The organism is Asanoa sp. WMMD1127, assembly GCF_029626225.1.
Taxonomy (GTDB): Bacteria; Actinomycetota; Actinomycetes; order Mycobacteriales; family Micromonosporaceae; genus Asanoa.
The window spans coordinates 3358933-3416603 of record NZ_JARUBP010000001.1; the positions used below are offsets into that span (position 1 = coordinate 3358933).

The following is a 57671-nucleotide window of genomic DNA, read 5'->3' on the forward strand; positions in this document are numbered from 1 at the left end:
CGTGCAGTCCGCCTGGCACTTCTCGTGGGAACGGGTCAGCGGCACGCTCGAGGCGATGTTCCTGACGCCGGCCAGCCGGATGGCGCTCGTCGTCGCCAACGGCTCCAGCGCGCTGGTGCAGAACGCCTGGCTGTTCGGGTGCTTCGGCGTCGCGGCGGCGGTCGCCACCGGCACGCTGCACCTGGCGCATCCCGGGATGCTGGCGATCGCCGCCCTCGCGCTGCTGGTGCCCGCGGTCGCCTGGGGCGCGTTCCTCAACAGCCTCCTGATGTTCAGCCGCGACTCGGCCTTCCTCTACACGCTGCTCGACGATCCACTGTGGTTCGTCGCCGGGGTGCGGCTGCCGCTGTTCGCGCTTCCGGTCTGGGTCAAGGCGATCGGCCTCGCGTTCCCGCTGACCACGAGCCTGACGGTGCTGCGCGGGGCGCTCCTGGACGGCCGGGACGTCGGTCAGCTGGCCGCCGACCTGGTCTTCCTGGCCGCCCTGTCGGCAGGGCTGCTCGCCCTGACCGCGGTGCTGCTGCGGGTGGGAGAGCGCCACGCGCAGCGCACCGGCTCGCTGCAGTTGTTCTGAGCCCTACTCCAGCGGGGTGAGGTCGGCCGGGGCGCGCAGGGACTTGCGGCGGATGCGGCGGACCGTGCCGACCGTCGACTGGAGCTTCTCCTTCGTCGACAGGTTCTCCCGCCACATGCGGGCCATCGGCAGGTGCCGCGTGCGTGGGGTCATCAGGCCCGCCGCGCGCAGGGTGACCACCCGGCCCCAGACCGCGCCCCGGGCGCGCAGGAGGTTGGGTTGCGAGGCCGGCAGCAGTTCGGGGCCGACCTGCTCCAGCACCAGGGCGCCGGCGGCGATCGCGGCCTCGATCAGTTTGAGGCCGCGTTCCGTGCGGGCCAGCACCAGGGAGCGGCCCGGGTCGCCGGCGGTCGGCCGGTACCACGGGTCGCCGACCGCGACGTCGGCGAACTCCCCGGTGTGGTCGGCGCACAGGTAGCAGCGCCACTGGCGGTGCTTCTGCAGGATGTCGCCCCACGACTGCTCGTAGGTCAGCGTGCGCTCGGCCGGGTCGCCGGTGACCGCCGTGCGGGCGTTGCCGGGCCAGCCCTGGCCCCGGTAGGCGACGTGGGTGATGGCCGACGGGTCGTCTACGCCCATCACCTTGAGCATCTCGAGGGTGCCCTGGGTCGACGGCGTGCCCGCGCAGAACACGGCGATCGTCAGGCCCACCTTGCGGTCGAGCTCGGGCCGCTCGCGCCGGGCCATCGAGACCGCGGCCACGTCGCACGGCTTGCCGATGAACACGCACGGCGTCTCCGCGTGCTCGATCAGGTCCAGCCGCTCACAGGGGCTCGCCGGCGCGTAGCGGGAGCCGGCGTTGGCCAGCAGCTCCGCCCGGCTGCGGGAGAGCCGGGCCTCGTTGAGGTACGGCACGTCCGCGCGGGCGCCGATGTGCAGCGCGCCGGTCATCCCCTCCTGCTCGATCAGGAACGCCGAGAGCGCCGTGGCCGCGCCACCGCTGGACCCGGCGTAGCGGATCTCCGGGTCGGCCGCGTAGCCCTCGTAGACGCGCAGCACCGGGCCCCAGGCCGCGCGCAGGTCGGCGTACTCGCCGGGCCCGGGCGCTCCGGAGTCGTGCTCCAGCTTGACACCGGGGCAGCAGCTCAGCGCGGCCGCGGCGCCGGGGCCGCGGGTGGGCAGCAGGGGGAGCGGGCGGCGCCCGTACTCCAGGACGTCGCCCATCCGCACCTCGTCCGGCGCGAGATAGGCGCACACGCCGCAGCCGGTGCACATCTTCTGCTCGGCGACATCGTGCACGTCACGTGGCGAGCGGCTCACGCGGCAGCGCCCCGGGCCAGGGCCACGATCTCGTCCATCTGCTCTCCCGCCCGCCGGACCGCGACCGGCACCCGTTCGGCCAGCTCCGCCGCCGCGGCCGAGCGGTTGGACCACGACTTCCACAGCGTGTCGAGCAGCTCGTCGTCGCCGAGCGTGCGGGCGTCGGCCACGTGCCGTTCCTGCCCGACGGTGGCGAACACCCCACGGGCCTTGAGGCTGTACGCGAGGATCGCCGCCGGCACCGCCGACGAGAGCGCCGCGATCGTGGCGTGCATCCGCATCCCGCAGAACCACGCCGTGCGGCTGATCACCCACTTGGTCTGGTGCGGGTCGAGCCCGCGCGGCGTGATCGCGATCCGGTCGCCATATTTGGCGGCCAGGTCGGCCCGCAGCGCCTCGCTGGTCGCGGTGTCGTCGTCGGTGCCCCCGGCGGCGAGCACGTGCGGCACGATGACGACCCGGGTGTCGGGCTCGTCGAGCACCCGCTCGCAGATCTGCCGGGCGACCCGGCCGCCGTCGCCGGCCAGCCGGAACTGGGCGATGCCCTCGGCCCGCGACATCAGCCCGCTGACGTTGATGCCCATGACCGGGCCGTCGGCGGCGGCGAACCAGCCCGCCAGCTGATCGAAGGCGGCGCCCTCCGGCGCGCGCGGCTCGAGGCCGAACGCCACGTCGACGCCCTCGCGGTGCCGGCGCGGGTCGAAGTCGGCGCCGAGCAGCTCCCGCAGCGCCGCGTAGCTGTCGGGGTCGCGGGCCCACGCCATCGCCGCGCCGCGGGCCAGTCCCTTGGCCTCGGCCCGGATCCGCGGGATCTTGAACGGCCCGTAGGTCTGCGGCAGCAGCACGAGGTTGCGCTTGCGCAGTAGGGCCAGCTTCTTGGGCCATGCCACCGTGCGGAACCGGTGCTCGCCGTAGATGTCGCTGAAGCTGTCGCCGCCGCTCACGTCGAGCACGACGTCGGCGCTGTCGATAGCCGACACACCGTGGTTGCCGAGGCCGCCGAGTGCCGCGCTGAACCGCATGTTCACATAGGACTCAGGACGGTGGTAGCGGCGGGAGTGGCGGGCGCCGGCGAGCGTGATCGGCACCGGCTGGCCGTGGACGTAGGCGGTGCCCTGCCGTTCGCCCCAACCGTCGTCGAAGACGGTCATGCTGGCGTCGGGCACGCGGGCCAGGAACGCCCCGACGGTGGCCGCCCGCAACGCGCCGACGCCTAGGTTCAATGTGGACCCTGGAACACCGAACAGACACGCCGCCACGCTCACAGCGACATCACCGCCTTCTCACAGGTGTACGCCTCGGCGTACCGCGACCGGCATTCCATACCGCGCAACCGGGCCAGGCCGAGAAAGACCTCGTCGTCCCACCAGTCGCGATCCTTCTGTGACGGGAAGTTGGCGTGCAGCAGCTCCACCTTGCGGCGGGCGCGCTCGTCGGGCAGCGGCACGTAGACGTTACGCCGCCCAAGATCGCCGTCCCATTTCGGGATCTCGTAGTGCAGCACCACGGCGTCGCGGAACGCGGTCGGCGCCAGCTCGGCGAGCAGCCGGTGGTCCTGGTGCGCGTCGTCCCTGGCCGGCGCGACGACCAGGTCGGCCCCGCCGGCGGCGGCCGCCTGGACCGCCTCCTTGGCCCGTTCCCAGTGCGCCGGCGCCCGTCCGTCGGGCAGGTCGTGCAGCGCGAACGTGATGCGGGCGCCGGGCAGGAACGCGGCCGCCGCGGCGCGCGCCTCGGCCTGCCGGTCCGGCGTGCCGCTGAGGAGCACGTAGCGGACCTCGAGGTCGGGCACGGCGTCGGCCAGCGTGAGCAGGAGCCCGCCGGCGCCGATCTCGATGTCGTCGGGGTGGGCCCCGAACAGGGCGACCCGTCGTACGCCGGGCAGTGCGAAGGGGAGCATCGGCGTCAGGAGATCAGCGCCGGGGCGAGCGAGCCGCCGGTGCGGTTGGTGTCCCAGAGCATCCACGGGCAGCGGGCCGAGTAGTAGAGCTGCTCCAGCTCGGCCCGGTCCTTGAAGGTGTCGGCCGCGCGCCAGAAGCCCTTGTAGCGCTGGGCGATCACCCGCCCGCTCGGCATCAGCCGCTCCAGGGCGTCCGGCACGAGCTCCTCGCCCTCGCGCATGTGCTCGAAGATCTCCGGGCGGAGGACGAAGTAGCCGCCGTTCTCCCACTGGGTCAGCTCGCGCATCGGCGTGATGCCGGTCACCTTGTCGCCGCCGGAGATGTCGAGCACATGGTGCGTCGACTGCACCGGCACCGCCAGCAGGCTGGCCACCGCGTCGCTGCCGTCGAACCGCCGGACCATCTCGTCGAGCGGCGCGTTGGTCAGCGTGTCGGCGTAGTTGGCCAGGAACATCGGCTCGTTCTCGACGTGCGACCGCACCCGCATCAGCCGTTCGCCGATCGTCGAGTTGAGCCCGGTGTCGATGAAGGTGATGTTCCAGTCGGTGATGTCCGACGAGAACAGGTGCAGGTCGCGGCCGCTCATGGTGAGCGTGAAGTCGTTGGAGAGCGTCTCGTCGTAGTGCAGGAAGTAGTCCTTCACCGCGGCGGCGCCGTAACCGAGGCAGAGCACGAAATCCGTGTGGCCGAAGTGCGCGTAGTAACGCATCACGTGCCACAGCAACGGACGGTCACCGATCATCGCCATGGGCTTCGGCGCGGACTGGGCATCCTCCCGCATCCGCATGCCGAGGCCGCCGCAGAAGAGGACGACCTTCATCACACCACCTCGAGGTCCGGGATCGGGAAGACCAGCCGGCCGCCCCACTCTCGCACGTACGCGAGTTGGGCCGAGATCTCGGTCCGGAGGTTCCACGGCAGCACGAGCACGTAGTCGGGGCGGTCCTGGGCGATCCGCTCGGGCGCGTGGATCGGGATGTGCGTACCCGGCAGGAACATGCCCTGTTTGTGGGGACTCCGGTCGACCGTGTATTCGAGCAGATCGGCCCGGATGCCGCAGTGGTTCAGCAGCGTGTTGCCCTTGCCCGGCGCGCCGTAGCCGACGACCCGCTTGCCCTCGTTCCGCGCGGTCAACAGGAAGTCGACCAGATCCCGCTTGATGTCGAAGACCGCGTCGGCGAAGCCCTTGTGGCCCTCGACGGTGTGCAGGCCGGCCTCGGCCTCGGCGTCGAGCACCGACTTGACGTTGCTGGACGGTTCGCCGGCGGCCGCGCCGTGGCGGGCGTGCACCCGCAGCGACCCGCCGTGCGTCGACAGCTCTTCGACGTCGACCACGACGAGCCCGGCGGTGGCCAGGGCCCGCTGGGCGGTCAGCAGCGAAAGATACTGGTAGTGCTCGTGGTAGATCGTGTCGTACTGGCGCCGCTCGATCAGCCGCAGCAGGTGCGGGAACTCCAGCGTCACCAGGCCGTCCGGCTTGACCAGCGCGGCCAGGCCGGCGGTGAAGCCGACCAGGTCGGGCACGTGGGCGTAGACGTTGTTGCCGGCGACCAGGTCGGCCCGGCCATATTCGGCGGCGAGCGCGGCCCCGGTCTCGGCGCCCAGGAACTCGTTCGCGGTCCGGATTCCCTTTTCCCTTGCCACTTCCGCGATGTTCGCCGCCGGCTCCACGCCGAGCACCGGGACGCCGCGGGCGACGAAGTGCTGCAGCAGGTAGCCGTCGTTGCTGGCGACCTCGGTGACGAGGCTGTCGGGGCCCAGCTTCAGCTGCTCGGCCATCGTGTCCGCGTAGCGCTTGGCGTGCGCGACCCACGAGTCCGAGTACGAGGAGAAGTAGGCGTAATCGGAGAAGATGTCTTCGCCGGGCACGTATGCGGGCAACTGCACCAACAGGCAACTCGGGCAGAGCCGGACGTGCAAGGGATAAAAGGTCTCCGCGCTGTCCAGCCGCTCGGCCGGCAGGTAGCTCTCGCACAGCGGGGACATGCCCAGGTCGACGAAGGTTTCGGTCAACTCCGCCGCACAAAGGCGACATGTGGCAGTTGTCATGCGCAGGTACCCCGATTTCGAGCCAACACCGGTCAGCGCGGACGGTCGGCCCCGGCCCGCGCCCGGCGAAACGCTAGCCAGGTGGCGCATGGCCATGGAGCGTGGAGTAAGAAGTCCGACACTAGTCCGGACCGTCCCGCCGACCCGTCCGTAGACTCGCGATTCTCACCCCGGACAACGCTGCGGAGCATCACCATGCGCACACTCGTGACCGGTCATGACGGCTACATCGGCAGCGTGCTGGTGCCGCTGTTGCGGGCCGCGGGACACGACGTCACCGGCCTCGACATCAGCCTCTACGCCGACGGCGTGCTCGGGCCCCCGCCGCCCGCGGTGCCCGCCCTGCGGCTGGACCTGCGGGACGTGGAAGCCGAGCACCTGCGGGGCTTCGACGCGGTGCTCCACCTGGCGGCCCTCTGCAACGACCCGATCGGCAACCTGAACCCCGAGCTGACCTACGACATCAACCACCGGGCGACGCTGCGGCTGGCCAGGGCGGCCAAGGAGGCGGGCGTCGGCCGGTTCCTGTTCTCGTCGTCGTGCTCGCTCTACGGCGCCGGCCTCGACGACCGCCCGCTCGACGAGGAGGCCGGCTTCGCGCCGGTCACGCCGTACGCCGAGTCGAAGATCCTGTCGGAGCAGGGCCTGGCGGAGCTCGCCGACGACGACTTCTCCCCGGTCTACCTGCGCAACGCCACGGCGTACGGGTTCTCCCCGCGGCTGCGCGGCGACCTGGTGGTCAACGACCTGACCGCGCACGCGCTGCTCACCGGCGAGGTGCGGCTGCTCTCCGACGGCACCGCCTGGCGCCCGCTCGTGCACGTCGAGGACATCTCGGCCGCGTTCCTCGCGCTGATCGAGGCCCCGCGCGACGTGGTGCACAACCGCGCCTACAACATCGGGCAGACGAGCGAGAACTACCTCATCCGGGACGTCGCCGAGATCGTCCGCGACGTGGTGACCGGCTCCACCGTCACGTTCGCCGGCGGCGCCTCCGCCGACGCCCGCAACTACCGGGTCTCCTGCGACCGGATCGCCGCCGAGGTGCCCGGCTTCCGTCCAGCATGGACGGTGCGCAAGGGCGTCGAGCAACTGGTCGAGGAATACGGCCGGCACGGGCTGACCATCGAGCAGTTCACCGGCGAGGGGCACCAGCGGCTCAAGAAGATCCGGGCCCTGCTCGCCGCCGGCCGCATCGACGAGCAGCTCCGGTGGACCTCGTGACCCGCTGCTTCGCCTGCGGCGAGGGTGACCTCGTCCCGTTCGCCGACCTGGGCACGATTCCGGTGTTCTGCGGCGTGCACTGGGCCAGCCGGGACGAGGCGCTCGCCTCGCCCCTGGGCCGGATGGCGTTGGCCTACTGCCCGTCGTGCGCGTACGTGCGGAACGTGGCCTTCGAGCCCGAGCTCCTGCACTACGACACGACGATGGACACCAACCTGCATCACTCGCCCGCGTTCCAGTCGTTCTCGGCCGAACTGGTCAAACACCTGACCGAGCGCTACCCGCTGCGCGGCGCGACCGTGCTCGACATCGGTTGCGGGCAGGGCGAGTTCCTGCGTGAGCTGTGTCACGTGGCCGGTTCGCGCGGGATCGGCTACGACGCCATGTACGCCGGCCCGGTCGGCCCGGACCCGTCCGGCGCGGAGTTCCACAGCGGACATGCTCCGTTGGACGGGACCACACCCCCGTTCGACTTCGTCACCTCCCGGCACTGGTTCGAGCACATCGACGACCCGTTCGCGTTCCTGGTGGCGCTGCGCGGGCTGGCCGGCGACCGGCCGGTGCGGGGCTACATCGAGGTGCCGGACGCCTGCTACGACATGGCGACCGCGGGCTGGGAGGTCATCTACCCGCACGTCTCCTACTTCGACGCGTACTCGCTGCGCCGGATCGTCGAGCGGGCCGGCTGGCGGGTCGAGGACACCGGCCCGCTGTTCCAGGGGATGTTCCGGTTCGTGGAGTTCTCGGCCAACGTGTCCGGCCCGCCGGCCTCGACCGCGCCGCTGCCGGGCGCCGAGGCCGTGTCGCAGCAGCTGGAGTCCATCCGCGGCTTCGCCGCCCGGCACTTCGCCGAGCGCGACAAGTGGCGCACGCTCATCGCCGACCGGCTCGCGGCCGGCGACCGCCCGGTGCTCTGGGGCGCGGGCTCCCGCGGCGTGCAGTTCCTGCACCTCGCCGACCCCGACGGCAAGCTGGCGGCCGTGGTCGACGTCAACGCGCGCAAGTGGGGTAGGTTCCTGCCCGTGACGGGACACGAGGTCACCGCGCCGGAGACGCTTCGCGGGCTGGGCACCCGCACGGTCATCATCACCAACCCGGCCTACCGCAACGAGATCGGTGCGACGCTGCGCGACCTCGGCGTCGACGCCGAGCTGCTGGTGGCGTGATGCCCCGGGTCACCATCGGCGTGCCGGTCTACAACGCGGCCCGCTACCTGCCGGTGGCGCTCGACGCGCTGCGGGCGCAGGACTATCCCGACTTCGAGATCGTCATCAGCGACAACGCCTCGACCGACGAGACCTGGGAGATCTGCCAGCGTTATGCCGTGGCCGACGCGCGGATCCGGCTGTGGCGCAACGAGCAGAACCTGGGCGGGCACGCCAACTTCGGCAAGGTCGTCGAGCTCGCGTCGGGCGAGCTGTTCAAATGGGCGGCGTACGACGACATCTGCCAGCCGCGGTTCATCAGCGCGTGCGTCGAGGCGCTCGACGCCGCCGGTCCCCGCGCGGTGCTGGCCTATCCGAAGACGGTGCTGATCGACGAGGACGGCGCGGTCGTCGGCCCCTACGCGGACAAGCTCGACCTGCGCGACCAGCGGGCCTGGAAACGGCTGTCGGGGCTGGCCAACAACATCAGCCTCTGCCATGCGCACTTCGGCGTTTTCCGCATCGAGGCGCTGCGCCGCACGGGCCTGATCCGGCCGTTCCTGTCGTCAGACTACACGCTGATGGCGGAGGTCGCCGCGATCGGCGAGATCCACGAGGTGCCGGAGCGGCTGTTCCTGCGCCGCGTGCACGGCGCCTCGACCCGGCAGTCCGGCGGGTCGGCGGCCGCGGCGACCACCTGGTTCGCGCCGGACGGTTCGCGCACGGCGGCCCGCTCCCCGCGCGCCACCATGCTGCGCCAGACGGTCCGGGCGCTCGGCGGGCATCCGGCCGGGTTCGCCAACTCGAGCGCGTTCCTCGGCACCTGGTTCGCCCGGCGGGCGAGGGTGCGCCTCGGCGCCTGGCGTCGCCGGCTGACCGGCAAGCCGATGCCGGCGCTGACCGAGAGCGGCGCCTAGGTGGTCTCGGCGCCACCCGCCACCGCGCCGCCGGCCGCCAAGAAGCCCGGGGTCGGCAGCGCGATCGGCTGGTCGTACGTGCTCACCGGTGGCCGGGTCGGCTCCACCGTCCTGGTCACCTTCCTGCTCGCCAAGCTGCTCGGGCCGAGCGAGTTCGGTGTCGTGGCGATGGCCACCGTGTTCATCACGGTCGCCCAGACGATCCTGCAGCAGGGCCTGGTCTCGGCGATCGTCCAGCGCGACAAGCTGACCGCCGAGCACCTCGACGCGGCGTTCGGCGTGATGGTCATCTCCGGCTTCGTGGTCGGCGGCGCGACCGCGGCGCTCAGCCCGGTCTGGGCGCTGGTCAACCGCGAGCCGCAGCTCACCACGGTCTGCCTGGCGCTGTCGCCGCTGGTACTGATGCAGGCGCTGGCCATCGTGCCCGAGGCGGTGCTGCGGCGGGACCTGCAGTTCCGCTCGGTCGCCCTGCGCACCCTGACCGCCTCGGTCGTCAGTGGCGTCGTCGGCGTGGTGCTGGCGCTGCTCGGCGCGGGGGTGTGGGCGCTGGTCGCCCAGTCGCTGGTGAACGCGTTCGTCGGCCTGGTCGTGCTCTGGACGGTCTGCCCGTGGCGGCCGTCGCGCGCCATCCGGCTCGGCGCGATCCGCGACCTGTGGAAGTTCTCGATGCACTCCGCCAACGCGGGCCTCGGCTCGATGCTGAGCTCCAAGGCGGACCTCATCTTCACCGGCCTGTTCTTCGGCCCGGTGGCGACCGGCATCTACCGGCTGGCCGCCCGCCTGCCCGACATGCTGGTCGACGTGACGGTGCGGTCGCTGCAACAGGTGGCGCTGCCGTCCCTGTCCCGGCTGCAACACGACCGCGCCGCGTTCGCCCGGCACCTCACCACGCTGCAGCACCTCGGCGCGGTCACCGGCCTGCCACTGCTCGGCGTGCTGGTCGCCGCGGCCGGGCCGCTGGTCGAGTTCCTCGGCCCGCAGTGGGCCGGCACCGCGGTGCCGCTGGCGCTGCTCTGCCTCTACGGTGCCCTCAACGCGTACGGCGTGCTGCTCGGACCGGCCCTGCAGGCGATCGGCCAACCGGCGAAGCTGGCGGCGATCCTGTGGACGCGGGGCATCCTCGGCGTCGTGGTGTTCGCCGGCGTCGGCACGCTGCTGCACGGCTCGTCGGCGGCCCGCCAGGCGACCGCCATCGCGCTGGCCGCGATCGCCATGCAGGTCGTGATGAACGCGGCGTCGATCTGGGTGACGGTGTCCCGCGCGGTCGGCGGGTCGGTGCCGCGCTTCCTGGCGCCGACCGTCCCGGCGGTGCTGGCCGGCGGGGCCGCCGCCGCGGTGCCGTTGCTGGGGCTGTCGGTCGGGCCGCCGCTGCTGAGCCTGGCGGTCAACGTCGCCCTGGCCGGCGCCGTCGCGGGCATGCTGCTGTGGCTGCTGGACCGCCGATTGCGCGCGCTGGTCCGCAAGAAGCTCGGCGGCCGCCTGTCCTGGATCCCCCTGAGCCATCCGGGCCGGCACGCCGCCTAGCGTCTGTAGAACGCGAGCTGCGCGGTCTTGTCGTCGGTGGTCACCTGGTCGCCGAACTCGAACCCGAGGCGCTGCCAGCGGATCAGCGCGCGCTCGTTGCGGACGTCGGGCTCGACCACGATCCGCTGGACGCCGGGGTGGGCGAAGGCGAACCGCAGCAGCGCCGCCGCGACGGCGCCGGTGAAGCCGGGCCGGGGCGGGTCGGCCGGCGCCAGGAACAGGTGGATGCCGAAGTCGCCTTCGCGGACCGGGTAGTGGGCGCCGATCGGGTCCTCGGCCGGCTCGTACGTCTGGAAGATCCCGATCGGCTCGCCGTTGAGGCGCATCAGGTAGGCGTGGTGGGTGGGCAGGCCGTCGAGGAACGCGTAGACCTCGTGGACCTCGGCGGGGGAGTAGGTCGTCATGCCCCAGAACCGCGCCCTGGGCTCGGTCACCCAGCCGTGGATCAGGTCGAGGTCGGCCGTGGGGTCCACGCGGTCGAGGCGGAAGGCGCCGAAGCCGGGCAGCTCCTCCGCGTAGGCCGGGCCGCTCATCGGCGGCTCGCCAACGGCAGCGGGCAGTTGAGCATCCGATGTGGACGCCAGCCGGGGAAGGGCACGAGGTCGCCGACGTGGGCGAAGCCGAGGGCCTGCAGCGCCCGCCAGACCCGGGTGTTGGTCTCGGCCACCGCGAGGCTGACGCGCTCCTCGGTGCGGCTCTCGAGCAGCCCGAGGATCAGCGGCACGGCCAGGCGGTGGCGGCGGTGCTCGGGGAGCACGAACGCCTCGCAGACGGCGAACGTGCGGCCCGGCCACTCCTGGGCCACCTCGGGGTCGTCGATGTCCCGCCACCACAGGGTGTCCGGTGGCAGCGGGCAGCCGAGGACCGCGCCGGCCAGCTTGCCGTCGACGTGCGCGACGGTCGCCGCGAAGCCGGGCGCCTCGGCCGTCCAGCGCAGCCGGTCCTCCACGGTCGGGTCGCTGTGGTCGGCGAGATGCAGATCGGCGGCGTGCACGTCGCGGTAGACGCGGGCCAGCTCGGCGATGTCGACGGTGTCGGTGACGGCGACCGTTACCGTGGTCAAGCTCGACTCCTTGGTTTGGTTAGGCTCACCTAACCACAGGCGTCAGCGGGCCACAAGACGCCTTCCGGAAGTCGCTTGTGGAGTGTCAGTTGCTTACCGTCTGTCGCTCAGGTGGAAACGGACGGTCAACGATCGGGAAACGGCCGGGCAACCGGCGGCTCAGACGATATTGACTCCCGTTGACGCATGGAGGAACGATGCTCGCTGATCATGCCCGCCGGCGTGCCGCCGGCGCGATAGCAGTGCTGCTCACCGCCACGCTGGCCGTGGCCGGCTGCGGCAGCAAGACCGGCGAGTCCGCCTCGGCCGTCGGGGCCAACGTGGACACCTCGGGCGACGCCGTCAAGGTCGGCCTGCTCAACTCGCTGTCGGGCACCATGGCCATTAGTGAGGTCACCGTCCGCGACGCCATCCTGCTGGCCGTCGAGGAGATCAACGCCAGCGGTGGCGTGCTCGGCAAGAAGATCGAGCCCATCAGCGAGGACGGGGCATCGGACTGGCCCACCTTCGCGGAGAAGGCGGAAAAGCTGATCAAAGAGAACGGCGTGGCGGCCGTCTTCGGCTGCTGGACCTCGGCCAGCCGCAAGGCGGTCAAGCCGGTCTTCGAGGAGAACAAGTCCCTGCTGTTCTATCCCGTGCAGTACGAAGGACTCGAGCAGTCGCCGTACATCTTCTACACCGGCGCCACGACCAACCAGCAGATCGTGCCGGGGCTCGACTATCTCAAGGCGCAGGGCAAATCGTCGGTCTACCTGGTCGGCAGCGACTACGTCTTCCCGCGGACGGCCAACAAGATCATCAAGGCGTACGCGGCCGCGAACGGGATGACGGTGCTCGGCGAAGACTACGCCCCCCTGGGCTCGACCGAGTTCGGCACCATCGTCAACAAGGTCAAGGCGGCCAAGGCCGCCGCCGTCTTCAACACCCTCAACGGCGACAGCAACGTGGCGTTCTTCAAGGAGTACAAGTCGGCCGGCCTGACCGCGGCCGCGATGCCGGTGGTCTCCGTGTCGATCGCGGAGGAAGAGGTCAAGAGCATCGGCACGCAGTACCTGGCCGACCAGCTCACCGCGTGGAACTACTACCAGACCACCGCCGGCGCGGCCAACGAGAAGTTCGTCGCGGCCTACAAGGCGAAGTACGGCGCCGACAAGCCGACCAGCGACCCGATGGAGGCCGCGTACGTCTCGGTCTACCTGTGGAAGGCGATGGTCGAGAAGGCCGCCTCGTTCGACGTCGCGAAGGTCAAGGCGGCCGCGGACGGCGTGACGTTCGAGGCGCCCGAGGGCAAGGTCACCGTCGACGGCGCCACCCAGCACATCTACAAGACCGCGCGGATCGGCAAGGTGGGCGCCGACGGCCTGATCACGGAGGTGTGGAACTCCGGCGCACCGCTCAAGCCGGATCCCTACCTCAAGGACTACGCCTGGGCGGCGGGGCTGTCCTGATGACGGTCCTGGTCGGCCAACTCTTCACCGGGGTCAGCATCGGCGCCGTGCTGCTGCTGATCGCGCTCGGCCTGTCGCTGACCTTCGGCCAGATGGGCGTCATCAACATGGCGCACGGCGAGTTCATCATGGCCGGCGCCTACACCGTCTACGTGCTGCAGGGCGGGCTCGCCGGCGCCGGGCTCTCCCTGCTGGTGGCCTTGCCTGTCGCGTTCCTGCTGGCCGGCGCGATGGGCGCGACGCTGGAATACCTGCTGATCCGCCGGCTCTATGCCCGCCCGCTGGACACCCTGCTGGTGACCTGGGGCGTGTCGCTCATCCTGCAGCAACTCGCCCGGGACGTCTTCGGAGCACCGAACGTGCAGACACGCGCGCCGGACTGGCTGACCGGCAACGTGCGGGTGTTCGGCGACCTGTCGATCGCGACCAACCGGCTGTTCATCCTCGGCCTCGCGGTGCTCGCGGTGGTCGGCCTGACGCTGGCGCTGCGGTTGACGTCGTTCGGCCGGCGGATCCGGGCGGTGGTGCAGAACCGCGACCTGGCGGCCGTGTCGGGCATCCCGACCGCGCGCGTCGACCGGTTGACCTTCTTCATCGGCTCGGGGCTGGCGGGTGTCGCCGGGGTCGCGCTCACCCTGCTCGGCCCGATCGGGCCGACGATGGGCACCAACGTCATCATCGACGCCTTCCTGGTGGTCGTCGTCGGCGGCATCGGACAGCTCAAGGGCAGCGTGATCGTCGCCTTCGTGCTCGGCACCCTGCAGTCCATCGTGGAATACACGACGACGCTCAGTGTGGCCAAGGTGGCGGTCTTCGTGGCGATCGTCGGATTCCTCCAGTGGCGCCCGCAGGGCCTGTTCACGTTGCGCACCCGGAGCCTGGCATGACGGCGACGGTCGACCGGGCGGTGGAGACGCCTCCGCCGAGCGCACCGCGCCGCCGGTGGGCCGCGTCGCCCGCCCGGGCCGTGGTCGGGTTCGCGTCCGGCGCCGTGCTGCTGTTCGCGCTCGCGCCGGCGGTGCTGTCCGACTTCCGGTTGAGCCTGCTGGCCAAGTACCTGTGCCTGGCGATGGTCGCCGTGGGCATCGGGCTCGCCTGGGGCCGCGGCGGCCTGCTCACGTTGGGGCAGGGCGTCTTCTTCGGCCTCGGCGGCTACGCCATGGCCATGCACATGAAGCTGGCCGACGCGGGGCCCGGTCAGCTGCCGGACTTCATGCAGCTCTACGGCCAGCTCGACGCCCTGCCGTGGTGGTGGCGGCCGTTCGCCAGCCCGTGGTTCGCCCTGCCCGCCACCGTGCTGCTGCCGATGCTCGTCGCCTTCCTGCTCGGCTCGCTTGTGTTCCGCCGGCGGGTCCGGGGCGCCTACTTCGCGATCCTCAGCCAGGCCCTCGCGGCCGCCATGGTGATCCTCCTGATTGGCCAGCAGGGCACGACCGGCGGCACCAACGGCCTGACCGACTTCGAGGGCTTCTTCGGGTACGACCTGGACGACCCGGTCAACCAGCGGATGGTCTACTTCCTCGTGGCCGGCGGGCTGTTGCTGCTGGTCGCGGTGGCCCGCCAACTGATGGCCAGCCGCTACGGCGAGCTGCTGGTGGCGGTCCGGGACGGCGAGGAGCGCGTGCGGTTCCTCGGCCACAACCCGGCGACAGTCAAGCTCGTGGCGTACGTCGTGGCCGCGGGCATGGCGGGCCTCGCCGGCGCGCTGTTCGTGCCGGCGGTCGGCATCATCAACCCGGCCCTGATCGGCGTCGTGCCGTCGATCGAGTTCGTCATCGGCGTCGCCGTCGGCGGTCGCGCGATGCTGCTCGGGCCGGTCCTCGGCGCGGTTGCCGTCGCGTGGGCCCGGACGAGCCTGTCCGAGGAGTTCCCGGCCGCGTGGACCTACCTGCAGGGACTGTTGTTCGTGCTCGTCGTCGCGTTCCTGCCCGGCGGCCTGGTGGCCCTGCCCGCGGCGGCCCGGCGGTTGCGCCGCACGCCACGCGAGGAGGTCGCCACGTGACCGGGCTGGAGATCCGCGACCTGCGGGTGACGTTCGACGGGTTCGCCGCCGTCGACGGGGTCGACCTGAGCGTGGCGCCCGGCGACATCCGGTTCCTGATCGGGCCCAACGGCGCCGGGAAGACCACACTGGTCGACGCCGTGACGGGGCTGGCCAAGGCGGCCGGGTCGGTCAGCTTCGACGGTCACGAACTGCTCGGCCGGCCCGTGCATCGGATCGCCCGGCTGGGCGTGGGGCGCACCTTCCAGACGTCGTCGGTCTTCGAAGGGCTGACCGTGTTGCAGAATCTCGACATCGCGGCGGGCGCCGGCCGCGGTTGGTGGACGATGGCGCGGCGGCGGCGCGACGTGCCTGAGGCGGTCGCGCGGGCCCTGGAGACGATCGGGCTGACGTCCCGGCGGGACGCGCTTGCCGGCACCCTGGCCCACGGTCACAAGCAGTGGCTGGAGATCGGGATGCTGCTCGTGCAGGACGTCTCGCTGCTGCTGCTCGACGAGCCGGTCGCCGGGATGAGCCACGAGGAGCGCGATGCAACCGGTGCCCTGCTGGCCTCGATCAGCGCGGACCGGACGGTCGTGGTGATCGAGCACGACATGGACTTCATGCGCACCTTCGCCCGGACGGTCACCGTGCTGCACGCGGGTCGGGTGCTGAGCGAGGGGACAGTGGCGCAGGTGCAGGCCGATCCCCGCGTGCAGGAGGTCTATCTGGGTCGAGCCGTCGTCGAGGAGGCCGCGTGATGCTCGAGGTCGACGGCATCGTGTCGGGCTACGGCCGCACGGCTGTCCTGCATGGAGTGTCGGTGACAGTGCCGGACGGCCGGATCACCGCGTTGCTCGGGCACAACGGCGCCGGCAAGAGCACCCTGCTGCGCACGATCATCGGCCTGATCCGGCCGCGCCATGGCACCGTGGTGTTCGCGGGCGCCGACGTGACCCGGCTGGCGCCGCACGAGCGGGTCGGGCGCGGCATGGCGTACGTGCCGCAGGGCCAGCAGTGCTTCCCGCACCTGACGACGGCGGAGAATCTGCGCCTGGTGGCCGACACGCGGCGTGGAGGAGTCGGGGCGATGGCCGACGCGGTCGACCTGTTCCCGGCGCTGCGCGGTTTGCTGGGCCGGCGGGCGGGGCTGCTTTCCGGGGGTCAGCGCCAGCAACTCGCCATCGCCAGGGCGTTGATCACCCAGCCCCGGCTGCTGCTGCTCGACGAGCCGACCGAGGGGATCCAGCCGTCGGTGGTCGCCGAGATCGAGCGCGCGATCCTGGCCATCGGACTGCCCGTCTTGCTCGTCGAGCAGCATGTGGGCTTCGCGGTGCGGGCCGCCGACCGCTACTACGTGCTGGAGTCGGGCCGGGTGACGTCGTCGGGCGACGGGGGCGCGGCGGCGGAGTCCTCGGTGCGGGCGGCGCTGGCGGTCTAGGGTCGGCGGCGGCGGGCGGCGTACGCGCGGGCCTTGGCCCGGTTGCCGCAAACGCCCATCGTGCACCACTTCCGGCCGCCCTTCGCCGACGAATCCCAGAAGACCCAGGAGCAGTCGCCGGCCGGGCACTGCCGCATGCGGGCGAACTCGCCGGTCGCGACGCCGTGTGCGTAGCCCGCCACGACCGGACCGAAAAGCGCGCCGGAGGTCAGGCCGTCCGGAGACGCGGTCAGCGGGAAGCGGGCGAGGGCACGGGTGAGCGTTCTCCTCGCCGCGGCCGGCGCCGGGACGCCGTTGTTGGCCAGGGTCATGGCCCGCAGGCCGGTGCGCAGCTCGCGGGCGAGGGCGAGGTCGTCGTCCGTGACGGTGGTGTCCTCGCCCGCGATGCCGGCCGCGGTCAGCCAGGTCGCGAGCGCCGCCGGGCCGTCGTCCCACTCGTCGGTGCCGAGCTCCACGTCCATCGAGTTGACGAAGGCGAGCACGGGGGCCAGTTGGGCCGGCATCTCGTACACCTGGGCGTCCCTCCGCTCTTGACTTTTCGAAGTTTACTCCTGGATGGTGTTAACCGGTTAGCGGCCTCAGGGGGTTAGTGTGCGACGGAACGAGTGGTTGCTGGTCAGCTTCACGGTCGCCACCAACCTCGCCGACGCGGTGACCAAGGTGGCGCTGCCGCTGCTGGCGGTGCGGATCACCGACCAGCCGGCGGCGGTCGCGGCGGTGGCGGCGCTGCTGACGCTGCCGTGGCTGCTGACCGCGCTGCACGTGGGCGTGCTGGTCGACCGCCTCGACCGGCGCCGGCTGATGGTCGCCGCGGAACTGGCCCGGATCGCGGCGATCGCGGTGCTGCTCGGCGCCGTCCTGGGCGGGCTGGTGTCGCTGCCGCTGCTCTACACGGTCGCGCTGGCGCTCGGCGTGGCCGAGGTGGTCGCCCTGACCGCCGGCGCGTCGATCGTGCCGGCGGCGGTGCGGCGGGAGCGCTGGCCGCTGGTCACGGCCCGGATCACCGCCGCCGAATACCTGTGCAACGGCTTCCTCGGCGCGCCCGTCGGCGGCTTCCTGGTCGCGGCCGGCTTCGCGCTGGCCCTGGGGGTGACGGGCGTGGTCTACGTCGCCGGCGCGGTGCTGTTGCTGCTGCTGGCCGGCGCCTTCCGCCCCGCGCCGCGCGAACGGCGCCCGGTCGGCCGGGAGATCCGCGACGGCCTGGGCTTCCTGCTGCGCAACCGCCTGCTCCGCACGATGGCCCTGCTGATCGCCGCGATGGCGGGCGCGTGGAGCGCCTGGTTGGCACTGATCCCGGCGTACGCGGTGGCCGGTCCGCTGGGCCTCGACGAGCGCCGATTCGGCCTGCTCCTGACCGCCCTCGGCGCCGGCGGCGTGATCGGCGCGCTGCTGGTCGGCCGCGTCAACCGCCTCCTCGGCCGCCGCTGGTCGATGTTCGCCGACATCATCGGCTCGTGCGCCCTGGTCGCGGTGCCGGCGCTGGTGGCCCGACCGATCCCGGTCGCGGTGGCGGCGTTCGTCGCGGGCGTCGGCGGCACGATGTGGACGGTCAACTCGCGGGTCATCATCCAGTCGGCGGTGCCGGACGGCATGCTGGGCCGCTTCAACGCCGCGAGCCGCCTGGTCGGCTGGGGCACGACCCCGATCGCCGCCGCCCTGGCCGGCGTCCTGGCCCAGACGTTGGGCTACCGGGTCGCCTTCGGCGCCTTCGCCATCCTCTGCGCCCTCCTGGTCATCCCGTTCCTCAAGGTCGTCACCGACGACGCCCTCACCGCGGCCCTGGCGCCGGCGGAGCCGACCGCCCGGGAAGCGGTTCCCGCGCCCTGATGAGCGGCCCCGATCAGCGGTTCGCGTCCGCCGGCGCAACGCCGCCAGCGAAAAGCGGCTACTTGTCGAGCACCGGCTGGCGGGTGTCGGCCCAGAGGTTGGTCTCGGCCCAGGTGATGCCCGGGTGGTCAGGGCGGGCGACCACGCCGTAGCGGAAGTCGCGGCCGAAGACGTTGCGGCGGAACGTGACCGACTCCGCCTTGAGGTCGTCGCGGATGCCGACCGAGTAGTTGCCGCCGTTGCAGTAGTTGTCCTCGACGACCAGATCGCCGACCAGCGGCGCCGTGGTGGAGCCGACCATCAGGCAGGCGTTGAACGGGTCCTGCGCGGCCTTGTTGTAGGGCTCGAGCCGGTTGTGCTTGACCACGATCGTCCGGCCGCCGGTGGTCTGCAGCGCGTCGTTGTGCGAGTCGGCGGTGCGCGCCAGGTCGTGGATCCACGAGTCGACGATCGTGACGTTGTCGCCCAGCCGCGGGCCGTCGATGACGTTGTGCACGTTGACCCGGCGCAGCGTGTAGTTGTCGCAGCAGACCGCCGTCGAGTTGACGCCCGAGCCGTCGATCTCGACGTCCTCGAGGACGAGGTTCTCGGTGTCGTCGAACGTGCGTACCGCCCAGGTCTTGCGGTCGCAGGTGATCCGCGACTGGCGGATCGTGACGTTGCGGGCCTTCACGTCGACGCAGCCGTCGATGTCGAGCCCGGTCACCACCTGGCCGTCGACGTCGAGGTCGAGGTCCTCGGCCGGGGTCAGCGCCAAACCCTTGGGCACGCCCGTGTTGCTCGCGTCCGGCCACGACGTCGGCACCTCGCCGTCGGCCTGGACGACCGCGCCGGGCGAGGCCGCCGGCGGTCGCGACGCGGTGGTGGGCGCCGGGGGCTCGTCACCACCCGGCAGCAGCCACGGCGCGACCAGCGCGCCGACCAGCAGCAGGGCCAGCACGCCCAGGGCGATCGCGATCGGGCGGCGCCACCGCACCTTGAACGGCGGCCGGGGTGGTGGGTCTCCGGGGCCACGCACGCGGGCAACGCCGACGGCGCTGTTGGTCACGGATCCCCCCAGGTTTCGCGCGGGCACGACACCACCGAGGGCGTCGCCGGGCTGCGAACGCACCGACGTTACAAGGCGGCGGCGAAAGGTCACAACCTCGCGGTCAGCGGGCTTCCTGCCGCGGCATGACGACCTCGCGGACGATGAGCTGCAGCGCCGCCACCGCCGGGATCGCCACCAGGGCGCCGAGGACACCGAACAGGCCGACGCCGACCAGGGCCGCCACGATCGCGGCCACGTCGCTCACCTTGACCGACCGGCGCATCACCTTCGGATAGATCAGGTAGTTCTCCACCTGCTGGTAGACGATGAAGAACACCGCGGCCGCGATGCCCACCGTGAGCGAGTCGGCGAACGCGACGATGGTGACGATGACCGCCCCGATGGTGGCGCCGATCTGCGGGATCAGGTCACACACCGCGACCACGACGGCGAGCGCGAACGGATAGGCCAGGCCCACGATCATCGCGAACACGAACGCGCTGATGCCGGCCAGCACCGCGATCGCCAGCGCGCCGACGATGTAGGCGCCGACCTTGGCGAGGATCTCGTCGGAGAGCAGCTGGACGCGGTCGCGCCGGGACGCCGGCACCAGCCCGTACGCCGCCTCCTTCATCTTGTCGAACGACGCCATGAAGTAGATGGTCAGCACCAGCACGGTGAGCACCTGGAAGAGCGTGCCGAAGATGAGCCGGGCGCCGCCGAACACACCGCCCAGCGCCCGGCTGAAGGTCTCCGGACTGGCCAGCGACTTGGCCCGCTCGACGAGGTCGAACTGGCCGACGAGGTCGTTGATGGTCGGGTTGCGTTGCAGCGCCTCGACGTAGCCCGGCGCCGCCGCGATGAAGTCGCCGATCTGGGTGACCAGGGGCGGCACGAGCGCGCCGATGGCGCCGGCCAGCACCAGCACGAGCGCCAGCGCGACGATCGCTACCGCCCCGCCGCGCGGCACGCCCAGCTTGCGCAGCCGGACCACGGCCGGGTTGAGGCCGATCGCGAGGAACAGGGCGATGAAGATGAGCACGAGGATGCCGAAGGCGTTGCGGACAGCCAGATACGTGGCGTACGCGAGGACGAGGCCGAGCCCGCCGAGGAAGCCCAGCAGGAACGGACTGCGCCGGAACGGCCGGCCGGGCCGCCCGTAGGGCAGCTCGTCGGCGGCAATGTCGGTGTCGGCCGGCGGCACCGCGCGGGACGGCGCCGGGCGGGGCGCCGGCACGGGCCCGTCGTCGGTCGCGTCGGTCTTCGGGGCCGGATCGTCGGCGCTCACCTGGCTCCTCATCTCTCCACCGGTCAGGCCCGGCACGTTACAAGACCGGTGCGACGGCCGCGAGACCGCCGCACCGGCCGGTGCGGGACTGACTTCAGCGCACGACGCCGATGCCCGAGGTACGCCAAATGGACGTCAGCTTGCGGGCTCGTGTCCGGTTAGTCGGTGGCGAGGGTACGGCTCTTGCGGTCGGCGCCGTCGACGGTCGCCGTGAGCCCGGCCCCGTCGGCCTTCCCGTTGCCGTTGCCGTTGGCCGCGGCCGGGTCGGCGGTCGCGCGGGGCTCCATGGTCGCGTTGGCCGCGGTCGGCGTCGTGGCCGGCTCGCCGTCGGGCGCCGGCGTGGTGACCGGCTCCGCGACGGGCGCCGGCGTCTCGGTGTCGGACGTGGGCTCGACCTGAGCCCGGGTGATGGCCGCGGCCCGGACGTCCGGGGCGACGGCGGCGGCGCGGACGTCGGCCAGCGACTGGTGCGCCCGGGCCAGTTCGGCCTGCACCTCGGCCAGCTGCTTGCGCGCCGACTCGGTCTCCTGCCGCGTGGTGGCCAGCCGCTCGCCCTCGTCGTCGATCTGGCGGCGCACGGCCGCCGCGTGCTCCTCGGCCTGGCGGCGCAGCTCGACCGCGTAGCGCTCGGCCTCGACCCGCTGCGCGGTCACCTGCTGCTCGATGCCCGTGCGCCACTGGGTCAGCTCGCGTTCGGCGGTCGCGCTGCGGGACGCGTAGTCCTGTTCGGCGCTGCTCTGCCGTTCTTTGATCTGCTGTTCGAGCGCGGCCCGGTGCTGACCGAGCTCCTGCTCGATCGCCGACCGCCGCTCGGCCGCGGACCGGTCGAGCTCCGCCCGCTGCTCGGCGCCCTGGCGCTCCAGCGCGGCCCGCTGCTCGTCGCCCGCGCGCTGCAGGTCGGCGCGCTGCGCGGCGGTCTCCCGCTCCACGGCGGCACGCTGCGCGGCGGTCTCCCGCTCCACGGCGGCGCGCTGGGCGGCCACGAACTGCTCGGTCTCGGCGCGCACGGCGCTGATCTCGCGCTCGGCCGTCGCCCGGAAGCCGGCGACCTCCTGCTCGACCGCGGCGCGGAGCTGGTCGGCCTCGTCGCGGGCGGTGACCAGGATCTGCCCCGCCTCGCCCTGCAGGCGCTGAATCTCGGCCCGGGTCGCGGCCAGCTGCCGCTCGACCTCGGCCCGGCGAGCGGCGTCGACCTTTTCCTCTTCACCGCGCCGCGCGGCCAGCGCGAGCTCGAAGTCGCGGATGGCGGCCGCCGCGTGCCCACGGGCCTCGTCGACGAGGTTGTCGGCCTGGTCGCGCTGGACCTGCACGGAACGGTGGGCGTCGGCCCGGATCTCGTCGGCCTGCTCCTCGGCCAGCGCGAGGATCTGCTCGACCCGCGGCCCGAGGTGGCGGAACCGCACGACGTCGATGGTCGCCGCCTCGCGGCGCACCGCGGCCAGCTCGACCTGGAGCTGCTCCACCTGCGCGGAGAGGGTGTGGATCTGCCCGAAGCGGTCTTCGCGTTCGGCGAGCAGCGCGGCGATCTCCTGCTCGGCCTGACTCACGTAGCGGTCGACCTGGCGCCGGTCGTAACCGCGGAGCGCGGACTCGAAATGGGGGGTGGAAGCGTCGCCGCCCAGAGCGAACAGTTCCGCGCCGTTGGACATGGTCACATCCTCACACGAACGTCCCGTAGCGCTCCGATAAACGCCGCATGGCGGGACGTGCGACTGTTGCGGCCGAATTGAGGGAAGTGGGCCAATATTAGCGGGAGTCCGGAGACGCCACGAGGCCGCACCGCCTTCCGGCGGTGCGGCCTCGGTTCAGCCCCGGTGCGGCGGCCTCAGGCGTTGGCCGCCGACTTGTCCTCGGCGTCCTTGTCCTTCTTGGTCTCCTGCTTGGGCGCCGCCACGGTCGGGACGATGCCGGCGAGACCGGAGAGCATCTGGCCGAGCTGCGCGGTGACCGCGTCCTTCTGCCGGGTGAGGTCTTCGACCTCGCGGCGGGCGGTCTGCGTGGTGATCTCGGCCTCGGTGCGCGCCTCGGACAGGTGCCGGTGCGCCTCGGACTGCGCTTCCTTGAGGGCCTTGTCGGCCGCGTTGCGGGCCCGGTCGACGGTCTCGGCGGCGGTGCGCTCCGACTCGACCCGGCGCGCCTCGGCGCGCTGCTCGATCTCCTTGGCGCGGTCTTCGGCGGCGCGGGCGCGCTCCTCGGCCTCGGCGACCAGCTTCTGGGTCTGCGCGACCTGGGCGGCGTGCCGCTCGGACTCCTCGCGCTCGGACTTCTCCCGACGCTCGGCCAGCTCCAGCGCGAGGGCCTGCAGGTCCTTGTCGCGCTTGTCGCGGGCGTCGCTGAGCATCTTGGTCGCCTCGGCGCGCTTCTCCTCGGCCTCGCGGCCGGCCTTGGCGCGCAGCTGGGTGATCTCGCGCTCGGCGGTCGCCCGCAGCGTCGCGACCTCGCGCTCCACCGTCGACTTGAGCTCGGCGACCTCGTGGGCGGTGACCGTGCGCAGCTGCTTGGTCTCGCGGTCGGCGTCGGCGCGCAGCGTGTCGGCCTCGCGGCGGGCCTGCACCCGCACCTCGGCGGCCTCGCGCTCGGCGGCCGTGCGGACGCTGCCGGCCTCGCGCTCGGCGGTGGCCTTCATGGCCGCGGCCTCGGCGCGCGCCTTGTCGGTGATCTCGCGGGCCTCGAGCCGCGCGGCGGAGAGGATGCCCTCCGACTCGCGCTTGGCCTCGCCCCGGTGGTCGTTGGCCTGCTCCTCGGCGAGGCGCAGGATCTGCTCGACCCGCGTGCCGAGCCCCGAGAGCGTCGGCCGGTTGTTTTCCTCGAGCTGCTTGTTGGTGTCGTTGAGCTTCTGCTCGAGCGCGCCGAGGCGCTGCTCGGCCTGGCGCAGGCGACGCTGCGCGTCGTTGGTCTTCTGCTCCGCGTCGGCGCGCTCCTTCTCGGCGGCGGCGAGGCGGTTCTGGAGACGCGCGAGGGTGTCGTCGACCTGCCGGCGGTCGTAGCCGCGCAGAGCGACGGTGAACTCTTCTGTCGAGTTAGCGTTCTCGAAGAAGCCAAGGGAGGACTGCTGCTGGGGCATTGGCACATCCTGGCAGACCCACCAGGGGGCAGCGCAAGGGCGGTGTTGCCGTTGTCGCCCGCCAAAGCATGGTCATCTTACCAGCGTTGGCCGTCGACATAGGAAATTCCGCCGATCGTGGACAAACGGCGAGTCGGCTATTCGCCGCGGAACCGGTTGATCCCTTCCTCGTGCCGTGCGCGCAGCTCAGGGTCGCGAACGCCCAAACCCTCGGCCGGGGCGAGGCAGCGCACGCCGACCTTTCCCTGATGCCGGTTGCGATGGACGTCGAGGGTCGCCTGACCCGTCAGCTCGAGCGGATAGACCCGGGAGAGCGTCGGATGGATTCGACCCGAAGAGATGAGTCGATTCGCTTCCCATGCCTCGCGATAGTTGGCGAAGTGGCTGCCGATGATCCGCTTCAGGTTCATCCACAGATAGCGGTTGTCGAACTCGTGCTGGAAACCACTCGTCGACGCGCACGTGACGATCGTCCCGCCGCGTCGGGCGACATAGATGCTCGCGCCGAACGTCTCCCGGCCCGGGTGCTCGAAGACGATGTCGGGGTCGCGCCCGCCGGTCAGCGACCGGATCAGCTCGCCGAACCGCCGCCACTCGCCGGCGTCCTGCGTGTGCTCGTCCCGCCAGAACGTGAAGCCCTCGGCGGCCCGGTCGATGACGAGCTCGGCGCCCATCCGCCGGCACAGCTCGGCCTTCTCCGGCGACGACACCACGCAGACCGGCGTGGCGCCGCCGTTGAGGGCGAGCTGGGTCGCGTACCCGCCGAGTCCGCCGGAGGCGCCCCAGATGAGCACGACGTCGCCCTGCTTCATCGCCGCGCCGTGGTGCGAGACGAGCTGCCGGTAGGCGGTCGAGTTGACCAGTCCCGGGCAGGCCGCCTCCTCCCAGCTGAGGTGCCGCGGCTTGGGCATCAGCTGGTTGGCCTTGACCACCGCCAGCTCGGCCAGGCCGCCGAAGTTGGTCTCGAATCCCCAGATCCGCTGCTGCGGGTCGAGCATCGTGTCGTCGTGCCCGTCGGCGTCCTCCAGCTCGACCGACAGGCAGTGCGCGACCACCTCGTCGCCGGGCCGCCACTTGGAGACGGCCGCCCCGACCCGGAGCACCACGCCGGCCGCGTCGGAACCCACCACCTGGTGCGGCAGGTCGTGCCGCTTGGTCAGCTCCGAGAGCTTGCCGTAGCGGCGCAGGAACGCGAACGTCGGCACCGGCTCGAAGATGCTCGTCCAGACCGTGTTGTAGTTGATCGCGCTGGCCATCACCGCCACCAGCGCCTCGCCCGGCGCCAGCTCCGGCGTGGGCACCTCTTCGACGTGCAGCGACTTGCGCGGGTCCTTGTCGCCGGTCGCCAACCCCTCGAACATGCCGACCTCGTCGGCCCGCACGACCACACCGCGGTACGTCGGCGGCACCGGCACCCGGCCCAGTGCGGACAGGTCAGGCGAAGCGGCGCCTTCGGCCGCCATGATCGTTTCGACGATGTCCCGCACGAGAACCTCCCCCGCCCGACAAACCGGCTGATCCGGACGTTACGCACGCCCAGCCCGGCCTGGACGGGGTTCGTGAAACCGACCCCCCTTGCTCTGCAGCCATATACGCAACACCCTCGCGGCGAGGTGTTGCGTATATGGCTGCAGAGCAAAGGGTGGCGGAGCCACTAAGGTCGGCGCATGCCGAAGCCGTTTCGCTTCACCGCTTCCATGCCCGGCCTGGGCGGTCGCACCCCGGCGCAGTGGCGCGAGCAGATCCGCCGGGTCGAGGAGCTGGGGTTCAGCTCCGTGGCCATCTCCGACCACTTCACCGACGGCTGGGCGATGGACCCGATCGTGGCGATGACGGTCGCGGCCGAGGCAACCAGCCGCCTCAAGGTGCTCGCACTGGTGTTCTGCAACGACTTCCGCCACCCGGTGCTGTTGCACAAGTCCATGGCCAACCTCGCCGTGTTCTCCGGCGGCCGCGTGGAGGTGGGCCTGGGCGCCGGCTGGAAGCAGTCCGAGCACGAGGCCGCCGGGCTGACCTTCGACCCGCCGGCCGTGCGCGTCGAACGGCTGGCCGAGTCGATCGACGTGATCAGCGGGCTGTTCGGACCCGAACCCTTGTCGTACGCGGGGAAGCACTACCGCATCACCGAGCTCCACGGGCTGCCGAAGCCGGCGCACCGCCCGCCGATCCTGGTCGGTGGCGGCGGCCGCAAGGTGCTGGAGCTGGCCGGCCGGAGCGCCGACATCGTGGGGATCAACCCGCGGCTGACCGCCGGCGGCGGGCTCGCGGCCGCGATGGCCGACATGACCGCCGAGCGGATCGCCGCCAAGGTGGCGTGGGCCCGGGCCGCGGCGCCCGACCCCGAGCGGCTCGAGTTCCAGATGACCATGCTCGACGTGCGGGTGACGGTCGGCGGCGAGACCCACGGCTCCACGTCGAGCCAGGCCGCGGCGGCCACCCCCGAGGAGCTGGCCGCCTCGCCCGCGGTGCTGCACGGCCCGGTCGACGCGTGTGTCGACAAGCTGGTCGAGGTGCGCGAGCGGTTCGGGATCAGCTATTTCCACCTCGGCGGCAACCTGGCCGCGGCGGCGCCGATCGTCGCGAAACTGGGCTAAGCGGGCTCGACCAGCTCGACCAGGACCCCGCCGGCGTCCTTCGGGTGGACGAAGTTGATCCGGGAGCCGGCGGTGCCGCGCCGGGGCGCGTCGTAGAGCAGCCGCATGCCGCGGGCCCGCAGCGCCGCGGCCGCCGCCTCGACGTCACGCACCGTGTAGGCCACCTGCTGCACGCCCGGCCCGGACCGGTCGAGGAACTTGGCGATGGCCGAGGCCGGCGACAGCGGCGCGAGCAACTGCACGCAACCGCCCTCGGTGGTCGGGCCGACCGACATCATCGCCTCGCGTACGCCCTGGTCGGTGTTTTCTTCAATGTGGACGCACGTCATCCCGAACACCCGGGAGTAGAACGCGATGGCCTCGTCGAGGTCGGCCACCGCCACCCCGACGTGGTCGATGCGGAGCAGGCCCACATCTCCTGTGACTGAGTCGTCAGCGTGCTTCGCGGCGGCGTCCTGGCCCATGGCGATATTCTGGCCGAACGATCGCTAAGGTGGCGGGTCGACACCCTAGTTTGAGAGGTACCAGACATGACGAGCGTGATCGTTGGCGGCGCGCGCACGCCGATGGGCCGGCTGCTGGGCAACCTCAAGGACTTCCCGGCGACCAAGCTCGGCGGGTTCGCGATCAAGGGCGCGCTGGAGCGGGCCGGCGTGACGCCCAACCAGGTCGACTACGTGATCATGGGTCAGGTGCTGCAGGCCGGCGCGGGGCAGATCCCCGCCCGCCAGGCCGCGGTCGAGGCCGGCATCCCGATGTCGGTGCCGGCCCTGACGATCAACAAGGTCTGCCTCTCCGGGCTCGACGCGATCGCCCTGGCCGACCAGCTGATCCGGGCCGGCGAGGCCGAGATCGTGGTCGCCGGCGGCATGGAGTCGATGACCAACGCCCCGCACCTCATGCTCGGCCAGCGCGGCGGCTACAAATACGGCGACGTGACGGTCAAGGACCATATGGCGCTCGACGGGCTCACCGACGCGTTCGACCAGATCAGCATGGGGGAGTCGACCGACCGGCTGGGCGCGAAGCTGGGCATCGGCCGCGCCGAGCAGGACGAGTTCTCGGCACGCAGCCACCAGCGGGCCGCGGCCGCCCAGAAGAACGGCCACTTCGCCGAGGAGATCGTGGCGGTCGAGGTGCCCCAGCGGCGCGGCGACCCGTTGGTGATCAGCGAGGACGAGGGCGTCCGGCCCGACGCGAGCGCCGAGTCGCTGGGCAAGCTCCGCCCGGCGTTCCTCGCCGACGGCACGATCACCGCGGGCAGTTCCTCGCCCATCTCCGACGGCGCCGCCGCCGTCGTCGTGATGAGCCGGGCCAAGGCCGAGGAGCTGGGCCTGGCCTGGCTGGCCGAGATCGGCGCGCACGGCATGGTGGCCGGCCCCGACAACTCGCTGCACTCGCAGCCGTCCAACGCGATCAAGAAGGCGCTGGCCAAGCAGGGCCTGACCGTCGCCGACCTCGACCTGATCGAGATCAACGAGGCGTTCGCGCAGGTCGGCCTCCAGTCGATGCGGGACCTGGGCGTCGACGCCGACATCGTCAACGTCAACGGCGGCGCGATCGCGCTCGGCCACCCGATCGGCATGAGCGGCGCTCGGCTCGCGCTGACCCTGGCGCTGGAGCTCAAGCGGCGCGGCGGCGGCACCGGCGCGGCGGCGCTGTGCGGCGGCGGCGGCCAGGGCGACGCCCTGATCATCACTGTCCCGAAGGCATGAGTGTTCGGCGCAGCCGGAGCGTTCCCGAGCTGGTCGAGCAGGCGCGGGCGGGCGACCACCGCGCCGTAGCCCGGCTCATCACCCTGGTGGAGAACGGCGACGAGCTGCTGCCCGAGATCGCCGCCGCGCTCGCGCCGCACACCGGCCAGGCGCAGGTGATCGGCCTGACCGGGTCGCCCGGCGTCGGCAAGTCGACGACCACCAACGAGCTGGTCCGCGAGCTGCGCAAGCAGGGCCGCCGGGTGGGCGTGCTGGCGGTCGACCCGTCGAGCCCGTTCACCGGCGGCGCGATCCTCGGCGACCGCGTCCGGATGCAGGACCACGCGACCGACCCCGGCGTCTACATCCGGTCGATGTCGTCCCGCGGGCACCTCGGCGGCCTCGGCGCGGCGACGCCCCAGGCGGTCCGGGTGCTCGAGGGCGCCGGCTGCGACGTGGTGCTGGTCGAGACCGTCGGCGTCGGCCAGGCCGAGGTCGAGGTGGCCTCGCTGGCCGACACGACGCTCGTGCTGCTGGCGCCCGGCATGGGCGACGCGATCCAGGCGGTCAAGGCCGGCATCCTGGAGATCGCCGACGTCTTCGTGGTCAACAAGGCCGACCGGGACGGCGCCGACAACACCTACCGCGACATCCAGGGCATGATCGGGCTCGGCGAGCGCGGGCCGGGGGAGTGGCGGCCGCAGGTCGTGCGGGCGGTGGCCAGCCGGGCCGAGGGGATCGGCGACATCGTCGCGGCGGTCGACAAGCACCGCGGCTGGCTGGTCGAGCACGGCGAGCTGCGCCGGCGGCGGGAGCGGCGGGCCGCCGCCGAGGTCGAGGCGATCACGTTGGGCGCCCTGCGGGCCCGGATGGCCTCGTTCCAGGACGGCACGACGCTTCGCGAACTGGCCACGGCGGTCGCGGCCGGCGAGATCTCGCCCTACGCCGCCGCCGACCGGCTCCTGGCGAGTCTCGAGATCGAAAACTGAGCAACCTCCGGGGCGACGTCGGGCGTTACGTTCCCCGGAGGTGAGCCAGTGTCGGGTCTGATCGTCACGCTGCGCGGCATCCGATCACGGTTGGGCCGGTCGACGCTCGTCGTCCTGCTCTCGACGATCGCGATCGCGGCCGCGGTGCTCGTGCCGCTGTATTCACGGGCGGCCGCGCAGTCGGTGCTGACCGACACGGTTTCGGATCCGCCACGGATCGTGGCGGGCCTCAACGCGCGCAGCACCGCGCTCGAAGGCATGCGGGCCGGGGAGGTGCGGTCCCAGGTCGATGCCGAGCTGGCCGGCGCGCCGGCCGTGGCGGCCGTGCTTGGCCCGCCCCAGGACACCATCGCCGACGGCGTCGACCCGGTCACCGGGGTGAAGAGCCGAGGCCGGCTGGTCTACCGGCCCGGCGCGTGTGAGCAGCTCACGATCGTCGCGGGGCGCTGCCCCGGCGACCACGAGCTGATGGTCAGCGAGCGCACCGTGGAGCGGGTCGACTTCCAGATCGGCGACGTGCTGCCGCTGGCGGCCACCGGCGGTGACCAGCGGGCTGTTTTCGGCGAGCCGGAACCGAAGATCCCCCGCTACACCGTGGTCGGTGTCTACCGGATCGGCGACCCCACCGATCCCACGTGGGAGACCACCGGGTTCTTCGGCGGCTCACCGCTCAACGAGCTCGACGACGGCACCCGGATCGTCGACGAGCTCTTCACCGGTACCGAGGACAGCGCGCTCGGCATTCCCCGGGGGCGCCCGGTGGCGACCGTCGACTACCCGCTGGCGGCGGAGAAGGTCCGGCTGGGCGACGTGCCCGAACTGATCCGCGAACTGGAAGGACTCAGCGCCGGCAACTCGATCGACGGGGTGGCGCTGCGGATCGGTCTGCTGGACAGCCTGCGCGACGCCGAGCGGCAGCGATCGGCGATCAACGCCGCGGTGCCCACGGTGGCCCTCCCGCTCGTCCTCCTGTGCTGGTTCGTGCTGTTCCTGGTGGTCGCGGCCGTCACCGACGACCGCCGGGCCGAGATCGCGGTCGGTAAGCTGCGCGGGCTCAGCGTCGGCGGCATCACCCGGTTCGCGATCGGCGAGCCGCTGCTGTTGATCGGCCTGGCCGCGCCGCTGGGCCTCCTGCTCGGCTTGGGGCTGACCAGACTGGCGGCCGACGCCTTCCTCGCGCCCGCGGTCGACGTGGTCCTCGGCTGGCCGGCGCTGCTGGTCGGCCTCGGCGCGCTGCTCGGGGCCGCGACCGCGGCCGTCTTCGGCACCCGGGAGACCGTGCGGGCCAGCATCGGCACGTTGCTGCGCCGGGTGCCGCACCGGGCTCGTCGACGGGCGGTGGTGGCCGAGGCGATCGTCGCCGCGCTCGCCCTGGCGGCGCTCTATCAGCTGGTGGTCGGCACCGACGGGCAGAGCGCGACGCTCGGCTACGCCGCGCCGGCCCTGATCGCCCTGCTCGCCGGGTTGCTCACCGCCCGGCTGCTCGGCCTGGTGGCCCGGCGTCGACTGCCCCGGGCGACCCGCCGCGGGCAGATCTCCGCGCTGCTGGCCGCGGCCCAGGTCGGGCGGCGGCCGGAAAGCGCCCGGCTGGTCGCCGTGCTGACCGTCGCGCTGGCCCTGCTCACGTTCGCGGCGACGATCTGGGACGTCTCGTCGGCCAACCGGCTGCGCACCGCGAACGCCGGCATCGGCGCGGACCGGGTATTCATCGTCAACGCGAACGGGCCCGAGGCGGTGCGGGAGGCGGTCGACCGGATAGACCCGAGCGGCCGCACCGCGATGGCGGTCGTGCGGGTCAGGCAGAGCTACGCGGGCGACTACGTCGACCTGATCGGCGTGGAGGCGGACCGGATGGTGGCGGTGAGCCGTTGGCCGGACAAGTCGCCCGAGCAGGTCGCCGAGGTCGCGGCTCGGCTCGCCGACGAGGCCGCCCCGCCGGTGGCGCTGAGGTCCGGCCGGGTGACGGTGCGGGCGACCGTGCGCGCGGTCGACCAGAGCGCGCAGCGGCCGATGAGCCTCGGCCTGGTGTTCGGTGAGCCGGGAGCGGCGCCCCGGGCCGTCGCGCTGGGCCGGCTCGAGCCCGGATCGGCCACGTACACGGGCGACCTGACCTGCGCCACCGGTTGCCGACTGCTGGGCCTGCAGGTGCGCCGGTTCCCCGGTGACAACACCGAAGGCTCGGCCACCGTCACGATCGAGAGCTTGGCCCTCGACGGCGCTCCGCTCGACGCGGCGCTCGACACGCCTGGCGCCTGGCGCCCGACCGATCCGTTGCCGGTCGGTCAGACCTTGGCCGTGACCGCCGACGACGCCGGTCTCACCCTGGCGGTGACGAGCGAGACCAGCTCCGACATCGTCGCCCAGTACGGGGATGTCGCGAAGGAGGCGCCGATCGTGCTGTCCGGACCGGCCCCGGCCGACGACCCGGCCGCCGACACCTTCTCGTTTCCGGTGCTCGGCCGCGCGCCGGATCCGGTGCGGGTGACCGAACGGGTTCCGCTGCTGCCCCGTGGCGGCGACCATGCGCTGCTCTTCGATGCTCAGGCGCTCACCGAGCGGGCCGAGCGATCCGCCGGCCTGAACTCGGACCAGCTCGCCTATGAGGTGTGGGCGACCGACGCCGCTCCGGCCGACCTCGGCGCCCGACTGGCAGCGGAGGGCATCCCAGTGGTCCGCAGCGAGCTGTGGTCCGAGCGGATGACCCAACTCGGCCGGGCCGCGCCGGCCCTGGCCCTGCGGCTCTACCTCTTCGCCGGCCTCGTCGCTCTGCTGCTCGCCCTGGGCGCGCTGGTGCTCGACGCGGGCATCACCGCGCCCTGGCGCCGTGAGCAGGCCCGGGCACTGCGGGTGTCCGGCGTGCCGATGCGGGCGCTGCGCGGCATGGCGAACCGGGAGAACGTGATGGTGCTCGGCTTCCCCGTGGTCGCCGGGATCGTCGCCGGTGTGGGCGGCGCCGCGCTGGTGCTGCCGGCGATCGCACTGGTCTCGATCGACGGGGGAGACCAGGCATATCGGCTGGGTGGGTGGTGGCTGCCGGGCTCGCTGCTCTTCCTGCTGGTGGCGCTCGTGGTGGCGAGCCTGGTGCTGCGCCGGATCCGTGGAGGCGCACGATGAGCACGCTTGTCGCGCCGCAGGGAGTGACCTGCCGGGGTCTGGTCTTCATCTACCGGCTCGAGGGCTTTGACGTGGTCGCGCTGGCCGGGGTCGACCTCGACATCGCGCCGGGCGAGGCGGTCGCCCTGGTCGGTCCGTCCGGCGCGGGCAAGTCCACGCTGCTGTCGTTGATGTCCGGCGTGCTGCGCCCGTCGGCCGGCCGGCTCCAGGTCGGCGAGCTCGAGCTCGTCCGGGCCACCGCGGCCGAGGTGCAGCGGTTGCGGGCGGTCGACGTCGGCGTGGCGCTCCAGGGCAGCGCCCGCAACCTGTTGCCGTATCTGACCTGCGAGCAGAACGTGCGCTTCGCCCAGCGGGCGGCGCGCGGCCAGGGCCGGCGCACACCGGACCCGGCGGCGATCCTCGACGACGTCGGGCTGCTGGGCCGCCGCCGCGCGGTGCCGGGCGAGCTGGCGCCGGGTGAGCGCCAGCGGCTCGCATTCGCCGTGGCGGGTGCGGCCCGGCCGGGGCTGCTGCTGCTCGACGAGCCGACCAACCAGCTCGACGAGCGGTCCCGGGACGAGGTGCTGGCGGTGCTGCACCGGCTCAACGAGGCGGGCACCACGGTCGTCGTCGTCACCCACGACGTGGAGGTCGGCCGGGCGCTCGGTCGCACGGTGACGATCCGCGACGGGCGGGTCGGCGCCGAGGGGCGGCGCGGAGCGGACTACTCCGTGGTGGGTCGCGACGGTAGCGTGCACCTTCCGGCGGAACTGCTCGAGCGGCTGCCGCCGGGCACGCTTGTCACGATCGCGTCCGACGCCGACGGCACCATCCGGCTCGTACCGGCGCTTGAAGGGGGAACCGATGAGCAGGACCATCGTCGTCGATGACGTGACCGTGGCCTACGGGGCCGGCGAGCCGGTGCTGACCGGCGTCTCCGCCCTGGTCGCGCCCGGTCAGGTGCTGGCGGTGACCGGCCCGTCCGGCGCCGGCAAGACCACGCTGCTGTGGACCATGGCCGGGCTGCTGCGCCCGTCGGCGGGCAGCGTGACCGTCGACGGCGAGGCGATCCGCGACCGCGACTTCGCCGTCGCGCGGCAGATCGTGCTGGTGCCGCAGGACAACGGCCTGGCCGCGATCCTCACCGCCGCGGAAAACGTGCAGGTGGCGCTGATCGCCGGCGGGGTCACCCCGCCGGAGGCCCGGCGGCGCACGGCCGAGGCGCTCGAACGGCTCGGCCTGAGCGGCCAGTCCGACCAGCTCGTCGAGGAGCTGTCCGGCGGCCAGCAGCAGCGCACCGCGATCGCCCGCGGGCTGGCCCTGCACGGCGACGTGGTGCTGGCCGACGAGGTGACCAGCGAGCTCGACGCGACCAACCGGCAGAAGGTGATCGACCTGCTGCGCGAGGAGGCCTTGCGGGGCGCGGCGGTCGTGTTCGCGACGCACGACCCCGAGGCGGCCGCCGCCTGCGACGCCGAGCTGCACCTGGTCGACGGTCGGGCCGAAGTCGTCCGCGGACCGTCACCTATCAGTCACTGACAAAGCTGGTGTCGTCGGCTTACTGTGCCGGCCATGACTGATGCCACCACCCCCACCGCCCCGGCCACCGACGAGGCCGCGCAGATCCACGTGCCGGCCCAGCGGCCGGAGGCCAACGGCGACAGCAAGCTCGGCGACGTGGTCGAGCGCGCCACGGCGGTCTCCGGCCGGGTCGCGTCCGCCGTCGTCGAGCGGCTGCGCAACGAGGGTTCGCTGACCGCCGACCGCGGCTCGACCACGATCGCCGACGAGGTCGTCGAGAAGATCGCCGGCATCGCCGCGCGGGGCGTCCCGGGCGTGCACGACCTCGGGGGCGACGTCGCGCGGGTGTTCGCCGGCCTGCGGGAGCGGGTCGGCCTGGGCGACGCCGACGACGACGCGGACCGCGGCGTCAAGGTCCGCCTGGACGGCGACCAGGCGACGGTCGAGATCACCCTGGTCATCGAGTACGGGCAGGTCGTGCGCACCGTGACCGACGCGGTGCGGGCCGAGGTGGTCGCCGCCGTCGAGAAGATGCTCAGCCTGCACGTCACCGAGGTGAACATCCGGGTCGACGACGTTCATGTACTGGAGGCTTAGCGATCGTTCAGGCCAACCTCTAGACTGGCCGGGTGAATGCCGAGGAGATCGCCGCAGGGAGAGCCCGCTGGCAGGCGCGCTATGACGCCGCACGCAAGCGCGACGCCGACTTCACCACGCTCTCCGGCATGCCGGTCGAGCCGGTCTACGGGCCACCGCCCGGGGCCGACGTCCCCGGCTTCGACCGGATCGGCTGGCCGGGCGAGTTCCCCTACACCCGGGGCCTCTACCCGACCGGCTACCGCGGCCGCACCTGGACCATCCGCCAGTTCGCGGGCTTCGGCAACGCCAAGCAGACCAACGAGCGCTACAAGCTGATCCTCGGCGCGGGCGGCGGCGGGCTGTCGGTCGCGTTCGACATGCCCACGCTGATGGGCCGCGACTCCGACGAGCCGCAGTCGCTGGGCGAGGTCGGCCACTGTGGCGTGGCCATCGACTCGGCCGCCGACATGGACGTGCTCTTCGACGGCATCGACCTGGCCGCGGTCACCACGTCGATGACCATCTCCGGCCCGGCCGTGCCGGTCTTCTGCATGTATCTCGTGGCCGCCGAACGCCAGGGCGCCGACCTGTCGACTCTCGACGGCACGCTGCAGACCGACATCTTCAAGGAATACATCGCGCAGAAGGAGTGGCTCTTCGAGCCCCAGCCGCACCTGCGGCTGATCGGCGACCTGATGGAGTTCTGCGCCCGCGAGATCCCGCGCTACAAGCCGCTGTCGGTCTCCGGCTACCACATCCGCGAGGCCGGCTCGACCGCCGCGCAGGAGCTGGCCTACACGCTCGCCGACGGCTTCGGCTACGTCGAGCTGGGGCTGTCCCGCGGGCTCGACGTCAACACGTTCGCGCCCGGGCTGTCGTTCTTCTTCGACTCGCACGTCGACTTCTTCGAGGAGATCGCCAAGTTCCGGGCGGCCCGGCGCATCTGGGCCCGGTGGCTGCGCGACGTCTACGGCGCCACCGACGAGCGCGCGCTCTGGCTGCGCTTCCACACCCAGACCGCGGGCGTCTCGCTGACCGCCCAGCAGCCGGTCAACAACGTCGTGCGGACAGCCGTCGAGGCGCTCGCCGCCGTCCTCGGCGGGACCAACTCGCTGCACACCAACGCGCTCGACGAGACACTCGCCCTGCCGACCGACGAGTCCGCCGAGATCGCCCTGCGCACCCAGCAGGTGCTGATGGAGGAGACCGGCGTGACCAACGTGGCCGACCCGCTGGGTGGCTCGTGGTACGTCGAGGCCCTCACCGACGCGATCGAGGCCGAGGCCGAGCAGATCTTCGAGCGGATCCGCGAGCTGGGCAACGACGGCACGATCACGGCCGGCATCCTGCGCGGCATCGAGGACGGCTGGTTCACCGCGGCGATCGCCGACTCGGCGTTCACCTACCAGCGGGCGCTGGAAAAGGGCGAGAAGCGGATCGTCGGGGTCAACGCGCACAACGGCACCGTCGCCAAGGAGCTCGAGATCCTGCGCATCTCGCACGAGGTCGAGATCGAGCAGAAGGCGCTGCTCGGCCGGCGGCGCGAGACCCGCGACCAGGCCGCGGTCGACGCCGCGCTCAAGCGCATGATCGAGGTCGCCCGCACCGGCGACAACATGATCCCGTCCATGCTGGACGCGGCCCGGGCCGAGGCGACCCTGGGCGAGATCTGCGGCGTGCTCAAGGACGAATGGGGCGTCTACCGAGAGCCCGCCCGTTTCTGAGGTTTTACCTGATGATCACGGGGCTGCGCTATCGCCGTCGAGGTGGTAGGCAGTACCCGTGTCAGGTCTCGCAGTCGCTTGCCGCCGGGTGGTGCACATCTACCGCGCCGAGGCGGGCGATGTCGTCGCGCTCTCCGGCGTCGACCTCTCCATCGGCCCCGGCGAGATGCTGGCGCTCGTCGGCCCGTCCGGTTCCGGCAAGTCGACCCTGGTGGCGCTGCTCGCCGGGCTGATGCGGCCGTCGGCCGGCCGGGTCAACGTGGGCACCTACGACCTCGGCAAGCTCAGCGACGCCGAGATCTCCCGGTTGCGCGGCACCCAGATCGGCGTCGTGCTGCAGGGAGCGGCGCGCAACCTGCTGCCCTACGCGTCGCTCGAGCGCAACGTCTGGCTGGCCCAGCGCCGCGCCGCCCGCACCGAGGGCATCGAGCTCGAAGACCCGGAGCGCATCCTCGACCTGGTGGGCCTGCGCGGCAAGGGCGCGGCCAAGCTGACCGACCTGGCGCCCGGCGCCCGGCAGCGGGCGGCCCTCGCCGTCGGCATCGCCGCCTCGCCCGGCCTGCTGCTGGTCGACGAGCCGACCAGCCAGCTCGACTCGCACGGCCGCGACGAGGTGCTCGACGCGCTGGAGACGGTCAACGCCGAGCGGGGCACCACCGTCGTCGTGGTCACCCACGACGCCGAGGTCGGCGCGCGGCTCGGCCGGGCGGTCACGATCCGCGACGGGCGGGTCGGCGCCGAAGGCCGCGGCGGCCAGGACTTCGCGGTGGTCGCCGGGGACGGCACCGTCCAGCTGCCGCCCGACGTGCTCGGCCACTTCCCGCCCGGCACGCTGTTCACCGTCGACCAGGCGGACGGCACCGTCACGCTGGTGCCCGGCGGCGCGGCGCAGATCCCGGAGTCGCACGCCGGCGACGCGGCCTAGCCCGCATGTTCGGAGTCGTTCGAGGTGCGCTGCGGGCCCGCCGCGCACAGGCCGCCACGGTGCTCGTGCTCACCGGCCTCGCCGTCGGCGTCGCGGCCGCCGCGCCCTGGTACGTCCGCGCCGCCGAGCGCTCGGTGGCCGTCGCCGACGTCGCCGGCGCCGGGTCGTCTGAGCTGGTCGTCCGCGTCTCCGGCCGGGTCGAGGGTGCGCTGGCGCCGGGCGGCCGGGTCCGCCCCGGCGCCGAGGTCGTCTCCGACGTCAAGGACGGCGCCGGGCCGGTGGTCACCGTGCCGGGCGCCGGCACGACCGTCTCGCTGCGTGAGTCCGGCACCATCGCGTCCGAGCTGGCCCGGGTCAACCTGCGGCTGGCGTACCGCGACGACATGTGCGCGCACCTGGACATCGACGGCGCCTGTCCGGCGGCCAAGGGCGAGGTGCTGTTCAGCCGGCGCACCGCCCAGGCGCTGCAGGTGAAGGCCGGCGACAAGGTCGACTTCGTGCTCTCTTCGCAGCCGCCCGTCGCGTTCACCGTCACCGGCACCTACCAGCTTCGCGACCCGCTCGGCCACTACTGGGCGCTGACCGACTTCGGCGGCTCCTCCGCGCTGGACCCGGGCGCCGACGGCCCCGGCGACCCGGCGTTCGTCGCCGACGACACGATCGCCGCGTTGCCGATCAAGGAGATCCTGGCCGACTACCACCTGCGGATCCCACCCCGCCTCTTCCTCGACGACCTCAGCGCGCTGCGCGCCGAACTGGCGGATGCCGGTCGCGACAGCGGGGCGTGGCGGGTCGCCACCGACGCCGGCGTCCTGGCCACCCGGATCGAGCGCGAACGCCAGCTGGTCGGGCTCGGTGTCGGCGTCGCCGCCGTCCAGCTGCTGGTGCTCTGCTGGTTCGGGCTGTTCTTCGCGGTGCGGCACACGGCCGAGCAGCGCCGGCCCGACATCGGCCTGCTGAAGCTGCGCGGCGCCGCGCGCTGGCGGCTCTGGCACCTGGCGATCGCCCAGAGCGCCGTGCCGATGCTGGTCGGCGCGGTGGCCGGCGCGGGGCTCGGCCTGGGCGGGGCGCGGTTGGCCGCCGGTCAGGTGCCGGAACCCCGGTCGGCGGCGCTGTTCTCCGGCATCGCCGCGCTCGCCGCGCTGGGCGGCGCGCTGCTGGCCGCGGTAGCGGCCGACGCGGGCGGCATGCGAGCGGCGGTGACCGACCTGCTCCGGCACGTCCCGTCCCGGCGGCGGGGCTGGCGGGCCGAGGTCGTCGACCTGGTCATCGTGCTGGTGGCCGCGGCCGGGCTCTACCAGAGCTACGTGACCGCGGTCGAGGCCGGCGCCACCACCGGGCTCGCCCTGCTCGCGCCGGCACTGATCGCGGTGGTGCTTGCGCTGGCCGCCGCCCGCCTGCTCACCCCGCTGGCCGGGCGGGTCGGCCGGCGGGCGTTGCGAGCGGGTCGGGTGTCGGGCGCGCTCGGCGCTATCCAGCTCGCCCGCCGCCCTGGCACCCATCGCGTCTTCGCCCTGCTGGTCATCGCCGTGGCCCTGCTCGCCACCGCGGTCGGCGGCTGGAGCGCCGCGGACGACAGCCGGGTCGAGCGGGCCCGCCACGAGCTCGGCGCCGACCGCGTGCTCACCGTGCAGGCGCGCAGCCGCGCCCAGCTGGTCGCCGCGGTGCGGGCCGCCGACCCCACTGGCCGGCAGGCGATGGCGGTGGTCCGCAGCGTCAACGGGCCGGCCACGGTGCTGCTCGCCGTCGACTCCGCGCGCTTCGCGGCGGTGGCCGACTGGCAACCGGTGTACGGCGATCCGCCCAGCGCCGCGCTGCTCCACCCGCCGGCCCCCGCCTCACTGTCCACGATGGACGGCGAGCTGACCCTGGAGGCCGACGCCAAGATGCTGCCGGCGCCGGTGGCTCCGCTCGCACCGGGCGACGAGACCGGCGGCGTCGCGGGCGGAACGGCTGCGCCCGACCCCATATTCCTGCTGGCGTACCTCGAGACCGAGGCCGGTGACCAGGTCACCGTGCGGTTCGGCCCCCTGCGCGACGAACGCGCCAGCTACCCGGCGACGCTGTCCGGCTGCGGCGCCGGCTGCCGGTTGCTCGGCCTCGAACCGGTGACCCGCAACTTCGCCGGCCGGTCGGTCGTGCCGGAGCCGGGTGCGACGGTGACCGTCTTCGGCCTCACCGGCGCGGGCGGCGCGGTCATCCCGCCCGCCGTGCTCGGCGACGTCGCGCGGTGGCGGGCCAGCGTCGGCGATACGACGACCGGCCCCAACCTCACCGCCGCCGGCGGCGCGCTGACGATCACCGCGATCCGCGCGGCGCGGGAGGCCGACCAGGCAACCCGGGTCTACACCGTCGACGCCCCGGCGCCGCTGCCGGTGGTGACCACCGACAACGTCGTGCCCGTGGCGGAGGGGGATCCCCGACTGCCCGTCTTCGGCGGCGACCTCGTCCCGGTGCGCACCGTCGGCACGGTCGACCGGCTGCCGACCGCCGGCCGGTTCGGCTACCTGATGGACCTCGAGTACGCGGACCGGATCGCCGAGAACCCCGGCGCCAGCGACGTGCCGCAGGTCTGGCTGACCGCCGACGCCGGCGCCGACATCGTCGAGCGGCTGCGGGCCGGCGGGCTGACCGTGATCTCCGACGAGACCACCGCCGGCGTGACCGACCGGTTCGACCGCGAGGCGCCGCCGGCCGCGCTGCGCTTCCAGCTGGTCGCCGCGCTGGCCGGGCTCCTGCTGACCGCGGGCGCGTTCATCGTCGTCGCGGCCGTCGAACGGCCCGAGCGGGCGGCCGAGCTGGCCGCGCTGCGGGCCCAGGGGCTGCCGCCGCGGGTGGTCCGACAGGTCGCCTGGGGCGGCTACGCCGGACTCGCCGGCGCCGCCATCCTGCTGGGCCTGGCCGCCAGCGCGCTGGCGCAGGCGGTGACCCGGCGCCCGATCCCGCTGTTCGTCGACGGCTGGAGCGTGTTGCCCGTGGCCGTGGGTCCACAGGTGGTGCCGCTTCTGCTGGCCCTGGTCGGCGGCCTGCTGGTCGTCGGCACGGCCGGCGCGGCCGCCGCCGCCCTGCTGGTCCGGGCCGTCCGCGGCGAGGAGTCCGCGTGATCGCCCTCGTCACCCTCATGCTCACCGCCCGCCGGGTCCAGGCAGCGCTCGTCGTGCTGCTGAGCGCGCTGGCCACGGCGGCCGCGGTGGCCGGGCCGGTCTACATGGACGCGGTCGACCGGGCTGCCGCCGTCGCCGAGGTGGCCAACACGCCGCCGGCGGAGCGGACGGTCGCGGTCCGGGCCGGCATCGACAGCACCCAGCGCGACCGGTTCGACGCGCTCGCCAACGACGTGGCAGCGCTTCCGGGGTTCCAGACCGTGACCAGCGCCGTCATGCCAGTGCTCGGACTGGAGCCCGCGGCGGGCGAGATCTCCTGGTTCACCTACCGCGACGGCGTCTGCCAGCACGTCGAGATGGTCGCGGGGCGGTGCCTGATGGCCGGCGGCGAAGTGGTGGTCGGCGAGGCGACCGCGCGCCGGCTCGGCGTGCAGCCCGGGCGTTCGGTGTCGCTGGCCTGGGCCACCTACGACGAGATCAGCCGGACCTGGGTGGTCAGCGGGCGGCCGGCCCCGACCACGATCGTCGGCGTCTACCGCCCGCGCGACCCGGCTGAGCCGTACTGGGGTCGGACCGGCTACTTCGCGCCCACGGCGCCGGAAGAGCCGGTCTTCACCGCCCGCCCGTCCGTCGACGCGCTGGAGCACGAGTCCGACAACCGCAGCATCGAGGCCATCCCGGGGCCGGGCGCGTTCGACGCCGACCGGTTGCCGGCGCTGGCGACCGCCCTCGACGAGCTGAGCGAGGAGCTGGGCAGCGACGACGAGACCGCCCGGTTCGCCGCGCTCACCGACGAGCTGCCCAAGTTCTTCGAACGCGTACGCCGCTCCGACGCGCTCACCCGCGAGCTGGTCCCGCTGGCCGGGCTGCCGCTGATCGGCCTGTGCTGGCTGGTCATCTTCGTCGCGGTGGCCGGGGCGACCGCCGCCCGCCGGCACGAGCAGGCGCTGATCGCCCTGCGCGGCGCGCCCCGGGTCGGCCGCTTCTGGCTGGCGGCGGGGGAGAGCGTGATCGCGATCGCGGTCGGCGCGCCGATCGGCTACGTCGCCGGCACGCTGGCCACCCGGGCCGTGGCCGACGCACGGTTCGGGCCGATCCCCGTCTTCGACCTGTCGCCGCCGCCCGGCGCGCTGCTCGCGGCCTTCGTCGCGGTGGCCGGCGCGGTGCTGGTCGGCCTGCTGGCGCTGCGCCGCGACCTGGCCAGCCCGGTGGTCGACCTGCTGCGCCGGGTGCCGCCGCGGGGCGCCGCCTGGCGAACCCTGGCGGTCGACGCGGGCGCGGTCGTGCTCGCGGTGGTGGCCGCGGTGCAGCTGCGGGCCTTCGACGGCCAGCTCGTCGGCCTCGGCCTGCTCGTGCCCGGCCTGATCGGCCTGGCGGTGGCGGTGCTCGCCGGCCGCCTGCTGGTGCCGCTGGCCGCCCGGCTCGGCCGCCGGGCCGTCCACCGCGGCCGGCTCGGGCTCGCCCTGGGCGCCCTGCAGGTGGCCCGTCGGCCCGGCAGCCAGCGGTTGTTCGTGCTGCTGGCCGTCGCGGTCGCCGTGCTCGGCTTCGCGGCCACCGCGGTCGACGTCGCCGACCGCGCGCGGGCCGACCGGGCCGCCGTGGAGACCGGCGCGGACCGCACCGTCGTCGTCGCCCCGACCGACTCCGGCGCGCTGCGGGCGGCGGTGCGCGCGGTCGACCCGGACGGGCGGTTCGCGATGGCGGTCGGCGTGCGGCGCGTCGTCGAAGGACCGCCGGTGCTGTTCGCCGACACCGCCGCCCTGCCGGCCGTCGCGGCCTGGCGCCCCGAGTACGGCGGCTCTCCGGAGCAGATCGCGGCCGCCCTGCGCCCGCCGGCCGACGAGCCGATCGTGGTCAAGGGCGTCGAGCTGGCGTTGACCGTCGACTACGCGCAGCCGTCGGCGACCGGGACCGAGCTGCGGCTCACCGCGCTGCTGCGGCCGCTGGCCGGCGGGGCGCCGGTGCGGGCCGGCAGCGCCGAGATCACCCCCGGCCGGCAGACCTGGACGATGGCCAGCCAGTCCTGTGTCGACGGCTGCCGGCTCACCGGAATCGAGGCGGTCTACTCCGCGTCCGGTGGCGAGGTGGCCGAGGTCTCGATCGTCTCGCTGGGGGTCCGGGCCGAGCTGACCGGGCCGTACACCCCGGTCGTGCCGGCCTTCACCCTCGACCAGTGGCGGGCCTCCGACGACGCGAAGCTGACCGCGGAGGACGGCGGCGTCCACGTGGTCGTGCCCGGCGCGGTGATCCAGCCGCGGCCGACGGTGCTGATGCCGGCGGGCACCCCGGGCGACGTGCCGGTGCTCAGCGGCGGGGCGCCACCGAAGTCCGGCGAGGCCGAGGGCGTCGACGGCAACGTGGTCGCGATCCGGCCGGTCGCCGAGGGCCGGGCCCTGCCCCGGATCGGCACGGGACTCCTCATGGATCTGGGGTACGCCGAGCGCGTGGCAACCGGAAGCACCGACCTGACGACGGCCGAGGTGTGGCTGGGCCGCGCGGCGCCGGCCGATGTCGAGCAGCAGTTGACGAAGCAGGGCCTGGTGGTGGTCGGCCGCGACTCGGCGGCAGCCGCCGCGGACCGGCTCGACGGTCGTGGTCCGGCGCTGGCCGTCTGGTTCCACCTGCTGGCGGGCGGGGTCGCCGTGGTGCTCGCGGCGTGCGGCATGTGGCTGATGGCCGCCGTCGACCGCCGGCGCACGCTCGACGACCTGGTCGCTCTGCGGCGGCAGGGACTCGCGGCGCGTACCGGGGGACGCTGGGTCCTCTGGGCCTATCTGCCGGTCGCCGTCGCGGCCGTGGTCACCGGTTTGGTGGCGGCCGTCATCGCCTGGGCGGTGGTCGGCCACTATGTCCCGTATTTCGTCGATGACGACTTCGCGCTCGCGCCCCCGACCTGGCCACGGCCCCTCTCGATCGCCCTTCCGGCGGTCGCGGTGGCCCTGCTGTTCACCTCCGTGGCGGTCGGTCTGCGTCGCGCGCTCCGCGTGCGAGACTAGGGAACCATGAGCGAACCACGGACCTCTCCGTCGATCTTCACCCGCGGTGCGGTCGATCTCGGCGCCCTCCGGCCGGCCGCGTCGCCCTCTCCTGCTCCCAGTGCCGGCCCACCCGCTGGTGGTTCCGCCCCCGGCGGCGCTGCCGCCCCCGGTGGCGCGCCTGGCTCCGTCGCGATCATCGACGTCACCGAGGCGACCTTCCAGTCCGAGGTGCTCGAGCGCTCGCTGACCACGCCCGTCGTCATCGACTTCTGGGCCGAGTGGTGCGAGCCGTGCAAGCAGCTGTCCCCGGTCCTGGAGAAGCTGGCCGTCGAGGGCGGCGGCGCGTGGGTGCTCGCCCGCGTCGACGTCGACGCCAACCAGCGCCTCGCCCAGATGTTCCGGGTGCAGGGCATCCCGATGGTCTTCGCCGTCGTCGGCGGCCAGCCGGTCGACGCGTTCTCCGGTGTGGTGCCCGAGGCCCAGCTCCGGCAGTGGATCGGCGCGGTGCTCAAGGCCGGCGGCGTCGAGGTGGAGACCCCGGCCGACCCGCGGCTCGAGTCCGCCGACGACGCGCTGATGGTCGGCGACCTCGACGCGGCCGAGGCGGCCTACAAGAAGATCCTGTTCGAGTCACCGGCCGACGCGGCCGCCGAGGCGGGGCTCGCCCAGGTCAGCCTCTACCGGCGGGTGCAGGGCATCGACGCGGCCAAGGCGCTCACCGACGCGTCCGCGGCCCCGTCCGACATCCCGGCGCAGCTGCTGGCGGCCGACGTCGAGGTGCTCAGCGGCGAGGCCGAGCGGGCCTACAAGCGCCTGATCGACCTCATCCGGCGCAGCGTCGGCGACGACAAGGAGACGGTCCGCAAGCACCTGGTGACGCTGTTCACGATCGCGGGTCCCGACGACCCGGCGGTCTCGGCGGCCCGCCGGGCCCTGGCCAGCGCGCTGTACTGAGCCGGTGAGCGCCGTGCGCCGGATAGCGCTCCTGGACGCGCCGTCGAACCTGGGCCTGCGACCGCCCACGCCGACGTCGACTCCGGGCTGCGCCAAGGCGCCCGGCGCCCTCCGCGACCACGGCCTGCTCGGCCGGCTGGTGGCCCGCGACGCGGGCTGTCTCACGGCGCCGCGGTACGACGCCGGCGACTGGCGCCCCGGTGACGGTGTCGCCCACGCCGAGGCGATCGCCGCGTACTCGGTGGCCCTCGCCGGCCGCATCGGCGCCATCATCGACGCTTCGGAGTTCCCCGTCGTCCTCGGCGGGGACTGCTCCGTGCTGCTCGGCTCGGCGCTGGCCATGCACCGCCTGGGTGAGGCGGTCGGCGGCCGCATCGGGCTGGTCTACGTCGACGGCCACTCCGACTTCCGGCATCCCGGCAACGCGTCCTACGTCGGCGCGGCGGCCGGCGAGGGGCTCGCCCTGGCGACCGGCCGGGGTCAGGCCGACCTGGCCGCGATCGAGGGCCGAAGACCGTACTTCCGTGACGTCGACGTGGTGGTCATGGGCATCCGCGCCCAGGACGAGTACCGGCTCGACCTGCAGGCGGCCGGCATCATGACCCGCCCGGTCCCGGCGCTGCGCGCGGAAGGCGCCGCCCGGTCGGCGCAGTGGGCCCGCGACCAGCTCGCCGACTGCGCCGGCTACTGGGTGCACATCGATGTCGACGTGCTCGACCCCGCGGTCATGCCCGCGGTCGACGCCCCGGACCCGGGCGGGATCGCCTTCGCGGAGCTGGAGCTGCTGATCGCCGGCCTGGTCGACACGCCGCACTGCCTCGGCATCGAGCTGACGGTCTTCGACCCGGACTACGACCCCGACGGCGCGTACGCGGCCGAGATCACCTCGGCGTTGGTGGCCGGACTGGCCCCGATCCGCGCGGCCGCGTCGGCGCGCGAGGCGTCGCCGCTCGCCTTCACCCAACGCCGCCGGCCGGCCCCGGACGCGGATCGCTTCCAGCCGCCGGTCAAGGGTGACGGCCTGGGCGAGGTCGAGCCGGCGGCGGACGCCGGCCCGGTTGCGCCTGCGGCGGCGCCGGAAGAGCCGGCCGAGCCCGCTCCGTCGGCCGAGCCCGCTTCTTCGGTCGAGCCCGCTCGGTCGGTCGAGCCCGCTCCGTCGGCCGCGGCCGGTGGGGAGCCGGATCCCGTCGAGGAGCCGGCTTCCGGCAAACGGCCCACGATCGGCCGGCAGCGCCGGTCGGCCTTCGACGTCATCAGCGGCGACGCCGACAACGGCCGCAAGCGTCGTTCGGCGGCCGACATCCTGGCCGCGCCGCTCGGCAGCGACGCCAGCGGCCCCGGCCGCCTCCGCCGCCGCCCCGACGACGACACCGTCACGACGGACCCGCGTCCCGGCGGGCTGCGCCGCTCGACGGCGACCGACGACGACGCCGCCTCGACCGAGCCCCGGCCCGGCGGCCTGCGTCGCCGGCCCGCCCCGGACGACGGCGACGCGGTGTCGACCGACGTGCGCCCCGGCGGCCTGCGCCGGCGTGGCTCCGCCACCGACGAGCCCTCGACGGCGGACGAGGGCTGACCGCTCAGCCCAGGAACTCGGCCAGAGCGGCGGCCAGGGCCTCCGGGTTCTCCTCGGCTTGGTGGTGGCCGGAGTCGATGCGGGCGCCACGAAGGTCGTCGACCCACGGCGCCCAGACGGCCAGCGGGTCGCCGTAGAGGTCCTCCATGTCGTCCCGCGACGACCACAGGAACAACGTCGGGCACCGGACCGTACGCCCGGCGCGCCGGTCGGCCTCCTCGTGCTCCCGGTCGATGCCCAGCCCGGCCCGGTAGTCCTCCAGCATCGCCCGCACCGTAGCCGGGTCGTGGATGGCGGCCCGCAGCTCCGAGTAGTTCTCGGCGCCCATCGATTCGGGCCGGGCAGCGCTGTACCAGGCGTCCGGGTCGGCCATGATGGCCCGCTCCGGCTTGTCGGGCTGGGCGAAGAAGAACCAGTGGTACCAGTCCCGGGCGAACGCCGCGTCACACCGGGCGAGGGCTTCGCTGATCGGCACGCCGTCCATCACCACGAGGCGGCTGACCGCGTCGGGATGGTCGAGCGCCATCCGCAGCACCACGTAGCAGCCGCGATCGTGCCCCACCGCCGCGAACCGGTCGTGCCCCAGGGCCCGCATCAGCCGCACGAGGTCGCCCGCCACCGCGCGCTTGGACTGCTGCCCGTGGTCGTCGCGGATGGCGGCTTTGCCGGACCGCCCGTAGCCGCGCATGTCCGGACACACGACGGTGAAGCCTTGCGCGACGAGCCGAGGCGCGACGCGGTGCCAGGTCGCGCCGGTCCGCGGGTGGCCGTGCACCAGCAGCACGGGGAACCCCGAGCCACCGTGCCGCACCCGCAGCTCGACCTCGCCGACGTCGATCCGCTCGTCCGTGAACCCCTCGAACATGCGAGCCCGTTACCCCCGAACAGAAGATCTCACTCGGCCGGTCGGGACCGCGGTCGCGCCAGCGCGGCGGCGATCGCTGCCGCGGCGGTCGCGGCCGCCAGGCGGACGGCGGTGGGGCGGCGGCTGGTCAGGGCGGTGGTGAGCAGGCCCCAGCCGGCGGCCGTCGCGAGCGGCACCCGGCCGCGTCGGCTCTTCGCGACGGCGCCGGCGAGCGTGGCCCCGGCGACGACCAGACCGGCCGTCGACGCGGCGATCGTGCGCGGCGCCGTCGGTGGCGCCCCGGCCAGCCGGGCGCCGGCGGCCACGTTGACGACGCTGGCCAGGGCCGTCCAACCGAGCAGCAGGCCGGTGCTGGCCGGCGTGACCGCCGCCCACCCGGTCGGTGCCGGGAGATCCTGCAGGCCGGCGTGCGCGCGGGCGGCGAACGCCGCCGCCACGGGCAGCAGGAACGGCGTCGCGGCGAAGCGGTCGCTCTGTGCCGCAACGGACCAGGCGGCGTTGGTCGCGTACGCGCCGGCCAGCGCCCACCCTGTCCGCCGGCTCATCGGCTGCGAGCGGCCCGCGGGTCGCACCGCGCCGATCGTCGACAGCGCGCAGCCCGCGAAGATCGGCGCCCACACCACGAACGCGTAGTCGGGCGGCGTGATCACCGTGTCGTACCGCCGCGTCTGTTCGCCGCGGCCGAGCAGCGGGCCCACCGTCGGGATGGTCACGAAAGCGGCGCAGGCGCCGCCGAGGGCCAGCGAGCGCAACCGATCGGCCATGACATGCCTCCGATGCAAAGTAGCTCAGTTTCTAAGCTACCGTAGTAGCGTGACCCTCGACTGGGCCGTGCACCACCTGGCCGTCGCGATCGCCGAGCTCGACACGGCCATCGCCCGGCGGATGGGGCTGACCTCCGGTGACTACCTGGCGCTGAAGCACCTCGCGACCGCGGCGCCGCCGATCGGACCGGTCGAGCTCGGTCGCCTGCTCGGCATCACCTCCGGCGCCGCCACGGGGCTGGTCGACCGCCTGGAACGGGCCGGCTACGTCCGCCGCGGGCCGCACCCCGACGACCGGCGGCGCCAGGTCGTCAGCACCACGGCCAAGGCCGAGGGCGGCATGCTGCGCGAGCTGCGGCCACTGGCCGACGACATCGACCGGGTCGCCGCCGACCTCGACGCCGAACAGCGGCGGCTCGTCACCGACGTCCTGGCCCGGCTGACCGAAACCCACCGCGACCACGCCCGGCACCCGCCGCGGACGCCGGCCGGGAAACCGCCGCGGACACCGGCCGGGCAGCCGCCGCGGACACCGGCCGGGCAGCCGCCGCGGACACCGGCCGGGCAGCCGCCGCGGACGCCGGCCGGGCGTCCGCCGCGAACGCCCGGCTCAGCTGGCTGACGACGTGCGGACCAGCTGGCGGATCTGCCGCAGCAGCACCGACAGTGCCGCCAGGTCGGCGTTGGAGTCCGCGAACTCGCTGATCGCGCGCTGGGCCCGGCCCACCGAGGTCGTGTTGGCCTGCTCCCAGGTCGCCACCCGCTCCTCGACCGGCGCACCGTCCGGTGTGGACTCCAGCACCCCGGCCGTCAACGCCGCCAGGGCCGCGTAGAGGTCGTAGCGCAGCGCCATGCGGGCCAGGGTCTGCCAGCGGTCCTCGCGCGGCAGCAGGGAGATCTTCGACAGCAGCGCGTCGACCCGCAGCCGGTCGCTCAGCACGAAGTAGACCTGCGCGACGTCGCCCGGGGCGCGGGCCGTCACCCGGGCCGTCTCGACGACGTCCATCAGGCCGAAGCCGTACATGACCCGGGCCACCTGCGTCGCCAGGCCGGCCGGCAGGCCACGCTCGGAGATCTCCTCCATGTGCGCCAGCAGCGACTCCCGCTCGCTGCCCACGAACCGCGTGTCGAGCTCGCCGAGCAGCTCCGACACGGCCGCGAAGCGGGCGATCTCGCCGGTCACGTCGAGCGGCGACCGGCGGTTGGTGACCAGCCAGCGGACGGCCCGGTCGAGCAGTCGGCGCAGCTCCAGATAGACCTTCGTCTGCGCGCTGGTCGGCACTGTGTTGTCGAGCGCCTCCACCGCGGCCCACAGCTCGCGCAGGCCGTAGATCTCGCGGGTGACCACGTACGCCCGGATGACGTCGGCCGCCGACGCGCCCGTCTCCTCCATCGCCCGATAGACGAACGACGTGCCGCCGCGGTTGACGACCTCGTTGACCAGCACCGTCGTGATGATCTCGTGGCGCAGGCGGTGACCCGCCATCCGCTCGGCGTAGGCCGTGCGCAACGGCGTCGGGAAGTAGTCGGCCAGCACGTCGAAGGTCCACTGCTCGTCGACGATCGGGTCGGCGAGGACCTGGTTCTCCAGATCGATCTTCACGTACGCGAGCAGCACCGCGAACTCCGGCGCCGTCAGGCCCTCCGGGCGCGACGACAGCTCCTCGTCGGACGGCAGCCCTTCCAGAGAACGGTCCAGCAGCCCCGAGCGTTCCATGTCGGTGATCATCCGGCGGTGCACCGGGAGCAGCGACTCGGCCTGGACGATCGCGGTGCCCAGCGCCGTCGCCTGCGCGTAGTTGTCGCGCAGGACGAGCTCGGCCACCTCGTCGGTCATCTCGGCCAGCAGCGCGTCGCGGGCGGGCACCGTCAGCTCGTCGTCCGCCACCGCCCCGCCGAGCAGGATCTTGATGTTGACCTCGTGGTCGGAGCAGTCCACGCCGGCCGTGTTGTCGATGAAGTCGGTGTAGACCCGGCCGCCGCGCAGCGCGTACTCGATGCGGCCCAGCTGGGTCAGGCCCAGGTTGCCGCCTTCGCCGACCACCCGTGCGCGCACGTGCTTGCCGTTGACCCGAATCGCGTCGTTGGACTTGTCACCCACGTCGGCGTGCGTCTCCGACGACGCCTTGACGTAGGTGCCGATGCCGCCGTTCCACAGCAGGTCGACCGGCGCCTGCAGGATCGCCTTCTGCAGCTCGGGCGGCGACAGCGCCGTCACCTCGTCGCCGAGCCCCAGCGCCGCGCGGACCTCGGCGGAGATCGGGATCGACTTCAACGTACGCGGGTAGACCCCGCCGCCGGCCGAGATCAGCGACGTGTCGTAGTCGGCCCACGACGAGCGCGGCAGGTCGAACAGCCGCTTGCGTTCCGCGTGGGACGACGAGGCGTCCGGCGACGGGTCCAGGAAGATGTGCCGGTGGTCGAACGCGGCGACCAGCCGGATGTGCGGCGAGAGCAGCATGCCGTTGCCGAACACGTCGCCGGACATGTCGCCGACGCCGACCACGGTGAAGTCGGTGGTCTGGATGTCGGTGCCGAGGTCGCGGAAGTGCCGCTTGACCGACTCCCAGGCGCCGCGGGCGGTGATGCCCATCTTCTTGTGGTCGTAGCCGGCCGACCCACCCGACGCGAACGCGTCGCCGAGCCAGAACCCGTGCGCCACCGAGATCTCGTTGGCGTAGTCGGAGAACGTCGCCGTGCCCTTGTCGGCGGCCACCACCAGATAGGGGTCGTCGCCGTCGTGCCGCACCACGTCACGCGGGTGCTTGATGTCGCCGCCGACGATGTTGTCGGTGACGTCGAGCAGCGCGGTGATGAACAGCTTGTAGCAGGCCACCGCCTCGTCCCGCTCGCCCGGCTTCTGCTTGAGCACGAAGCCGCCCTTGGCGCCGACGGGCACGATCACGGCGTTCTTCACCATCTGGGCCTTGACCAGGCCGAGGATCTCGGTGCGGAAGTCCTCCCGCCGGTCGGACCAGCGCAGCCCGCCCCGGGCCACGGGCCCGAACCGCAGGTGCACGCCCTCGAACCGGGGCGAGTACACGAAGATCTCGAACTTGGGCCGCGGCGCCGGCAGGTCGGGCACCGCCTGCGGGTCGAGCTTGAAGGCCACATAGGACTTCGGCCGGCCGTCGGCGCCCCGCTGGAAGAAGCTGGTGCGCAAGGTGGCCTGGATCAGCGTCAGATAGGACCGCAGGATCCGGTCCTGGTCGAGGCTCGTGACGTCGTCGAGGCGCTTGCCGATCTCGTCGACCAGCAGCGCGGCCCGCTCCGACCGCTCGGACTCGCCCAGCGTGAGCCGCGGTGAGAACCGCACCTCGAACAGCTCGACCAGCAACGTGGCGATCTCGGGGTAGGCGACGAACGTCGACTCCATGTATTCCTGCGAGAAGACCGTCCCGGCCTGCCGCAGATATTTCGCGTACGCCCGCAGGATCACCACCTGTCGCCAGGTCAGCCCGGCCAGCAGCACCAGCTGGTTGAAGCCGTCGACCTCGGCCTCGCCGCGCCAGGCGGCCGCGAACGCGTTCTCGACGTGTGGCCGCACGTTGGCCGGCAGGCTGTGGTCGGGCGGCAGCGTCAGCCCGAAGTCGTAGAGGTAGACGGTGCCGTCGGCCCGCTCGACCTCGTAGGGCCGCTCGTCGGTCACCCGCACGCCGAGCGAGTGCAGCACCGGCAGCACGGCCGAGAGGACCATCGGCTCGCCGTACCGGAAAACCTTGAACCGCACGTCGTTGTCGTCGCGGTTCTTGCGGAACAGGTGCATCTCGAGCTGCCCCGGCTCCTCGAGCAGCTCCAGCTTCGCGAGGTCCTTGAGGGCCTCGTACGGCGTGTTCTCCTCCTTGTAGCCGTCCGGGAAGGCGTCGGCGTACCGGGTGAACAGCAGTTTGCCCTGCTCGTCGCCGAGCTTCCGGCCGAGCACGAGGTTGAAGTCGTCGTCCCAGAGGCGGGTCGCGTCGGCCAGCTCCTCGGCCAGCGCGTCGACGTCGACGTCGCCGGGCGGGTTGGTCGGGTCGGTGCGCACGACGACGTGCACCCGGGCCAGCAGCGACTCGGTGACGCGGGTCGTGTAGTCGAGCCCCACCCCGTTGAACCGGCGCAGCAGGATCTCCTGCATGCGCAGCCGGTTGTGGGTGGTGAACCGGTCGCGCGGCAGATAGATCAGGCAGGAGATGAACCGGCCGTAGCCGTCGCGGCGAACGAACACCCGAAGCTGCCGCCGGCCGGCCATCCGCAGCACGCCGATCACCGCGCGATAGAGGTCGTCGGTCTTGATCTGGAAAAGCTCGTCCCGGGGGTACGTCTCCAGGATCTGCAACAGGTCCTTGCCGGAGTGGCTGCGCGGCGACAGCCCGGAGCGGTCGAACACCTCGGCGACCTTGCGGCGGACCACGGGCAGGTCGCGCACGCTGGTGCGGTAGGCGGCGCTGGAGAACAGGCCCAGGAACCGCCGCTCGCCGATCACCTCGCCCTGGTCGTCGAAGACCTTGAAACCGATGTAGTCGAGGTACGCGGAGCGCTGCACCGTGGCCCGCGAGTTGGCCTTCGTGATGATCAGCAGCCGCTTTTCCAGCACCTTGGCGCGGGCCTCGGGCGGCAGCGCGGTCAGCGCCAGCGGCGTCGTCTGGTCCTGGCGGAGGATGCCGAGGCCGGTGCCCAGCTCGGCGGCCAGGCGCTGCTCACCGTCGTCGCCGTCGACCAGCTTGTATTCGCGGTAGCCGAGGAAGGTGAAGTGCTCGCGGGCCAGCCAGCGGAGCAGCTCCACCGAGTCGGTGATGTCCTTCTCCGGCACCGGCGGGCGGGCGTCGGTGGTGCGGGTGGCCTCGAGCTCGTCGGCCAGCGCCAGGGCCTTCTGGCGCATCTTGGGCCAGTCCTCGACCGCCTCGCGCACGTCGGTCAGCACCCGCACCAGCTCGCGTTCGAGCTGCTCGCGCTCGGTGGCGTCGCGGATCGCGTCGATCTCGACGCGCATCCAGCTCTCGACGATGTCGCCGGCGATCGCGTCGTCGGGCTCGACCTCGGCGGCGACCTCGACCAGCTTGCCCATCGGCTCGCGGCGGACCACGACCAGCGGGTGCACGAGCAGGTGGATGTCGAGGTGGCGGCCGGTCAGCAGGGCGGTGACGGAGCCGACCAGGAACGGCATGTCGTCGGTCACGATCTCGATCACCGTGTGCGGCAGGTCCTCGACCGGCTCGGTGATCCGGAGCTTGAGCTGGCCCGGCATCCGCTGCTCGGCCAGCTCGCGGTGGCTCTGCGCCGCCTCGACCATCTCGTCGGCCGTGTAGCCGACCAGTTCCTCGTCGGGGGCGAAGCGCCAGAACCGGGCGACCAGCGCGGCCTCGGGGCTGCCCGGGCCGGCCAGGTTGACGGCCTCGTCGACCAGGCGCTCGGCGTTGGGCACCGGCTCGTCGATCTCGCTGTCGTCGCCGTCGTCAACCGCGCGGGCGGTGGCCGTAGCCGCCCCGATCGGCTCGATCGCCACGTCGTCGTCGACCGCCGTATCGTACTCGTCGGTTATGTCTGACTGACCTCGTGACGTGCTCCGCGACGCGCGCGTGGAACGCCGATCCATCGGTGCCACTCCCCTTCGAACCCCACGACGTTGTGGGCCCAATCACGTCAGCGTACGGCGACCGCGATAACGGTTCCGCACTGCCTTGGCCTACCTGAGTACGAGTGCTCATACCCATTTTGTGGGGCGTACTAGGGTCCTCATGTCCCCGGGGGAAGGATCTGTTGACATGCGTCGGTCGTACCTGACGAAACGTTCCGCGGCGGCCTTGGCCAGCGTCGCGCTGCTGGCCGCGGGCCTGGCCGGTTGCTCCAACGACCCGGGCCCCGTCGACGCCGTCGACGCCTTCCTCACCGGCTGGCAGTCGGGCGACCTGTCCAAGATCGCGTTCGTCGAGCCCGACGGATCGAAGGTGGCCGCCACCGACGTCGCGACGGCGCTCAAGGAGCTGTCGGGCGATCTGGACAGGACCCCGCCGGCGGTACGCCGAGAGGGCGACCCGGAAGAGGTCGAGGGCAGCGCCACCGCCAAGATCAACGTTGACTGGACGTTGCCGGGCGGCACGCACTGGACCTACCCGTCGACCGTCCGGCTGACCCAGGGCTCCGACGACGTCTGGTCGGTGATCTGGGAGCCGGCGATCATCAACGCCAAGCTGCAGAGCGGGGACCAGCTCGGCCTGCGCCGCGAGCGGCCGGCCCGGGCCGGGGTGCTGGACGGCGCCGGCAAGCCGATCGTCGAGCCGCGCGACGTGGTCGTGGTCGGCATCTACCCGCTCAAGGTCCAGGACCCGGAAGGGATCACCCGGGCGCTGGACTCGGCGTTCAAGTCGGTCCGCCCGAAGCTGCCGCCGATCAAGCTCGACGATCTGCCGAAGCGGATCGCCGCGGCCGAGGACCAGGAGCAGTTCCTCGAGGTCGTCTCGCTGCGCCGCGAGGCGTACCTGCAGATCCGGTCGAAGATCCAGCCCCTGGAAGGCACCCAGTTCCGCGAGGAGAAGCGCGACCTGGCCCCGACCCGCGCGTTCGCCCGCGCGCTGCTCGGCTCGGCCGACCCGGCGCTCAAGGAGGACATCGACCAGCGGCCCGACGAGGTGGCCGAGGGTGACCTGGTCGGCCACGGCGGCATCCAGGGCGCGTTCGACAAGCAGCTGCGGGGTACGCCCGGTGTGTCGGTCGTGGTCTCCCAGAAGGCGCCGGACGGCGAGGTCAACGACGGCGACGAGCTGTTCCGCGCCGAGCCGAAGCCCGGCGCCCCGGTCAAGACGACACTGGACCCGGCCGTCCAGAACGCCGCCGACGCCGCCCTGGTGGGTGTGTCGCAGCGGTCGGCCCTGGTCGCGCTGCGGGCCAGCGACGGCGCGGTGCTGGCGGCGGCCAACGGCCCCGACGGCGGCACGGGCGAGAACCTGGCCTTCACGGCGCAGGTGCCGCCGGGTTCGACGTTCAAGGTCGTGAGCGGCTACGGCCTGCTCGACAGCGGCAAGGTGACGGCGTCCACAGTGGTCGACTGCCCGAAGAACTTCACGGTGGACGGGCGGTCGTTCAAGAACTCGGAGAGCTTCGCGCTGGGCAAGGTGCCGTTCCAGGTGGACTTCGCGAAGTCGTGCAACACGGCGTTCGCGCGGCTGGCGCCGGAGCTCGGGCCGGACGGACTCGCCGAGGCGGGCCGCAACCTGGGGCTCGAGGCCAAGTGGGACCTGGGCGTCGACGCGTTCAGCGGCAAGGTCTCGACCGGCGGCTCGGCCGCCGAACGAGCCGCGGCCGCGTTCGGCCAGGGCACGACGCTGGTGTCCCCGCTCGCGATGGCCGCGGCGACCGCCTCGGTGGCGAAGGGCTCGGTCGTCACGCCTAGTGTGCTCGCGGACCGCCCCGCGGCGGCGGGGTCGGCCCTCAAGGCGTCGACGCTGGAGCCGTTGCGCGCGATGATGCGCCAGGTGGTCACCTCCGGGACGGCGACGACCCTCAAGGACGTCCCCGGTGGCCCGGTGTCCGGCAAGACGGGCACGGCCGAGTTCGACGACAACCCGGCGCACACGCACGCCTGGATGGTCGGCTGGCAGGGCGACGTGGTGTTCGCGGTCTTCGTGGAGAACGGCGGCGGCAGCGGCGAGACCGCGGTCCCGGCCGCGGAGCGGTTCCTGCGCGCGCTGCACTGAGCGGCCGGGGTCGCGTGGCGCGGTCGCGGTGGGCCAGCATGGAGCGATGCCGGATGGACCGAGGTACGTGGTGCTACGGGAGATCGCCGACGACACGTGGCAGGTGGTCGCCGAGGTGCCCCGCCGGGCGGGCCTACCCGCCCGGCGCGGCCGCGCCCAGGCCGTCGAGGACGCGCTCGGCCGCCCACCGGCGGAGGGGGAGCGTTATGCGGTGATCCTCCGCAGCGAATGGCGCCTGTCCCTCGACTGGTGACGCGCCGGGGCCACCTGCTGGCTGACCCAGCGTCCCACGCGTTGGCGCCTGGGCGCCCCTTCGGCCCGGGTGGTGACACATCGTCGGTCGGCGGGCCATACAGCGGCTCCTGCTTCGGGCAGTTCGAGTCGCGCTTGACGGACCAGGCCCCCGGCCGCGCGGGCGGATTCTCCGGCTCGGCTGCTGCCTGACTCGGTCTGCTGCGCCTCGGCATGATCTGCCTGCTGACGTCGGTGAGCCTGGCCTGGTCGGGCTTGACGGGCATGGGTGGGCCTGCGTGGCCTCGTCGGCCCGCTTGACATGGGTCGGCCTGCTTGGCGTTCTAAGCTCGGCCTGGTGGGCCTGGTCAGGCTCGGCCTGGTGGGCCTGGTCAGGCTCGGCATGATGGGCCTGGTCAGGCTCGGCCTGGGCCTGATGGGCTGCCTGGGGCTCGGCTTGGTCGGTCGCGTCCGGCGCGGCCGTATGCGGCTCGGCCATCTCTCGCCGCGCCGCGGCAGATCGGACTGACGATCCCGGTAAGGCCGCTTCGACCGCTACCTTCTGCACTCCACCCGCTGGGATCGAACCCATGTGAGCGAGAAGTTCTGGTGGGCCCGCGGACTGCGTGCCCTCTGACACAACCGCTTCGACCGCCATCGCTGCGGTGGTCCGTTGCTGCCAAGCCGCCATCAGTTTCGCATCGTCGGGAACTTCGCCGTACAGGCGGCGAAGCTTTCGCGAATGCCGCCGAGTCAGGCCCAACTCCCTAACGCGCGCATGCGCACGACGGAATTCCTCGGCTTCAAGCGAATAATTGCGGCGCTCTGTCCTATCACGCATAGCGGTCATGTGGGTCGCCGTGAAGAGTTGAAGCTGCCGCATGTGAATATTGTCCCGCCAAATCACCTGGCCCATCAACTCGACTTTCACTGATTTCCACCTGGCGAAAATAAACGAGAGTGCTTACTCATATCGCTGCTTCTCGATGAGCGAGGCATGTGTCGCCCTGCGAAGGTGGCGACAAGTCCTGCTCCAGGCCGCTGGACTGTGCGAATGCGCCGTGCGGACGACGCTGCCAGTTGATATTCGGGCTAAACGCGTCCAGTGCTTTCTGAAGAGGAGCCCAACGCGTGCACTCGCGCGCTCGATTATGGGCCCGGCCGGGGCGGCCGCGCTCTCGCCATTTCGGCCGCATAAGTCATTCGCCATGCATCCGATCATGGTCATTGGACAGCGGACCAGTCGACCCCCGATAAGGGCCGGGCCGGCAAATGCCGCGGTGGTGTCCTCTGACTCGCGCACGATGCGCGTGGCGAAGCGCCTGGGCCAGTTTTCGGATCACTCCGTCGTTTTCAGGTGAGCCGGACCGGCCGCGACCAACCACACGATCCTGCGATCCAGATCGTGGCAGTACCAGATGCGCCCGCCGGCGGTCACTTCGTATTGCCATTGGTCGAGGACCTGGCCGCCCACCGCACGGGTCGCCAGCGAGCCGCGGAGCCGGTGCTGGCGTGTCGGGTTGTCCGGTGCGTCAGGTCGCTCGGTCAAAATGATCCGGGCGGTCTGGCAGAGCTGCTCCCATCCTTTGACGGCCTCCGAGGTAGCGAACCTTGCTTCCCAGCCGCCCGGTTGGGCCGGCGGCGCGACGCGGTCTCCCCGTTTCGGTGGCATGGGTCATTCCTCGGGACCGGGCACGGGGCCATGGTCGTCGGACAGCGGACCGGTCAGCTCGCGGGTCAGGGCCGGGTCCGCATAGACCGCGGCGGTGGCCTTCCATTCGCGCACGGTCTGGCCCAGGACGCCCCACTGGCCGAGTTCGGCCGAGATCTGCGCCGCCTTGACGAAGTCGCGCACGAACTGCTGCACGTCGGCTGCCGGCAGCAAGGCCAGCCAGGGGAACTCGTCGGAGAGCGCCTCGGTGGCGAGATCGGCGGGCAGGTGGGTGAGCACGTTGCGCAGCGCCCGGGCGGCGGCGATCGCGCCCTCACCCGCGGCCGTCACGCGGTCTTCGCGGGTTAGCAGCAGCGTCGCGCCGTCGCGGCGCCGGACCCGCACGTCGCCCGAGTCGGCCAGCGCGGCCACGCTCCGCGGGTCGCGTTGTAGCTCGCTCCACTGCACTTCCGTCGTCTCCACCACTCACCAATTCTGAACTTTTTCAAGACTCGCCGCAAGGCACCTGCCCCGGTTCGACTAGATACCCCTGTGGGGTATCGTTCCGGGCATGGCGATACCTCCCGGGGGTACAGTGAGCGGCGTGGTGGATCGGATCGAGTTGGCTATCGGCGGGATGACCTGTGCGTCCTGTGCCAGCCGGATCGAGAAGAAGCTCAACCGGATGCCCGGGGTCACCGCCTCCGTCAACTACGCCACCGAGATCGCCAGTGTCAGTGCGGCGGCCGGCGTCACCGTCGACGACCTGATCGACACCGTCCGGAAGACCGGCTACACCGCCGAGCCCGCCCGAGCACCGGAGCAGCCGGCCCAACCAAAAGACGAGCTGCGTACGAAGGTGCTCGTCTCCGCCGCCCTCGCCCTGCCCGTGATCGTCCTCGCGATGGTCCCGGCCTGGCAGTTCACCTACTGGCAGTGGCTCTCTCTCACCCTCGCCGCCCCCGTGGTGGTGTGGGGTGGCGCCGCCTTCCACCGCGCCGCCTGGGTCAACCTTCGCCACGG

Annotated in this window: 48 protein-coding genes (2 of these 48 only partly in view); 29 read left to right on the plus strand and 19 right to left on the minus strand. The window is 72.7% G+C overall.

What is annotated here, in order from left to right:
* Positions 1–574, plus strand: the 3' portion of a protein-coding gene (locus O7635_RS16015) for an ABC transporter permease (protein ID WP_278081225.1). Its footprint begins 248 nt before the window's first position; 574 of the gene's 822 nt are visible here — the last part of the coding sequence; its start codon lies off the left edge, out of view; its stop codon occupies positions 572–574.
* 3 nt (positions 575–577) lie between these two features.
* Here O7635_RS16015 and O7635_RS16020 read toward each other — a convergent pair whose 3' ends face one another.
* Genes O7635_RS16020 through O7635_RS16040 form a run of 5 tightly spaced genes read right to left on the minus strand, consistent with a single transcriptional unit; the run spans position 578 to position 5781 of the window.
* Positions 578–1834, minus strand: coding sequence for a Coenzyme F420 hydrogenase/dehydrogenase, beta subunit C-terminal domain (locus tag O7635_RS16020; protein ID WP_278081226.1), 1257 nt, complete (start codon positions 1832–1834; stop codon positions 578–580).
* Positions 1831–3057 carry a polysaccharide pyruvyl transferase family protein gene (locus O7635_RS16025; protein WP_278081227.1) on the minus strand — a complete coding sequence of 409 codons (1227 nt, stop codon included), beginning with the start codon at positions 3055–3057 and terminating at the stop codon, positions 1831–1833. The genes O7635_RS16020 and O7635_RS16025 overlap by 4 nt, the downstream gene beginning before the upstream one ends.
* Before the next feature lie 38 nt (positions 3058–3095).
* A complete protein-coding gene (locus O7635_RS16030) occupies positions 3096–3731 on the minus strand; it encodes a PIG-L family deacetylase (RefSeq protein WP_278081228.1) in 636 nt (211 codons plus the stop codon).
* A 5-nt stretch (positions 3732–3736) separates the two neighbouring features.
* Positions 3737–4552, minus strand: coding sequence for a glucose-1-phosphate cytidylyltransferase (locus O7635_RS16035; protein WP_278081229.1), 816 nt, complete (start codon positions 4550–4552; stop codon positions 3737–3739).
* The gene (locus O7635_RS16040; RefSeq protein ID WP_278081230.1) at positions 4552–5781 is read right to left on the minus strand and encodes a class I SAM-dependent methyltransferase; all 1230 of its coding nucleotides are present in this window, start codon (positions 5779–5781) and stop codon (positions 4552–4554) included. The genes O7635_RS16035 and O7635_RS16040 overlap by 1 nt, the downstream gene beginning before the upstream one ends.
* Positions 5782–5976: 195 nt before the next feature.
* Here O7635_RS16040 and O7635_RS16045 point away from each other — a divergent pair, with 195 nt between their 5' ends.
* Genes O7635_RS16045 through O7635_RS16060 form a run of 4 tightly spaced genes read left to right on the plus strand, consistent with a single transcriptional unit; the run spans position 5977 to position 10591 of the window.
* The gene (locus tag O7635_RS16045; protein ID WP_278081231.1) at positions 5977–7005 is read left to right on the plus strand and encodes an SDR family oxidoreductase; all 1029 of its coding nucleotides are present in this window, start codon (positions 5977–5979) and stop codon (positions 7003–7005) included.
* Positions 6993–8171 carry a class I SAM-dependent methyltransferase gene (locus tag O7635_RS16050; protein ID WP_278081232.1) on the plus strand — a complete coding sequence of 393 codons (1179 nt, stop codon included), beginning with the start codon at positions 6993–6995 and terminating at the stop codon, positions 8169–8171. The genes O7635_RS16045 and O7635_RS16050 overlap by 13 nt, the downstream gene beginning before the upstream one ends.
* The gene (locus tag O7635_RS16055; RefSeq protein ID WP_278081233.1) at positions 8171–9067 is read left to right on the plus strand and encodes a glycosyltransferase family A protein; all 897 of its coding nucleotides are present in this window, start codon (positions 8171–8173) and stop codon (positions 9065–9067) included. The genes O7635_RS16050 and O7635_RS16055 overlap by 1 nt, the downstream gene beginning before the upstream one ends.
* On the plus strand, positions 9068–10591 hold the full coding sequence (locus O7635_RS16060; protein ID WP_278081235.1) for a lipopolysaccharide biosynthesis protein: 1524 nt from the start codon (positions 9068–9070) through the stop codon (positions 10589–10591).
* Here the strand turns inward: O7635_RS16060 and O7635_RS16065 are convergent.
* Together O7635_RS16065 and O7635_RS16070 are read right to left on the minus strand one after the other, a co-directional pair.
* The gene (locus O7635_RS16065; RefSeq protein ID WP_278081236.1) at positions 10588–11124 is read right to left on the minus strand and encodes a GNAT family N-acetyltransferase; all 537 of its coding nucleotides are present in this window, start codon (positions 11122–11124) and stop codon (positions 10588–10590) included. The two genes, O7635_RS16060 and O7635_RS16065, sit on opposite strands and share 4 nt — an antisense overlap.
* Positions 11121–11654 (minus strand): GNAT family N-acetyltransferase, encoded by a 534-nt coding sequence (locus O7635_RS16070; protein WP_278081237.1) that lies wholly within the window; start codon positions 11652–11654, stop codon positions 11121–11123. Before O7635_RS16070 ends, O7635_RS16065 begins: the two co-directional genes overlap by 4 nt.
* A gap of 197 nt (positions 11655–11851) precedes the next feature.
* Between O7635_RS16070 and urtA the strand changes: the two genes are divergently transcribed.
* Genes urtA through O7635_RS16095 form a run of 5 tightly spaced genes read left to right on the plus strand, consistent with a single transcriptional unit; the run spans position 11852 to position 16524 of the window.
* On the plus strand, positions 11852–13102 hold the full coding sequence (gene urtA, locus O7635_RS16075; protein WP_278081238.1) for an urea ABC transporter substrate-binding protein: 1251 nt from the start codon (positions 11852–11854) through the stop codon (positions 13100–13102).
* Positions 13102–13989 (plus strand): urea ABC transporter permease subunit UrtB, encoded by an 888-nt coding sequence (urtB, locus tag O7635_RS16080; protein WP_278081239.1) that lies wholly within the window; start codon positions 13102–13104, stop codon positions 13987–13989. The genes urtA and urtB overlap by 1 nt, the downstream gene beginning before the upstream one ends.
* Positions 13986–15104, plus strand: coding sequence for an urea ABC transporter permease subunit UrtC (gene urtC / locus O7635_RS16085; RefSeq protein ID WP_278081240.1), 1119 nt, complete (start codon positions 13986–13988; stop codon positions 15102–15104). The genes urtB and urtC overlap by 4 nt, the downstream gene beginning before the upstream one ends.
* A complete protein-coding gene (gene urtD, locus O7635_RS16090) occupies positions 15101–15844 on the plus strand; it encodes an urea ABC transporter ATP-binding protein UrtD (protein WP_278081241.1) in 744 nt (247 codons plus the stop codon). The genes urtC and urtD overlap by 4 nt, the downstream gene beginning before the upstream one ends.
* Positions 15844–16524, plus strand: coding sequence for an ATP-binding cassette domain-containing protein (locus O7635_RS16095; RefSeq protein ID WP_278085493.1), 681 nt, complete (start codon positions 15844–15846; stop codon positions 16522–16524). The genes urtD and O7635_RS16095 overlap by 1 nt, the downstream gene beginning before the upstream one ends.
* On the opposite strand, the gene O7635_RS16100 is transcribed toward O7635_RS16095, so the two are convergent.
* Positions 16521–17027: a CGNR zinc finger domain-containing protein gene (locus O7635_RS16100; protein WP_278081242.1), complete on the minus strand. Its 507-nt coding sequence runs from the start codon at positions 17025–17027 to the stop codon at positions 16521–16523. The two genes, O7635_RS16095 and O7635_RS16100, sit on opposite strands and share 4 nt — an antisense overlap.
* Positions 17028–17115: 88 nt before the next feature.
* Here O7635_RS16100 and O7635_RS16105 point away from each other — a divergent pair, with 88 nt between their 5' ends.
* Positions 17116–18351, plus strand: a complete 1236-nt coding sequence (locus tag O7635_RS16105; RefSeq protein ID WP_278081243.1) for an MFS transporter — start codon at positions 17116–17118, stop codon at positions 18349–18351.
* Positions 18352–18409: 58 nt separating this feature from the next.
* Here O7635_RS16105 and O7635_RS16110 read toward each other — a convergent pair whose 3' ends face one another.
* From O7635_RS16110 to ccrA, 5 genes are all read right to left on the minus strand, one after another.
* Positions 18410–19399 (minus strand): hypothetical protein, encoded by a 990-nt coding sequence (locus tag O7635_RS16110; RefSeq protein ID WP_278081244.1) that lies wholly within the window; start codon positions 19397–19399, stop codon positions 18410–18412.
* A gap of 103 nt (positions 19400–19502) precedes the next feature.
* A complete protein-coding gene (locus O7635_RS16115; RefSeq protein ID WP_278081245.1) occupies positions 19503–20681 on the minus strand; it encodes an AI-2E family transporter in 1179 nt (392 codons plus the stop codon).
* Positions 20682–20827: 146 nt separating this feature from the next.
* Positions 20828–22318 carry a hypothetical protein gene (locus O7635_RS16120; RefSeq protein ID WP_278081246.1) on the minus strand — a complete coding sequence of 497 codons (1491 nt, stop codon included), beginning with the start codon at positions 22316–22318 and terminating at the stop codon, positions 20828–20830.
* Positions 22319–22494: 176 nt separating this feature from the next.
* Complete coding sequence (locus O7635_RS16125) at positions 22495–23733, minus strand: cell division protein DivIVA (protein ID WP_278081247.1); 1239 nt, start codon at positions 23731–23733, stop codon at positions 22495–22497.
* A 137-nt stretch (positions 23734–23870) separates the two neighbouring features.
* Positions 23871–25220: a crotonyl-CoA carboxylase/reductase gene (gene ccrA / locus O7635_RS16130; RefSeq protein WP_278081248.1), complete on the minus strand. Its 1350-nt coding sequence runs from the start codon at positions 25218–25220 to the stop codon at positions 23871–23873.
* 180 nt (positions 25221–25400) lie between these two features.
* On the opposite strand from ccrA, the gene O7635_RS16135 reads away from it, so the two are divergent.
* Complete coding sequence (locus O7635_RS16135; protein ID WP_278081249.1) at positions 25401–26327, plus strand: TIGR03621 family F420-dependent LLM class oxidoreductase; 927 nt, start codon at positions 25401–25403, stop codon at positions 26325–26327.
* Here the strand turns inward: O7635_RS16135 and mce are convergent.
* Complete coding sequence (gene mce, locus O7635_RS16140; RefSeq protein WP_278081250.1) at positions 26324–26791, minus strand: methylmalonyl-CoA epimerase; 468 nt, start codon at positions 26789–26791, stop codon at positions 26324–26326. The two genes, O7635_RS16135 and mce, sit on opposite strands and share 4 nt — an antisense overlap.
* 66 nt (positions 26792–26857) lie before the next feature.
* Here mce and O7635_RS16145 point away from each other — a divergent pair, with 66 nt between their 5' ends.
* The 12 genes from O7635_RS16145 to O7635_RS16200 are packed head-to-tail and all read left to right on the plus strand — an operon-like array spanning position 26858 to position 45464.
* The gene (locus tag O7635_RS16145) at positions 26858–28042 is read left to right on the plus strand and encodes an acetyl-CoA C-acetyltransferase (protein WP_278081251.1); all 1185 of its coding nucleotides are present in this window, start codon (positions 26858–26860) and stop codon (positions 28040–28042) included.
* Positions 28039–29010 carry a methylmalonyl Co-A mutase-associated GTPase MeaB gene (meaB, locus tag O7635_RS16150; protein ID WP_278081252.1) on the plus strand — a complete coding sequence of 324 codons (972 nt, stop codon included), beginning with the start codon at positions 28039–28041 and terminating at the stop codon, positions 29008–29010. Before O7635_RS16145 ends, meaB begins: the two co-directional genes overlap by 4 nt.
* Positions 29011–29058: 48 nt before the next feature.
* Positions 29059–32124, plus strand: coding sequence for an FtsX-like permease family protein (locus O7635_RS16155; protein WP_278081253.1), 3066 nt, complete (start codon positions 29059–29061; stop codon positions 32122–32124).
* Complete coding sequence (locus O7635_RS16160; RefSeq protein ID WP_278081254.1) at positions 32121–32993, plus strand: ATP-binding cassette domain-containing protein; 873 nt, start codon at positions 32121–32123, stop codon at positions 32991–32993. Before O7635_RS16155 ends, O7635_RS16160 begins: the two co-directional genes overlap by 4 nt.
* Positions 32968–33642, plus strand: coding sequence for an ATP-binding cassette domain-containing protein (locus tag O7635_RS16165; RefSeq protein ID WP_278081255.1), 675 nt, complete (start codon positions 32968–32970; stop codon positions 33640–33642). The genes O7635_RS16160 and O7635_RS16165 overlap by 26 nt, the downstream gene beginning before the upstream one ends.
* Before the next feature lie 33 nt (positions 33643–33675).
* The gene (locus O7635_RS16170) at positions 33676–34221 is read left to right on the plus strand and encodes an Asp23/Gls24 family envelope stress response protein (RefSeq protein WP_278081256.1); all 546 of its coding nucleotides are present in this window, start codon (positions 33676–33678) and stop codon (positions 34219–34221) included.
* A gap of 32 nt (positions 34222–34253) precedes the next feature.
* On the plus strand, positions 34254–35927 hold the full coding sequence (locus O7635_RS16175) for a methylmalonyl-CoA mutase family protein (protein WP_278081257.1): 1674 nt from the start codon (positions 34254–34256) through the stop codon (positions 35925–35927).
* Positions 35928–35985: 58 nt separating this feature from the next.
* A complete protein-coding gene (locus O7635_RS16180; protein ID WP_278081258.1) occupies positions 35986–36852 on the plus strand; it encodes an ATP-binding cassette domain-containing protein in 867 nt (288 codons plus the stop codon).
* 5 nt (positions 36853–36857) lie between these two features.
* Entirely contained in the window at positions 36858–39956 is a 3099-nt protein-coding gene (locus O7635_RS16185; protein WP_278081259.1) for an FtsX-like permease family protein, read from the plus strand.
* Positions 39953–42952, plus strand: a complete 3000-nt coding sequence (locus O7635_RS16190; protein ID WP_278081260.1) for an FtsX-like permease family protein — start codon at positions 39953–39955, stop codon at positions 42950–42952. The genes O7635_RS16185 and O7635_RS16190 overlap by 4 nt, the downstream gene beginning before the upstream one ends.
* A 6-nt stretch (positions 42953–42958) precedes the next feature.
* Positions 42959–43888: a tetratricopeptide repeat protein gene (locus O7635_RS16195; protein WP_278081261.1), complete on the plus strand. Its 930-nt coding sequence runs from the start codon at positions 42959–42961 to the stop codon at positions 43886–43888.
* A 4-nt stretch (positions 43889–43892) separates the two neighbouring features.
* Positions 43893–45464 (plus strand): arginase family protein, encoded by a 1572-nt coding sequence (locus tag O7635_RS16200; RefSeq protein ID WP_278081262.1) that lies wholly within the window; start codon positions 43893–43895, stop codon positions 45462–45464.
* Between the two features lie 4 nt (positions 45465–45468).
* On the opposite strand, the gene O7635_RS16205 is transcribed toward O7635_RS16200, so the two are convergent.
* Together O7635_RS16205 and O7635_RS16210 are read right to left on the minus strand one after the other, a co-directional pair.
* Entirely contained in the window at positions 45469–46329 is an 861-nt protein-coding gene (locus O7635_RS16205) for an alpha/beta hydrolase (RefSeq protein WP_278081263.1), read from the minus strand.
* 29 nt (positions 46330–46358) lie between these two features.
* Positions 46359–47093: a hypothetical protein gene (locus tag O7635_RS16210; RefSeq protein ID WP_278081264.1), complete on the minus strand. Its 735-nt coding sequence runs from the start codon at positions 47091–47093 to the stop codon at positions 46359–46361.
* Positions 47094–47142: 49 nt separating this feature from the next.
* Here O7635_RS16210 and O7635_RS16215 point away from each other — a divergent pair, with 49 nt between their 5' ends.
* Positions 47143–47715 carry a MarR family transcriptional regulator gene (locus O7635_RS16215; protein ID WP_278081265.1) on the plus strand — a complete coding sequence of 191 codons (573 nt, stop codon included), beginning with the start codon at positions 47143–47145 and terminating at the stop codon, positions 47713–47715.
* Here the strand turns inward: O7635_RS16215 and O7635_RS16220 are convergent.
* Positions 47704–52668 (minus strand): NAD-glutamate dehydrogenase, encoded by a 4965-nt coding sequence (locus O7635_RS16220; RefSeq protein WP_278081266.1) that lies wholly within the window; start codon positions 52666–52668, stop codon positions 47704–47706. The genes O7635_RS16215 and O7635_RS16220 overlap by 12 nt on opposite strands.
* A gap of 169 nt (positions 52669–52837) precedes the next feature.
* Between O7635_RS16220 and O7635_RS16225 the strand changes: the two genes are divergently transcribed.
* From O7635_RS16225 to O7635_RS16235, 3 genes are all read left to right on the plus strand, one after another.
* On the plus strand, positions 52838–54766 hold the full coding sequence (locus tag O7635_RS16225; protein WP_278081267.1) for a penicillin-binding transpeptidase domain-containing protein: 1929 nt from the start codon (positions 52838–52840) through the stop codon (positions 54764–54766).
* Positions 54767–54812: 46 nt separating this feature from the next.
* On the plus strand, positions 54813–55019 hold the full coding sequence (locus O7635_RS16230) for a hypothetical protein (RefSeq protein WP_278081268.1): 207 nt from the start codon (positions 54813–54815) through the stop codon (positions 55017–55019).
* A 336-nt stretch (positions 55020–55355) separates the two neighbouring features.
* Positions 55356–55526 (plus strand): hypothetical protein, encoded by a 171-nt coding sequence (locus O7635_RS16235; RefSeq protein ID WP_278081269.1) that lies wholly within the window; start codon positions 55356–55358, stop codon positions 55524–55526.
* Between the two features lie 810 nt (positions 55527–56336).
* Here the strand turns inward: O7635_RS16235 and O7635_RS16240 are convergent.
* Both O7635_RS16240 and O7635_RS16245 read right to left on the minus strand, forming a co-directional pair.
* Positions 56337–56669: a hypothetical protein gene (locus O7635_RS16240; RefSeq protein WP_278081270.1), complete on the minus strand. Its 333-nt coding sequence runs from the start codon at positions 56667–56669 to the stop codon at positions 56337–56339.
* Positions 56670–56672: 3 nt separating this feature from the next.
* Positions 56673–57131, minus strand: coding sequence for a hypothetical protein (locus O7635_RS16245; protein WP_278081271.1), 459 nt, complete (start codon positions 57129–57131; stop codon positions 56673–56675).
* A 121-nt stretch (positions 57132–57252) separates the two neighbouring features.
* On the opposite strand from O7635_RS16245, the gene O7635_RS16250 reads away from it, so the two are divergent.
* A protein-coding gene (locus O7635_RS16250) for a heavy metal translocating P-type ATPase (RefSeq protein WP_278081272.1) crosses the window boundary here: on the plus strand, positions 57253–57671 show its 5' end (the start). Its footprint extends 1717 nt past the window's final position; 419 of the gene's 2136 nt are visible here — the first part of the coding sequence; its start codon is at positions 57253–57255; the stop codon falls past the right edge of the window.

Bases quoted from the DNA above. Each gene is read 5' to 3' on its own strand.
- O7635_RS16030 (WP_278081228.1), bottom strand. From the start codon at position 3,731: ATGCTCCCCTTCGCACTGCCCGGCGTACGACGGGTCGCCCTGTTCGGG.
- O7635_RS16035 (WP_278081229.1), bottom strand. From the start codon at position 4,552: ATGAAGGTCGTCCTCTTCTGCGGCGGCCTCGGCATGCGGATGCGGGAG.
- O7635_RS16040 (WP_278081230.1), bottom strand. From the start codon at position 5,781: ATGACAACTGCCACATGTCGCCTTTGTGCGGCGGAGTTGACCGAAACC.
- O7635_RS16045 (WP_278081231.1), top strand. From the start codon at position 5,977: ATGCGCACACTCGTGACCGGTCATGACGGCTACATCGGCAGCGTGCTG.
- O7635_RS16055 (WP_278081233.1), top strand. From the start codon at position 8,171: ATGCCCCGGGTCACCATCGGCGTGCCGGTCTACAACGCGGCCCGCTAC.
- O7635_RS16065 (WP_278081236.1), bottom strand. From the start codon at position 11,124: ATGAGCGGCCCGGCCTACGCGGAGGAGCTGCCCGGCTTCGGCGCCTTC.
- urtA (WP_278081238.1), top strand. From the start codon at position 11,852: ATGCTCGCTGATCATGCCCGCCGGCGTGCCGCCGGCGCGATAGCAGTG.
- urtB (WP_278081239.1), top strand. From the start codon at position 13,102: ATGACGGTCCTGGTCGGCCAACTCTTCACCGGGGTCAGCATCGGCGCC.
- urtC (WP_278081240.1), top strand. From the start codon at position 13,986: ATGACGGCGACGGTCGACCGGGCGGTGGAGACGCCTCCGCCGAGCGCA.
- O7635_RS16095 (WP_278085493.1), top strand. From the start codon at position 15,844: ATGCTCGAGGTCGACGGCATCGTGTCGGGCTACGGCCGCACGGCTGTC.
- O7635_RS16100 (WP_278081242.1), bottom strand. From the start codon at position 17,027: ATGCCGGCCCAACTGGCCCCCGTGCTCGCCTTCGTCAACTCGATGGAC.
- O7635_RS16115 (WP_278081245.1), bottom strand. From the start codon at position 20,681: ATGAGGAGCCAGGTGAGCGCCGACGATCCGGCCCCGAAGACCGACGCG.
- O7635_RS16120 (WP_278081246.1), bottom strand. From the start codon at position 22,318: ATGTCCAACGGCGCGGAACTGTTCGCTCTGGGCGGCGACGCTTCCACC.
- O7635_RS16125 (WP_278081247.1), bottom strand. From the start codon at position 23,733: ATGCCCCAGCAGCAGTCCTCCCTTGGCTTCTTCGAGAACGCTAACTCG.
- O7635_RS16135 (WP_278081249.1), top strand. From the start codon at position 25,401: ATGCCGAAGCCGTTTCGCTTCACCGCTTCCATGCCCGGCCTGGGCGGT.
- mce (WP_278081250.1), bottom strand. From the start codon at position 26,791: ATGGGCCAGGACGCCGCCGCGAAGCACGCTGACGACTCAGTCACAGGA.
- O7635_RS16145 (WP_278081251.1), top strand. From the start codon at position 26,858: ATGACGAGCGTGATCGTTGGCGGCGCGCGCACGCCGATGGGCCGGCTG.
- meaB (WP_278081252.1), top strand. From the start codon at position 28,039: ATGAGTGTTCGGCGCAGCCGGAGCGTTCCCGAGCTGGTCGAGCAGGCG.
- O7635_RS16160 (WP_278081254.1), top strand. From the start codon at position 32,121: ATGAGCACGCTTGTCGCGCCGCAGGGAGTGACCTGCCGGGGTCTGGTC.
- O7635_RS16165 (WP_278081255.1), top strand. From the start codon at position 32,968: ATGAGCAGGACCATCGTCGTCGATGACGTGACCGTGGCCTACGGGGCC.
- O7635_RS16170 (WP_278081256.1), top strand. From the start codon at position 33,676: ATGACTGATGCCACCACCCCCACCGCCCCGGCCACCGACGAGGCCGCG.
- O7635_RS16185 (WP_278081259.1), top strand. From the start codon at position 36,858: ATGTTCGGAGTCGTTCGAGGTGCGCTGCGGGCCCGCCGCGCACAGGCC.
- O7635_RS16195 (WP_278081261.1), top strand. From the start codon at position 42,959: ATGAGCGAACCACGGACCTCTCCGTCGATCTTCACCCGCGGTGCGGTC.
- O7635_RS16205 (WP_278081263.1), bottom strand. From the start codon at position 46,329: ATGTTCGAGGGGTTCACGGACGAGCGGATCGACGTCGGCGAGGTCGAG.
- O7635_RS16210 (WP_278081264.1), bottom strand. From the start codon at position 47,093: ATGGCCGATCGGTTGCGCTCGCTGGCCCTCGGCGGCGCCTGCGCCGCT.
- O7635_RS16220 (WP_278081266.1), bottom strand. From the start codon at position 52,668: ATGGATCGGCGTTCCACGCGCGCGTCGCGGAGCACGTCACGAGGTCAG.
- O7635_RS16225 (WP_278081267.1), top strand. From the start codon at position 52,838: ATGCGTCGGTCGTACCTGACGAAACGTTCCGCGGCGGCCTTGGCCAGC.
- O7635_RS16230 (WP_278081268.1), top strand. From the start codon at position 54,813: ATGCCGGATGGACCGAGGTACGTGGTGCTACGGGAGATCGCCGACGAC.
- O7635_RS16240 (WP_278081270.1), bottom strand. From the start codon at position 56,669: ATGCCACCGAAACGGGGAGACCGCGTCGCGCCGCCGGCCCAACCGGGC.